The sequence below is a fragment of the Bradyrhizobium sp. LVM 105 genome, assembly GCF_003957705.1.
GTDB classification, from domain to species: Bacteria; Pseudomonadota; Alphaproteobacteria; order Rhizobiales; family Xanthobacteraceae; genus Bradyrhizobium; species Bradyrhizobium frederickii.
Window position 1 is genome coordinate 1 of the sequence record NZ_QZMV01000011.1, and the last position, 56,220, is coordinate 56,220.

A 56,220-nucleotide genomic window follows, 5' to 3' on the forward strand; every position below is an offset into this window, starting at 1 on the left:
CCGCACGGCAGCCTAACCCCGGCAGAGGCTCCACTTATCGACGCGGATATTCTGTTCAGACAACCGGGGCCAGCTCACTCCACCCTAGTGGCTTTGACTATATGCGTCTCGTTCTGGCTGTTCTCGTTATTTTAGCGCATGCTCCGACCATTGCGATTGGAGAGAAGGCCGGTCAGGACTTTTTCGAGCACCCACTAGCTCTTCCCCTCAAATTTGTATTGCCCGCCTTTTTTACGTTGAGTGGATTCTTGGTTGCAGGAAGTATGCAGAGATGCAGGACCCTTTTGTCGTTCCTGGGACTTCGGTTCCTTCGCATCTATCCCGCGCTTATTGTCGAAGTAACGTTGTCGGCTCTTCTCATTGGACCTCTTGTCACGGAAATTTCGCTGCGAGAGTACTTCTCCAGCCCAGTGTTCTTTCGATATTTATTGAACGTTACGGGGCATATCAGCTACTATTTACCTGGCGTTTTCTTAAGCAATCCGAAGCCAGCAATGGTGAATTGGCAGCTATGGACCGTGCCTTGGGAGCTGATCTGCTACATCGCCATAACCTTGATGATCCTGGTCGGCGTCAAGAAGCATCGACACCGTGCGATTGTGGCGACAGCGATTATATTCTTGATCGCTTTGATCAAGCAAATCCGCTCACCCGAGGGATTATCAGTTCTTCATGGCCACGCCTGGGGGCATGTTCTTGTCGTCTATTTCGCAAGCGGCGTGCTGGCATATTTGTACAAGGAGAGGCTGCCGTACAACGCCAAGCTCTTCTTCGTGTCTGCGTTGAGCGCCCTCATCGCATTTGGGCTGCTCCCGGCCGGTCAACTGTTAGGTATACCTCCGCTAGTGTATTGCGTGATCTACTTGGGCGTATGCAATCCTAGACAGATGCTCCCAGCGAGCGTCGTCGATTGCTCATACGGAATGTATCTTTATGGCTACGTGCTGCAGCAGCTGATAGCATTGGAAGCACCTTGGAGCCGGACAATCCTTTGGAACTTCGTCATTGCGGTGGGACTTAGCCTAGTCGTCGGACTGGCCTCCTGGCATTTGGTAGAACGGCCAGCTCTGAATCTCCGAGGTCATCTCCGGTCGCTTGAGGATTGGTGGCTGAACACTTCAAAGCTCGCTGCCGCGCCGGACTGACTCGAGGAATAGATCGGAGCTCTAAATTGCTTACACGACGATCGATCTTAGCCGGCGTAGCCGCGCTTCCCTTTCAGCGGGTAAGCGCGGCTAGATCTGATGAATTTCTGAGAGTCGGCGCTCTCGGAAACTTGCCTGAACGTCAAACGAATGACCTCCCTCTTTCGGACCAATCCAACAAGGACGGTTGGCAGAAATTGAATTCGCATAGCGACGAATTTAATGGCGATAGATTGGACCCCCTGAAGTGGTCATCAAGCGATACATGGAACGGAATGAAACCGTCCTTTTTTGCATCGGAGAATGTCTCTGTCGCAGACGGGAGCCTAAATATAACTTGCCAGCTACGTGATCCGCCGGCAGCACTTGCTAGTGCTGGCTATGGGAAATGGTCAACCGGTATAGTAAAAAGTCTTTCGACAGTTCAATACGGATACTTCGAGGTTCGAGCTAGGCCAATGCGCTCCGCCGCACTGAGCTCGTTCTGGTTCTACAAGAAGTACGCTGATACCCAGGACGAGATTGACGTATTCGAGTTCTGCAAAGACAGAAATGGTGCAGTGAGCAATTACCACATGACGCTGCATGTGTATCAGCTCCCAGGTTATACTTCGGATATTATCTCAGAAGCGTATTGGCGAGCTCCTTTTGATTTTGCGAACGAGTTTCATGTCTTCGGTTTGAATTGGAATCGGAGTCGAATTGAGTTCTTTGTAGACGGCGTTTTGGTTCGAAGGTTAGAGAACCGGCTTTGGCACAGACCCATGCATATGATCTTCGATAGCGAAGTTCACCAGAAGGGTTGCGGGATCCCGGAAGATGCAACAATGCCATCTACCTACAAGATAGACTATGTTAGATCTTGGCAGTCTCTCGCTACGAATTGAGCATCACCCGTTGCTAGGAACTTGCGATACGGCGGCACTTACAAGTCGTTCGAATATCTCCACATTCTTTTCGATGTTAAATTTGCGCTCGAAGCAAATCCGCGCGTTGATCTTCATTTCTTGCTTTGCTTCCGGCCTTAGGCTCAGATAGCCACTGAGAGCCAATGTTGTGCCCTCTATCGTGTCGTCCTCCACGAACCCAGCATTGGCCGATTTTATCTCTCGCCAAATGTTTACCTTGTTGGAAATCAAAACCGGAGTACCGCAAGCGAGAGATTCAGCGACAACAATGCCGAAGTTTTCGCTGTGTGAGGGCAGAGCAAATGCGTCCGCAGCTCTAAATGCCCCCCATTTTGCCTCCCCAAGAAGGATCCCGGGGAAGTGCACACGACTAGCGACACCGCGCTCAGCGGCCAGTCGTTTGAAGCCTTCAAGCATTCCAGACTGATCTGGCCCGGCAACGACTAGATCTACCTCGGGAAACTGGTGCGCTACATTAGCGAAAGCCTCGATCAACAGATCGCAACCCTTCTTAGGATGAACTCGGCTCAGAAAAAGCACAAAGGATCGGTTCGCTAAGTTGGGGACGGCACGTCTAAAGGCCCTTTCTTGCTCGTCACTGGTGGCAGGAGGAGAGGACGTGCCATACCCCACCACTTGCCGTTTATAGTCGAAGCCCCAAAACATTGTTTTGGCCAGCTCCAGCTCCTCCTCTGTCGTAAATAGCGCGGCGTTCGAACCTCTCAAAAGCCAACCTTCGTTGAAAAGCCAAAAGCACTGCTTTAAGGCGTGTTTAGCTCGAAAATTCGAACGAAACCAAGGATCGAGCATGCCGTGTGTAAAGACGAAGTAAGGAGTGCCAGAATTCGGTAGCACCCTAGCCGCTGCAAAAGTCGAAAAATTCCACAATCCATTCACGACGACGCAATCGTAGTTTCGAATGTGAGATTTGAGCCAGGGGATCAGCATGCCGGTGAAACCATAGCGCTTGAAAAGGTTGCCCCAGCCTTGTCCGGTCTTGTAAGAGCCTAACGCGTGGGTTCTGATTGGGAAGTCCAGCAAGAACGGGGCATCGGCCGGGTCAAGCGAGACGATCTCGCGCTCGAGCGAGCGTGTCACACGATTTTGTTGCAGAATGCCTTCGACAGGACCGCCGTAGGCAGGGTCAACACTGGCAATAATGTGAAGTAGCTTTAGTTTGCGAGGCGACATACGCGTATAACCCGATGGATACCGGATGATCCGGTGACGGTAGGAACGGGCAAAGCAGAGTAACTCCATGGCGACAGCCCGGCCAACTTTGCCCGAAAGTGATCGAACCCGTGTTTAAGAAGGCCTATGAATGACTCAACTCCGACTTCGCTCCGCCCAATCTGGAGAGATCCCAAGTAAAACTTACATATGGTTTGTACTAATAGCACTTTTGCCAGTCATTTACTCGATCTACTGGCCTGCGGTCTACGCTCTTTATGGCGTCGTCGTGATCGCAGCTGCACTTCACTATGCGCACGAGGGTCGGGGACCTCACGTGAATATCCCCACAATCGTGGCCTTAAAATTCGCATTGATGATGGGACTACTGTTTTTGTACTCGGACAGCACGGGGAATATCTTTAACATAGGCGGCGTGGTGTTCGTGGAAGCTCTTGCCCTTTGGTTTGCAACGGGCGCGCTCACTAATAAAAACAGGGCAAAATTCTTTAAGACCCTGGCTCGGCTTTGCCTACTTAACATTCTGATTTACGTCCTACTATCTATTGTCCTTTCTCGATTTACCGACATTCGAAATCCGATTGATGACTTCCTGGCAGGCGAACGCGTTCGGCTGCTGGCTTCGCGAACCGGACACAGCGTCCTAATAGATCTAGCGTTTCTAATCATGTTGATTGCCGCCTCAAATATCGGAAGGCTGGGATTCTTCGAAGCCGCAGCGATGATGGTGGTCTCAGTAATCTCAATTCTTCTTGCAAAATCAGCGGGCGGCTATCTTGTTTTGATTGCTGTAGGATTTGCGTTTGCAATTGAGGCCGTCCAAGCGAACAATCTTGCTAGAGCACTCCTTTACATTCCCGTCTTCTTGGCAATTTCGATCTTTTTCCTTGAACCCGATCTGCTCAATGAGGCGATCTACTACGTTAGAACCGAACTCCAGGGCGCGAGCCTCGCGCAGTACAAAAATGGCGACCTCTCCGCTGGACGCGCGCTTCTCAACGACATCCTTATGGAGGCAATTAGCAAGAGTCCCCTTATCGGCGTGGGTCACGAGGATCCGGTGATTCAATATGGCACCAACATTTATTCCGATTCAGGACTTACTCTACACAAGACTGCAATCACTGAGAGCGGATTGCGAAATGCTGCAAAGTTCGGCGTACCTTACTTCTGTTGCATCGTTGCCTTTATCCTTCAACCTCTCTTGATCTCATTCAGAAGCAAAGAACGTGACGTCCGGATATTCTGCCAAGCTCTTGCGTTTGGATTGCTCACGCTACTCGCCGTAAACTCCCAATTTGAAGTTCCGCATGAGCCGCAACACTTCGTTTATTTCTCCCTGCTGGCGATCGCCGTCCAATTCATGGTGAAAGATCATTCGACTTCGCGCGAGCGACAAAGAACTGGTCGTTTCGTCCGCTCTACTGTTGAGTAGTGGAGTATCGAAAAGTGGTGATTTTTGTCATGCTGCCGAGGACTGTATCCACTCGCCGGTAACCACCAACTACGAACCCATTGCACCTGTCGGAGGCGTAGTAGCAAACTTTAACTTTAATCGTGCGTGAACAATTATTCTTCACGCTGACTACGTGATCAACGACGTTTGGATTGACGACATGAGGCCGCGCCGCGGCCTCGATATCCAGGCAAGGCCGACCAAGCGCATCTCGAATGATCTGCCCTCCCGTCGTCTCGCCAGGTCCTTGTACCGTGAAGCGCGGCGTCGGGGTCGATTGTGATTGGGCCTGAGTGCTTGCTGCGAAAAGCCATGCGCTGGCCAAGCCGCATGTTAGCACCCCTCGACGTCTACTCAACCCCAAGCGAATTGAGATCATTACCACGGCCTCTCATCAGCTTGAAGACCAGGAATAGACACCTTGATGCCGTCATTCGATAGGCGCTTCCGCAGAGCCTGTCTAGAAGCCAGATCAACGCTCTCCAGCGCGGACAGTAGGCGCTCCTTATAGGTCCATCCCACGCCGATCAACGTTAGCTCAGCCTCTGCAATGAAGTCAGAATCCACGGTGTTAGCGAATTCAGATATAACTTCAGATTGTACAAGGGTCGAAAGAACTGGAAAGACAGCTAGCGCCAACCGATTACGCCGCAGGGCGACCCAGCCCTCGTTCGGTCCCGTCGCGTACGATTGCTCAAGATAGCTAATGTTTTTTGGATCAAGTCCGTTGCGCGCTGTACCGACGGAATAGAGCATCAACCATAGGAATGAACCCATCGGGTTTTCACGAAGCGCCGTTCGAATCTTGTCTTCGGCATTCTCCATTCGCCGATCGCTCTCCTCAGGTCGACTCCATTGCGTGGTTTCATCCGCAGCACGCAGGATTACTATGGCCTCGGCTTCCAAGAACTTAGACTGCAAGATCGCAGGCCGATCGATACCCTTCAAGTGCGCCAGCACGTCCGTCAGAACGCCGGGCTTAAACCGGTCGTTAGCAACGATGCGGCTGGAAACCTCGCGAACGGGAGTGGCTAACCAGAATGACCGTGTCGCATAGGAAGCCCAAAGCGCACCAACCGCTCCGCAGAGCAAAAGGGACGAGCGCAGTAGCACCAGTCGCGCAACGCGATAACTATTCGACATACCCATAGCGGGCATAGTATTTCTGATAATAATATCGACCGTGATAGGATTCGTAGCGGGCAAGCGCCTTGGTGTCAGCCTTGTTCAGGACCACGCCGAGCAGCTTGTCTTGGATTTCAGGCGAGCCGCGGAGGTTGTGCTTGACTACGTCGGTTTTGGTTTTGCCCCACTCCACGACAAACACATACGAATCTACAAAGGAGGACGTGACGCGCACGTCTACCACCGGCGCCATCGGCGGCATATCCAGAATTACGTAATCGAACTTCGCGCGGAGTTGGGTCACAAGAGCGTGCATCGCCTTCGAGGCAAGGATCTCGTTTGTGTGCAAGAGCTTCGAGGTAATTCCTGCCGGCAGGATCGAGAGCTTGGTCTCGGAGTCTACCACCAGCGCCTCATGGAGTTGGACCTTCTGCGCGACGACGTCGACGAGGCCGATCTGCGCATCGGGCACCAGGGCGCGCGATAGCGAGGGGTTGCGTAAGTCCGCGTCGACAAGAATGACGCGCGCGCCGCCATGCGCCATGAGCTGGGCAAGATTGGTGGAGAGAGTGCTCTTGCCCTCGTTCGGCAGGGTCGAGGTTGTAGCTAAAACGCGGTTCTCGCGCACAATGGCATTAAGGTCGATTGCTACCTTCACCGAGCGCACGGCTTCAGAGAAGCGCGACAGCGGGTTGTCGACGACGTAACGCAGGAGGTCCGCCTGCGGATTATTGGCATTGCGTTTACCTCCTAGCATTTTATCGCCAAACCGCGGCACGTCGACTAGGCCGAGTGCCGGCAGAATGGCAATGCAGTTGGCTCCCAGCACCTCCTCCACTTGGCTCGTCGTACGAAATACCTTGTCGGTGAGCTCACGCGCCATCGCGGCGCCGAAGCTCAGCATCAGTCCACCAAACAGTGCGCCGGCCAGTACGAGCAGCGTCTTCGGATAGCTCTTTTTGAGCGGCATAGTTGCTGCGCTGATCACCCGGGCTTCAGTGATCGGGAACGACTGCTGCTGCACGCTTTCCATGTAGCGCTGCAGAAAGTTGTCGTACATCGCCTGGTAGCTTTGTGCGTTACTCTCGAGCTCGCGGAGCTGCACTTGCGCCTGGTTTGTAAGCTGCGATTCCGAGACGACGTTGGCGAGGCTCGACTTGATCGCCTCCTCGCGCGTCTGTGCGATGTCGTAGTCGCTCTTGTAGGATTCCTGGATCCGCTTCAGCTCGTCGATGATGTTCTTCTTGATCTCGGCCATCTGTCGGCGCAGGTTGACCGCGGCTAAGTGATCCGAGCCGTACTTCATCGCCCAGATCGATTCCTTGGAGGCCATGTCGACATACTGGCCGCGCAGCTTGACGATGGTGTCGTTCTTCAGCGCGTCGGCGACGCTGGCGTCCGGAATCTCCTGCTTGAGGATATCGTTGATGCGGTCCATCCGCGCCTTGGCCTCGGCGGTCGAGGCATGGGCCATCACCAGCTGGCTGTTCACCTCGGCGAGCTGCTGCTCGTTCATCAGTCGGCCACCGGTGTCGACGATGTTGTTGGCGGTCTTGAAGTCGACCACCGCCTTCTGCGCGGCGGAGGCTTGGGTGCGCAGCTCCTTGATTCGGTCCTGCAGCCAGACGCTGGCGCGACGGGTGGCCTGATACTTGGCTTCGAGAGAATCGACGATATAGGCGTCCGCTATCGCGTTGGCGATCTTCGCTGCCTTGGCCGGGTCCTTCGACGTGTAGCCGATCTCCATCACATAGGTGAGGCCGAGGCGCTTGATGGTACGGTTCTTCTCGAAGCGCTCCAACGCCTTGCGGGTCTGCTCGAATTCGGACGCCGCTTGACCGTCGGAAAACAAACTGCCGAAGAATTCGACGACGGCGCCGAGCAAGCCGCCGCCGACGCTGGTGAACTCCGGATCCTCGGTCAAATGGAGATCGCGAATCACGGCAAGGCTGATGTTCTCGGATTTCAGTATCTCGACCTGGGTTTCCACCGTGGCGGAATCGACCGCGATGTCGCCAAGCACGGATTGCTGCTGGAACAGCTGCACCTTGCGGGTGTCGATCACCATCGAGGCGGTGGAGGTGAATTGCGGCGCGGCGGTGAAGAGATAGAGCAGCGCCAGGATCACGCAGGCCGAGACGATCGCGACCATGGTCGGGAACTGGCGCCTGATAATGTCGATGTAGGAGGTCAGCGTCTGCGACGGAGAGCCGTCGGCCTCGGCGAAATCACGGTTGATCTCCGAGGTCGGCTTGTTCACCTGCAACATCCAGTAATTCCTGAAAATGGATCGATCTGTGGTCTTGGGATCAATGTTTGCTGCGTCCGGAGCAAGCCGGATGCCAAAGCCCGCGCTGCGCGCAACACTAGCACAACCCTGCCTGCAATTGAACGCGCTCGACGCAGTGCAACGCGCGACTCACGCGACTTTTTGCAGGAAGCTTAACGGCGCAAAAGCAAAGCGGCGCCCGATGGCGCCGCTGCCGTGAGGTGTCATGGGCCGGCCGCGCGGGCCGGTCCCGGTCAGCGCGGACTGACGCTGTTGTTGGTGCTGCCGACGCCACCACCGACGGTCGCGGGCGGATTGTTGGGGTTGTTGTTGTTGCCGAACCTGACGGCACCGCCGCCATTGCCGCCGTTCGGGAAGTTGTTGCCGGTCGGTCCGCCCGCGCCGGAGCTGCCGCCACCGCCGCCGCCGCCGGTCGCGGCGATCGCGACGTCGCCGGTCGCGGCCTGGTAGGCGGCGATCACGTCGGGGTTCTGGGTGGCGGCGATCGCGGCCTGGATCTCATTGGCGTAGGCCTGGTCGGCCTGCGCGGCCAAGCGGGCGACCTGGGCGAGGCCGCCGACGATCGCGCGCATCTGGTCCTTGGTGGTCGCGGGATCCTTCAGAAGTGCGATCAGGCCCGGCAGCGTGGTCGGGTCGGAGGCGCCGAGATCGCGCACGCGCGAGATCAGCTGCGGGCCGCCGGTCGGATATTGCTGCAAGAGGCTGTTCGGCGCGGCCTTGAAGTCGGAAATGACGGTGGCCGGCAGCTGGCGCTGCGGCGGGTAAACGGCGGCGCTGGCGGCCGACGAAATGGTCGCGGCGAGGGCCGCGGCAGCAGCCATGCGAAGCGCAATTTTGATAACGCTCATAAACAAAACCTCCAAAAATCAGCTGCCCCGATGTGCGTCCTCGGCCCGGGCAAAAGGCTGTGCTGGTTGCTGGAACCTAGCGGAAGAGAAAAGAGCTGTCCACTTATTCTAAAGACTTCGTAAACGGCGCAACTGCTTCAAATCTAGACACTTTTGTGAAGCTGGGGCAGCGCGCGCGCCGCCGCGCCGGCGGTTGCATGACGCCCCTCGCCTCGCCGGCTGGTGGCGTTCGCCTCGGTCATCTCGCGGCCCTCCTTGGTGCGGAAGGATTGCGCTAGGCCCGCGCCGAAAAGCGCAAAGAATGGAATGCTGTAGCCGGGCACCTGCAGCGTGAAGTCGAGGCACGAATGCAGCAGCGACAGCGTCGCGGTCGCCGCGGCCGCCAGCGGGATGATGACATCGCGCCTGCGTCCGAACACGCCTTTGGCCAGAACAAGCAGCATGATGGCCCAGGCCAGCGCCACCAGCAGCGCCATCGGAATGCCCACCTCGGAGGCAAGCTCCAGCGGCGTCGAATGCGCGGCGTCCCAGATTCCGCGAATCGAGATGTTGGGGCTGCGGTAGGGCGGAAAGGCCCATTGGAAGGTGCCCATGCCGGTGCCTACCCAAGGATTGTCGGCGATGATTTTGAGCGTCGATTTCCAGGCCTCGATGCGGCCCTCGTCGACCAGGCCCTGGCTGTCGAAGCGGCTGGAGACGCGGCCGCCGAGCAGCTGCAGCAGGCCGAGCGCCACCGCCGCGCCGGAGCCGAGCGAGATCCAGATGCCGGTGCGCGGCGGCAGGTCCTTCCTCAGGAACAGCGTGAACGAGACGATCATCGCAAGCAGCGACAGGCCGACGCCGGCGCGCGACGTCGTCATGAACATCGCCATCAGGCAGATCAGCAGGCAGCTAAGCTGCGGCAGGATCTGTTTCGGCGGGATCGCGCGCAGATCGAGCGACAGCCGCTTCCATTCGATGTGCCGCTCCGGCAGCCGACGGCGGACGTCCTCCAGGATCAGGAGCATCCAAATCAAGGCGCAGGAGCCGAAATAGGCCGCCGCGGTGTTGCGGTTGATGAAGGTGCCGGTGACGCTGCCGAGATAGGCCGTCTTGTCCCGCCACAGGATCATGGTGGGCTCGATCAGGAACGAGAGCACGCCGTAGAGCGCGTAAGCCGCGCCCGAGATCGCGAGCACCCACAGCAGGCGGCGGGCGCGGTCGCGGTTCGCCCCGACGGTGATGCCGAGCACGATGGCGAGGATGTTGGCAAGCGGCGCGCCGAGCGCGAAGAACGCCTCGTTCTTGACGATGGACGCGGACGGGGCGATCGGCACGCCGAGCAAATCCGACGCCTGCTTCCAGATCGGCTGGAACGGCGCCACGAAGGGATGATCGGACAGCTGCTCATGCAGCACGAAGGCGTAAGCAGCAACGATGACGCCGATCCCGGCGAGCAGCCACAGCTGCGGCCTGCGCAAATCGCGCGTCGGCGCGAACATCACCGCGATTCCGAGGCACAGGCACCAGAACGCGATCGACAGATCGTTGGTCGAGCCGAACGGAAACGGCGCGCCGGCTGCCACGAAGAACAGGATGAAGGTCGCGGGCAGGCTCCATGACCAGCGAAATGACCAGCGAATCCTGGACCAGCTCATGTTGGAAGGCCAAAGGCGCATCGTCTTTCTTGCGAGCTCTGTTCGAGCCTAGAGGAAGCAATCGATCGGATAGATCTTCACATCCACGTTGAGGCGGCTGTTCCGGGTCTGCGCCCGGAAGGCGTAGAATAGCCCAAAGCTATCACTCCCCGGATCGAGTTTTATTCCGGGGGTTAATTCGTCGGGCGGCACCAGCACGCCGATGTGCCGGTTGATGGCCGAAATCTCGATCCGCCCCTCGCCTTCCGCAAAATGCCCAGCGAGCTGGGTCACGGTGACCTTGGGCAGGCCGCGGCGCTGATGGCAGACCTCCTCCTCCCAGAGCTTGGTCTGCTGGACCAGCAGTTGGCCCGCGCCATCGGGGACGACGATATCCGGGAAAGACGGACGCAGCATCCCGAAGAACTTGCTCTCCCTGGAGTTCGCCGACAGGCGGACCGTGAACGAGAGCTCGCCCTTGGCGCCCTTCAGGCGCGAGAAGATCGGGGCATCAGGCTCGGCGGAGACCATCACGTCGATCCTGTGACGGACGCCTAGCTCTGCGGCGGCGCCGAGAGCCGTTCCGGCCGATGCAAGCCCGAGAGCGATCAAGACGAGAGCCGGAAGGCGGCAAAACGTTCGAAAGCGCATGAAGCTGATGCCTCTTGCAACATTGCCGCGGGAGCGATGACCCGCGTGACGGGCTAGGCCGCGCTGATCCAAACGCTGCCTCCGCGGCCCGACCATACCGATGGGATCGCGAAACGAAAATGGCACCGGGACAAAGCCCCGGTGCCATCGCTTTTGGTCGATCAAGTCGGCGTCTTACGGCGCCAGCTTGACGTTGTTGCGGAAGATCAGGGCGTCGTTGGCGAGGTTCACGGTATCGCTGCCGGTCGCCATGATCACACGCAGGTAGTTCAAGAACTTGGTAACTTCGACGTTGCGCGAGTTCGAGACGTAGATGATGTCGCCATTCTTCATCATGACCTTGGTCGCGAGGAAGAAGCCGCCCGGATCGCGGAAGTTGACGTTGAAGATGACCGGGATCGTCTCCGAAGTGTACCTGCTCACGTCGATGCCGAGCTGGGCCGCAACCTCGCGCGGCTCGCGGCGATAGAGGTAGACGGCAGCCGGATCGGCCTGGCCATCCAGGAGACCGCCAGCCTTGCCGACGGCTTCGCCGAGGTTGATGCGCCAGGCATCGAAATTGAATTCGCCGCTCTGGCCGCTGGCGCCAAACGCCAGGAACTTCTGCTGTTCGCGATAGACGTAGATGCTGTCGTCGGGACGAACATAGACGTTGTTCTCGGGCGCCATCACGAGATTTTCGAACGGCACGGTGGCCCGGCGGCCGCCGCGCTCCAGCATGACCCAGGTCTCGAAGCCCTGGCCTTTGATGCCGCCGGCGCGAGTGATCGCATCGAGCACGCGATCCTTGGCACCTGCAGCGCTGGCAGGATAACGCGCCGGCGAATTGACCTCGCCGAGCACGCTGATCAGCTGAGTGCGCTGCGAGGACATCGCCACGACCGCCTGCGGCTCGATTGCGCGGTTGCCGATCTTCTCGACGATCGCGCGTTGGATCTGGACCGCCGTCAGGCCCGCGGCCTTGATCTGACCAGCATAGGGCACGGTGATGAAGCCGTCATTATCGACTGACTGATCCGGGATCGTCACATAGTTGCCGGGACGGACGCCGGCTTCCGCCGGGATGAACAGACCGCCTGCCGCGGCTTCGAAGATGGTGACGCTGACGACGTCGCCGATGCCGAACACGATGCTGGCGGGCGGACGGCGATCGGTGAACACGCCGGCGAGCCCCTTGGGCTCATGGGTGTGCAGGATCTTCACCGTGGCCGGATTGAGCGGCACCAGCTCATAGGCCGGCGCGTTTTCCGTCTGGATCTTGTTGTTAACGTCGTCCGTCAGCGGACCCGAGCCGGGATTGGTCGAGCAGGCCCCGAGCGCCAAGGTGGCGGCCAGAAATGCTGGCTTGAACAGATATGACTTGGCAAATGACTGCATGAATCGCGCCCCGAGAGACCCCAATTACCCTGATTGGTACGGCGGCGCGGGGGGTGCGACAAGGGTTCCCGAGTGGTTAACGATGCGATCCCTCCGCTACTGTTGCGTGCGGGCCACTCTTTGGGGCCTGGTTTAACCCTTTGTGACTATTTGTTGTATTTCGTGTGCCCGGCAGGCGGGCACTTCGCCCAAGTCGAGAGCTCAGTGTGTCGAACGTAAGGCTTCTTCGACCCTCCTCTGCTAAGACGGGAACCCATCAAGAGAGGACTCCCCGTGACTGGCCTCCTTCTGTTCGCCTTTCTGGCTGGATCTTTCCTTGGCGGCACGGACCGCCCTCTGGAGCCGGCGATCTCGTGCGCTCGGTCCTCATGCTCGGGCGTCCCCGTCCTTGAGGTGGCCGCCCCTGCGCCCTCCTCCGTCTGGAAATTCAGCCGGACGCAAGGAGCCAAGGATGGCGAAAGCTTCGCGGCCATCACGAAAACCGCGGACACCACCCAATCCGACCCGGACTTTGCCGGCCTGATCGTGCGCTGTGCGCCCAAGGGCAAGATCGACGTGCTGGTGGCCTTGATCAGGCCCTTCCCGCCCCGGAGCCACCCCAAGGTCACCATCGCCGCGAGCGGCGGCGGCACTTTATCCTTTGACGCCAGCATGGCCGCCGCCGGGGCCGCGGTGCTGCTGCCCGACGAGGTCTCGGCCTTTGCCGCCGGCAAGTGGCAGACGACGGCTTCACTGTCCATCGTGGTTAAGGAAAGCGACAGCGAGATCAAGGGTGTGGTGGCGCTGAACGGCTTGCGGGAGGCCTATCATTCGCTGCTGGCGAATTGCAGCCTATAGGCCAAATTTAGCCATACAACTTAAGGGTCTTTTTAGGGTGGGGAACCTAGGGTCCGAGGCACGGAGTGTTTCGGATGACCGCGCTTTTGATTTTCAGCTTTCTGGTAGGTGCCGTGCTGGGCCAACGCTTTCGCGTCCTGGTGCTGCTGCCCGTCACATTCGCTTTGCTGCTCACCGTGCTGCCGGTCAGCCTGATGACCAGCCTTGGCGCCCTCGAAGGCCTGAAGGCCACGGTATTTGCGGCCATTGCTCTCCAGGCCGGCTATCTCTTTGGCTCGGCCGCGCGCTTCAGCCTTGCCGCCGCACGTGCCGCGCGCGTCTTCGGCCGCCCGGTCAAAGCCAGCCGCTGACGCCAATCAACGCTACAACGCGCGCAAACGGTCCAAGGTTTAAGTGTTGGACCGAGGCTGGCCTCTGTTTGAAAACCACCCGCTCGCTTGTATGGTGACCTGACAGTTTCAGGATTCCCTTCGAGCGCGCCGTTTGTCCCTCGCTTATTTTACCCTCATCGTTTCCATCGTTTCCGCTTCCGCTCTCGAAATCGCCGGCGCCAAGTTCGGTGCACAGCTCGGGACGATGACCGCCGCGCTGAGCTTGCTGGCAGCCACCGCAACCGCGCGAAAAGCCGACTCCGACCATTATGTTCGCGCGACCTCCTGGGGCCGCTGGATCCTGATGGCCATTCCGCTCTGCATCGCGGCTCAGCTCGTGCCGCTTCCGCTGAGCTTGGCACATCCGATCTGGGCGAGCGCTCACGAAGTCCTGGGTGGCTTGTCCCTCGGCCCGATCACCGCCGATATCGGCCTGACCGTCAGCGCGCTGCTCCTGGCGGTTGCAGCGGTCTCGGCGCTCGGCGTTACCATCCTGGTGGTGCGTGACCGCGGCCGCGCCGAACTGGTCCTCTTCGTCCTCGCCGGTATCGCCGCGGTCTCCGCCCTGACACTGGATCTGCATCGGCTGTCACCAGCAGGCGCACAGGCCGCCGCAACTTCCGAACTGGCAACAACCCTGGCCGGCTTCGGCCTCGTCCTGAACCTGGCGATCATGCAGCTTGCCGCGGAGCGGGCCGAAACGCACCATTCGCTGCTTCGCTCGATCGTGCTTGGTTTGTTGAGCCTTGTGGGTGCCCTGATCAGCGCGCTTGCGATCTTCGGCCTCTCAGGCACGAACAGCGCAGTGGCCGCAAGCTTCGGCATCGCACTGATCCTGCTGATCCTCGTCATCCGCAGGCTCGACCTGTCGCCATTGGCAGCGGGCGCGCTGGCGCTGGCAGCTCTGATTGGAGCAGCGATCGTCCTGACCTTTCTGTTTGAGAAGGGCTCCGGACCAGTCCTCTTGCGGCTGGTGCCGGAGATGAGCGTCGAAACGAAGGCCGCCCTCGAGCGGATGTTGGCCGACACACGCTGGTTCGGCGCGGGCGCAGGGACCTTTGCCGCGTTGGGCAGGATCTATCAGAGCGACATTGGAGCGATCTTGACGGCGCCGTCGGCAGCGACGGCCGTCTTTGCGGAGATGGGATGGCTCGGTCTGGCGGCCCTGATCGCGGCGAGCCTGATCGCTCTGGTGCGGCTGGTCTTCGGCGCTTTGCAGCGTGGACGCGACTCGTTCTTCCCCGCGTCCGCCGCGGCCTGTCTGCTCTTTGCGCTGGTTCAGAGCTTCGCAGGTCCCGGACTGCTGCGGCCCGCGGCAATCCTGTGTCTTTCGGTGATCGTGGGACTGGGGCTGTCGCAGAGCGTCAGCCAGTCCGGATCACGATAGAGCGCGGGTGATCAGACCGAGCGGTCGCCGAGCGAGGCCCAGTAGTTCGGGTTCTTGGGCGATTGAATGCGGACCCAGCGATAGGGCTTCTTCGACCACGGCAGGATGTGCCCGGAGAGATTGTCCAGCACGAGATCACCGGAGAAGGTCCGCACCACGACCACGAGATGATGCTCGCCCCAGGTGGTCACGACCTCGCTGAGCAGCACCGCGCGCGCCGGAAAGCCCTTGGCGATCAATTCGTGGCGTTTTGTCACGGCGTAGTCGTTGCAGTCGCCGCTCGCCGGATGCAGCAGCCATTTCTCGCCGCGCAGTCCTTCCAGATTGGCCTCGGGACGGATCGCGGTATTGACCTGCCGGTTGACATCTTGCATCTGCGCCAGCCGCTCCGCCGTGAGCTTCAGCCGGCCGCCCCTGAACACGATCTGCTGCGGCCGCGGCTTGCACTCGTCCTTGTACTTCAGGCAAAACAGCGTGAAGGCCATCGGCGCCAGCGTCGGCTGGTCGAACTTGATGTACTGGATGGCACCGCGCAGCCCCAAGGGCGCGCCGACGAAAGCGGCTTCGGCGCGCTGCTGCACCCCCGCAGCAACCACGATCGCGGCCACGGCCGCCAGGAACTTTACAACTTTGCGCATGTCGCGCTCCCCGTTCTTGTTGGGGGAGACGCTACGCGATACGTCTTGAAATACGGCTCAAAGGCCGCACGACCCTTTAATCAAAATGCGGGCGACTTCGTCGGAAACAATTAAGAATACCGATGTGTGACTTGTTCTGCTAAGAGCGGTCACAACGTTCCGCTCGTGACGCTGGATGCGATTCGACCGACCTGATGGGCCTCTCCTCCCGTTTTCGAAAGAAGACCAAGCCGCGGCTTCCCGACGGCGTTCGCGTCTATGCGATCGGCGACGTGCACGGCCGCGCCGATCTGCTTCAATCGCTGTTAACCGTCATCGACGCCGATCTGGCCCGTTCCGCGCCCGAGCGGGCCATTCAGGTCTTCCTCGGCGACTATGTCGACCGCGGCCCGGACTCACGCGCCGTTCTTGATCTGCTGATTGCGCGCTCGAAGTCACATGAGACGGTCTGCCTGAAGGGCAATCACGAGGTCTTCCTGCTCGAGGTCCTCAAGGACCCCGCCCGCCTGCAGGAGTGGCGCCATTATGGCGGCCTCTTGACGCTGGTCTCCTACGGCATCACGCCGACCATGAACCCGTCGGCGGAGCAACAGGTCGAACTGATCGAAGGACTGAGGCGCGCGCTGCCGCCCGAGCACCTCGCCTTCCTGCAGCAATTGCCGTCGTCCTTTACCTGCGGCGACTTCTTCTTCGTGCACGCCGGCGTCAAGCCCGGCGTCGCGCTCGAGCGCCAGAAGGATGAGGACCTGCTCTGGATCCGCGAGGAGTTCCTCGCCTCCGAAGAACGCTTCGGCAAATACATCGTCCACGGTCATACGCCGGTCAGCGTGCCCGACATTCGCCCGAACCGCATCAACATCGACACCGGCGCTTACGCGACCGGAAACTTGACGCTGCTGACGATCCAGGGCGATAGTCTGTTGGCCGTTTGAATCCCTGCCTTCCTTTCAATTCCTTGCTTGTTTCGCCCTCACAGGCCTCGCCGATTTCACCATGAACATGATCCTGCTTCGCGCCATCGGCATCTCAACTGCGATCGTACTGGCGCTTCACGCCAGCGTGGAATTCTACGGCGATCTGATACGGCCGAACTTTCGCGCGAGTGATTTGTTCTCGGGCGAAATTCCGCCTGAGAAGGCCAAGCTGGCGACCGCCGGCCGTTTGGCATCCTATTCATGGGACGGCGACTTGCTTGCCAATTACGCGGCAGCGATGGCCGCTGACGTTCTTCACCGTCCTGCAACCGATGCGGGCGGAAGGGCCAGCGAGAACAAGGCGGCGCAGGCCGCCGTCGTCGCAGCCTTGAAGGTCTCGCCGATCAGGCCGGCACTGTGGCTGACGCTCGGCACGCTGCAGACCCAGGCCGGCGAGGCGGCGACGCCAGCGGTGAAGATGTCCTACCTGACCGGATCGGTGCCGATCGACGTTGCCATGTCTCGCGTCCGGACCGTGACCTCGGGCGCCGCCGCAACGGACGAGGAGATCAGGCTGCTGGCGCAATCCGACATCCGCACCGCGCTCGCCAACCGCTCTCGTTACGAGCCGCTGCTGGTCGCGGCCTACGTGCAGGCAACGCCGCAAGGCAAGTCGCTGCTGCTCGAAACCACGAAAGTGACCGATCCCAAATTCAACGAGATTTTGCGGCGCTACTAACTCAGCGCACCGATCTCGGGGCGAGCGGCACGAAGTCCTGATCGCGGCGCGGTTGATCGGATCGCCCCTGGTAGACGAACATGCCCTTCTTGGTCGTGACGATGTCACCCCGCTGCAGGCTGTCGTCGCGGAGCAGACGTTCGGTCGCGACGAGGTCCGGATCTTCCGGGATCGGCTTGTAGAGCTCGGGATTCTCCCGCCGCTCGCGCGAGACCTCCTTGGCCCGCCGCCGCGCCTCCTCGATGCGTTGCCGCCATTCGTCGCGCGAGACTTCCGGCTCGCTTGGCGGAAGATAGTCGCTCAGCGACGGCTCCGGGTCGCTCTGAGCAAGACATGAGAACGGACCAGCCCCATACACGGTCAGTCCGACCGCGGCGGCCACGATCGCCTTGACTGGTGCATTCCTCAGCATCCGGCGGCCCGATGCGGAATTGCGGCGAATGGATTGCACTCCGATGACTCCAAAGCAGGCCCCGGCAGTCGGAGGCCCTTTGGAACTTCAGCTCATAGGGTTGCCAATTGCAAGATGGTGGACTCGCAGAGAGCTACTGGCGCTCAAAAGTCGAAAAACAACCCCATGCACAGTAGCCGGCCCCAGCGAAATCAAAGGGTTACGATTCTCAGAAATGCAGATTGATTGGGGCGAGACGGACGCGTAACGGCATCGTTCCGGGCCGGGCCGACGAGGGCACCCTCCCTCCGACGCTCTCCCGCCAGCGCCAAAGGGAGTGCACCGTCGTTGCAGCGACAGGCTTCCTAATAGCGATGGCTCGACCCGCTGCCCCGGGTTCTGTTCCCGTAGTACGGGCGGGCACGTCCGCTGCCGGTCGTCACGGGCGGCTCGATCCGGCTCGGAATGTTCCGCGTCGCGTTGGGCGGCGCGGGCTGCGACGGATTGATGATGGTGACGTTGCGGTTGGGCGTCGAGGAGTCGTTGACGCCCTGGGCCCAGCTGGCGGCAGGCACAAGCAACGCGATGGCGATCAGGACTGGTCTTTTCATGAATATCTCCCGAAGCAAGAACGTCAGGGAGGCGATCACCGTTCCATCACGGTTCGTTGGGTGACGGCCTCAGCGGGGAACGGCGACCAGCTTGCCATCGCGCCAGACGCCCTGGGCCGACCTTCCAGCGGGCAGGCTGCCTGACAGGTTTCGAACGGCGGTCGGCCGCGACGCCGCCTGACCGGTCTGCGCCTTCTTCGTGGGCGTCGTGATGATGCTGGAGCTCGTGGTGTTGGCCTGATCCTTGGTCCCTTGCGCAACGGCAGGCGAAGCCAGGAATGTCAAAGCCGTGAGGACTGCCAGAACGCCGCGCATGATCAAACACCAGAATGAGGAGCTCCGCGAAATGTCACAGGTTTTCCCCCAAAAGCAAGCACCTTCGAAGCACCGAGAGGGGCGTCGGCAGACCCGGCAAAATCAGCGGCAGAGCGGCCTCGGTCGTGACGTCTCAAGCGGAAAAGCCTAGCGAAATGGCCTCATCCGGGCTACTTGATCGCCCTTGATGACCGACTCCGGTGAAACTGCGGCCAACGTCCCCTCGGCGCAACAGATCAAAGCCGGGTTTATCCGTCTCCTGTCGAGCCGCATCCGCGCCGTATCCGACGATCCCCAGCAGATGCGGGAGATCGTCTATGAGCTGGCACGCGTCAAGCTGCTCGAGCAGTTCACGCACGCCGACGCGCGAGAATCCCGCGAGCTTCTGCAGGTCCTCGAACGCGCCATCAAGGAGGTGGAACGTTCCTTTGCGAGCAGCGGCGCGGCGGAGCCACAAAATGTTGTGGCGGCACCTGCCGTCCCGGCGCCCCCGCCGGTCCCTACTCACTCTCCTCCGCCGGTTCCGTCGCCATCCGCTTCCGCTGCGACGCCAACTGCGAAGGACGCGGGAGCATCGCGCCGTACCCTGGCATCGCCGCGATCCCCCGATCAGCCCAAACGCGGCAACGCCTTCACCCTTCTGGCTCGATTGGCGGTCATCCTCCTGCTCATCGCCGCGGGCGCGACCGTGGCTGTCTATTGGCCTCGGCTGAGGTCGCAACTGAGCGCATTGTCGCAAATGGCGCCGCCGCCCGATCGAGCACCAAACAGCCCGGCATCTCAGCCGAGCGCCAGCCCGCCTTCCGCCGTGGGCGAGGCTGTTGAACGGACGCCGGATAGCCCGAAAGAGCCGGCGCAAGCTGCACACCCCTCGATGCCTCTGCCGACGACGTTCGGAGTCTACGCCTTGAGCGAGGGCCAGCTCCATGAGCTCAAGTCGGTGCCGGGCAAAATTCCGGACCGCCGCGTCGCGATCTCGGCGGCCATCACCACGCCGAGCGCGACAACGTTGATGGACGGCGACGTCAAGTTCATCGTGTTCAGGCCCGATGGTGGTGTCGATGCAAGCGGGACCGAAGTTCGGGTCGTCGCGAAAGTCTCGCGAGCCATGGGCGTCGATGCCAGCGGGAAAGCCTCCATAGTCAGCGCCGGAGATTCCTGGGTCATCCGCAGCATGTCCTACCCCTATAAGGTAGGCCCGGTCGACGACCAGCCGAGAATGCTGTTGCTGCAACCGGAGCAGGACGGCTTCACGCTCGCTCCCGGCCGCTACGTCGTGGTGATCAAGGGCATGGGCTACGACTTCACCGTGGCCGGAACGGTCACCGATCCCAATCAATGCGTCGAACGCATCAATGCGGCGAACGGCGCGTTCTACTCGCCCTGTCCGCCGCCGCGACGCTAAAGCATGATGGTGTCAGGCCCGATCGACGCGGGCGACCACCTCTCCCTACGGGAGAGGTGGTCTGAGTTCACCGCACGCATCGACTCAGCCAAAACGCATTCCGCTTTAGCCGAGGCCCGATTTCTCATTTGGCCGGCTTGCTGTCCTTGGACGTCTCCGCCGGAGCGTCGTCGACCTTGCCGTTGTTGGCGACGCATTTCTGGAAGTATTCGCGCTGATCCTTGCCCGTGCCCTTGGTGCTACCGGCCGCGGGGTTGCCTATTTGCCTTGGCGGAAAGGCCTTGGCCACCGCGGCGTCGCATGCGCGCGCAACTTCGACGGTAATGGCCGATGCCGCCGCCGGCGCAGCCAGTGTCAACACGCATGCCAATCCAACCAATCTTCGCATATGTCTGACCGGCACCTTGTTGCTCCTTCGAACCATGAAAACTTGCCGGGACCATAGCAAAAAGGATCGAAGCGCTAAACCGCAAACATCCCTCAACGTTAGCTGTTGAGCTGCGGCGGTTTGAAATCCGGAAAGCGCGTCAGCATTGCGGTTCTGACGAACTTCAAGTGCGCAATGCTGCTCGCCAATTCCTTCAGCCGGCGCTGGCCGTTGGAAATGTCGGCTGCGAACAGGTCCTGGTGATGATTGTCGAGCGCTTCCCGCTCGAGATATTCGTCGGTGCCGTTTCCGAAGGTGACGGATGCACGTGCAAGTGCGTCATCGACACGCCGGTTGAGGCCGGCCTGCTCCCGCTCCGCTTCCTGCAATGCCGTTTCAATCGCCGCCAGGACCGCACCGATCCGGACACGGTCGGTCTCGGCATCACGCTCGACGGAGCGCGCCTTGAAACCTTTGTCCTCGCGGCGAGAGCCGAGAAGATTATGTGCGCGCGCTCTCAGGAACAGCTGAAACATTTGGGCTATCCCCACATTCGAGATTTAAACCGCTACCATCGGTCACGCATAGTTAACAAAGCCTAAATCCCGCGGCCGCTCCGCCTGGCTTCGTGCGATCCATGCCCGCCAGGCTCCTTCGTGCTTGGAGTAGAGCTCAAGCCACCGAACGTCGTCAACCGCACCCGTTCCCCTGCCCATGCCGGTTTCGGCCGCGATTTGCACCGTCTCCGCCGGTGCTAGATCCAGCGCCTCGAATTCCGCCGTCTCCTGCAGCGAAAGGCCGATCAGAACGCGGTGCCCCTGCGCGTCAACGAAATACCTGCGCGGCGCGTTGTGCCGTTGGTCAATCATTTGAACGACCCTCGTTCACGATCCAAGGACCCGGAAGGTCGTTCAGATGCCGGCCATAACTACAAACAAACGCAATCAAAATGAGGACGCAGATCGTCGCGCCCAGCAACGCAATGAGATACGTCATCTATGTCCACCTGCGCGCCTCCGAAAAAATAGAGGCGGCCAAACGCTCGCCATGAATTGTTCCGTCTTAGGCTGCCTGTCCGAAGCGCTCAAGGACGGCGACGAGTTAACCTAACCGCACGTGGTTATTTCGTTTCCGCCACGATTGTTGGAGCGGGGACCCGCGCGCCGTCTACGATGATGATGGCCCCTGGGTTCGACCGGCCTCCATCGAGGCCGGCGTATAGGGCGCGTAAAGACGATATCGCGCCGATCGCCTCCGCGAGCGCCATGCCCTTACACCATAGCCGCAGCCAAAGCCCGCTGCGAAAATCGAAACCAAAACCAAAACAGCCAACATTTGGAATGTCCCACGTTTGCTGGAACGTTCCTCCCGCACTCATTTCATCTTTTCGTTGCACCGACTTCAAGATCGGCAGCGCCGAAACTTTTGTCAGACGAAGATGAAGTTTGTGCAACGTGGTGCTTGAAGATTGGTCGGCACGTGAGGGAAGGTGCTGCGCAGAGGCTCCAGTTCTTTTTACCAGAACTCGACCCGCCGACACCATGAACCCTCGTTCACCGTGGTTATACGGTACCTCGCCGGCCGATTTTGTCGCGGTAAGGTTGAGCGGTTAGCTTAATCCGCGTTGTTTGTTGCGAAGTCTCACCGATCGCATATCCATCTTCGCACTAGGCTCCCCCAAGCCTGGCCCCACCCAAGCAAAGCCGTCCAGCGAACATGGGTCGCTTGGCGGCTTTGTCATTGTGTCGACAAGAGGATCATTTCGGTTATGGCGCGCAAGCCCTGGTCGTTCAAGGAAGACCGCCGGCTCATGGAGTTGGCCAAGTCTTCGGCTTCGCTGGAGCAGGCGGCGAAACTTCTCGGCCGCTCGCCGGATGCGATCAAGCGCATGGCTTTGCGGCTTGGTCTTTCGCTGAAGTCGAAGACCGGCAAGAAGGGCTAGTCCCGGAAACAGTTCGTCGCCGACGGCAGCTTTGTCCGTCATCGCGGCAACATCTCCTTCCGAACCCCGTGCACCGCCCGTGCGACCGAGCGTCCTGCCTTCAGTCCGCCCGGCCGTTCAGATCTAGTTGTTCGTCTTCTTCTGGGAGCCCATCCCGGGGCTGGTACCGTAGTTGGGTGTCCCCGTCCCCTTGAAAGCTCCACCCATGCTGTCCGAGCCGGAATTCGTCGCCGTGCCGCTGCGGGTGGTGGGCTGATTGCCCGCTGGCTGGTCTTTGGTCCCCTGCGCGGAGGCCACCGAGCTTCCGAGGACCAACGACAGGAGGAGGCTTAACGTCCTGATCATACTGCTCAACTTTCATGCTTGGGCCGCGCGGACCATCGGTCAGGCAAACCACGCGGTCGCCCTTCCGGGGCGGTCCGGCCGTTAAACCCTATCTTAGCCCCCGCTGGCTAGGATCAATCCCAAGATAATTCTCAAGATCATTCCCAAGATCAGTCCCAGCCTCTCCTGAGTTCCACCCGGACCGGATGATGCCCAAGCACCTGCTGAGCGCCGGCTTCGTTGAAACGCTGCGGCGCACGGTGCTGACGGCGAGAATCTCCGCACGCCAGATCGTGGTCGAAGTGACCGAGCGCGACGAGCTCGACGATCTCGCGCACGCCGCGACTGTGGTCGAGCTGCGTGACCATGGCTCCCGCCTCGCCATCGACGACGTCGGTGTCGGCCATAGCGGCCTGTCACCATCACCGAGGATGCGTCGACCACGACGATCGTCGAAATGCTGGTCGCGCTCGCCAGGGATTTTCGGATGACGGTCGTTGCCGAAGGCATCGAGACCGAGGAGCAGCGCCGTGCCCTGATCGCGTCCGGCGTCGAAGAAGGACAGGGCTATCTCGTCGCCGCTCCGCTCCCATTCGCCAAATTCAGCGAGCTCGTCGAGTCGCGCCGCCTCTCCGCAGCCGCGGCACCGGCTGGCGACGTCCTGGTCGCCTGACCATCCCCGCCGGCGCCCACCACGGCGCTTTAACGATGTTCTCGTCTTTCGAAGCGGTACGATTTCCGAGCGGCTATGGTAGGCCATGCGTCGAAATCACCTCATCGCAGCCGCGGCCATCTGCCTCGCTCTCATCGTCTATGCCACCTTGGCAAGACTGGCGGGGCGGCCGGCGCTGATGGGGCATCACGAGGCCTATTGGATCGTCGTGATCGAGCGCTTCAGTGCTTACGGCCTGTTGGGCTTCCTGCTGTCCTTCCTGCTGCCCGGCCGGGTCGCTCTGGCCTGCTCGCTCGTCGTGGCCGTCGCCATGGGCCTGGAAGTTCTGCAAGCGCTGATCCCCGATCGCGATCCGGGTTTCCTCGACGTGTTGCAAAAGGCGGCGGGAGGCACCGTCGGCGTCCTCCTCGCCCAGACGATCCTGGCCTTCCTGCCCCGGCCGCCAGCCTGAAGATCACGGCGACAACCTCTTCAGCGCCACCGGGACATCATCCCTACTTCATCATCTGCCCGCGCAGTTCGCCGCCGGGGTTCGCGACCGTATGGATGTTCGCGTACCATTTCCCGGCCAACAGATCGGCCGCCTGAGCGTCCGTCAGGGTGTTGCTGCCCTGGATCGGGCTTTGAACCGTCTTGAACGGCAAAGCGATGCCGGCATTGGCGCTTAGGCTGCCCCGCGCTCGCGGAACCCGGGCGGTGCCAGCAGTTCGGCCATTTGCCTGTGGGTGGTCTGGAGCGCCTCGATGGCCCCGTCGAGATCGAAATCCGCTTCGCGGATCGATGCGAAGAACCTGGCCGTCAGCGCCAGGTCAAGCTTGACGCGCGTTGCCCCGTCGCGGCTCTTGCGGCGGTCGAGCGACAAATGGAGCGCTCGCAGCCTGGCCTCTGCCGGCGTGCAGCCACTGAGCGTCGCCAGTTCGTCGTAGGTCATCCAGATCTGGGGCATGTTCTCGTCATTCCTTTGCAGCGGCCGCATCCTAGCGCTCTGCGTGTAAATGCACCGTTGCCGCGCCGCCGTCGCAGCCCGTTTCACTGCGACACCGTTATCGCAAGACTAAGATACGGGAGGCCTCGCAGGCGCAGGGAACTGGCGCGGCCGCGAACGGCTGTCGAGGCCCTTGGGCAATTTGTCATTGAGCTTCACGACAGCGGATCGAGCCTCCGCAGCCGGCGCGTCGTCCCGGCAGAAGATCAGCGTCACCTCGAACATCACGTCGGGCGCTTGCTTGGCTTTCCCGGAGCAGGTCGCCAGCGCGCCGCTGCACACGCCCGCGAGTTCGACCTCGACCTCGTCCAGACCGAACACGGTCGGCGGGCCCTCGGCATACCGCCGCGTGGTCAGCACCGCCGTGAAGTGCTGGTCGTCAGCGAACCGATAGGACCCGCCATAGGTGAAGAAGCTGTCGCTGCCGGAGATCCGTCCATCCGCCAGATGCACGATGCCCGTGCCCTGGGCGCGCGGCGTCCTGAACCAGGCCGCGTATTTGCCGTCTCGCATCATGGAAGCACCCACCGTAGAATTCACCGGTATTTGCAACCAAGTCTGGGGCGCGACAATGACCGATGCGGCGAGCATTCCGCCACGGTTAATGCCCTGCAAAGCAGACCCGTCAAATTGCCCCCGCCGCACGAGGCGATCGCTGCGGCGCGTCAGAACAATTCTATGCCGTCGTCCGCCGGTTTGACCGCCTCGACCCGGCGCGAGGCGGCGGTCGATACCAGTCCAAGCGTTTGCAGGAAGTCGCGATGAACGTCGCGCTCGCGTTCCATGGTGTAGCGCGCGAAGAGATCGTCGAGGATCGCCTGATCCTGCACCTCCACCTGTAGCCGCTGCGCACCCGCCGCGCCCGCAGTCTCCAGCCGCGCGGCGACCGCAGGCAGGGCCGCCGAGCTTTCGCCGAGCATGGTCATCAGGCCTTGGGCCGAATTCATCAGCCTCTCGAATTCCGCGCCTTCGTTCACGAGCCGGCTCATCTGCTTGCCGAGCCGCTCGGTCGCCGTCGAGCGAGGCGGCCTCGATCCGCGCGCTGCGCGCGATGATGGTGATCATCTGGATGTGCTTGAACAGCGGCTTGAGCAGCGAAGACGCCTCCGCCGTGCTCTTGCCGATCGTCTCCAGCAGCGCGCTTTCCGGGGGCAGCGCCGCGGGGCAGCGGGCCACGCCGTTTCAGAAGACCGAAGCCACGCCCGTTACCATATAGAGTGCAGCGGAGCGCCCTCCGGTCGAGCCCGTCCCGGCCGCCTGACAATTCGACCAACAGCTTGCCGCAGCTCTGTTTTCTCCGGTCGCCGGGTTGAACCTGTTCCTGCTAGAGTAGCACCAACAACAAAGAGTGATTCTGGTCACACTTGCCTGGAGACCCTGCTGCTAAGCATCGAACCAGGACGGGGACCGGTCATACCGTCGGTCGAACTGGATGAGAATTACAATGAAATGCCTGATCGGCGCCGCTGTCGGCGCTTTCTGTGTTGCGGCCCCTGCCTTGGCGGAGACGCCGGCCGCCATCGTCGAGGATGTGCAAGGCAAGGTCGACGGCGTCGAATTCATGGACTATGTCGCGGCCGGCAAGATCATCAAGCTCGGCCCCAAGGCCAGCATTACGCTCAGCTATCTCAAATCCTGCCTGCGCGAGACGATCAGCGAAGGCGTCGTGCTGGTCGGCGCCGAGCAAAGCACCGTGCAGCTCGGCGAGGTGCAGCGCGCCAAGGTGCCGTGCGACACCAAGGCGGCGCAGCTCTCCGAACGCGAGGCGAACCAGAGTGCCGCGACCACGTTCCGGACCATGCGGTCCGATGCCAAGGCCGCTCCCTCCAGGCTGCCGACGATCTATGGCGTCGCGCCGCTCATCCAGGCCAAGAGCGGCAGCACGCTGGTGATCGAGCGCACCGACGGCAAGGAACCCACGATCAGCGTGCCACTCAAGAGCGACGTCATGACCCGCGGCAAGTTTTATGATTTCGCCAAGGCCGGGAAGTCGCTGACCCCGGGCGGCAGCTATCTCGCAAGCGTCGGCAGCAAGCGCTACACCTTCCAGGTCGATGCCAGCGCCACCGCATCGCCGACCCCGATCATCGGCCGCCTGCTGCGGCTCGAATAGCTGACCTAGCGACGGGGCGATGCGGCGGATCGGGGGACGGGACATCATTGCAGCGATTCTGATTGCGCTCCTCGCGGGCGCAATTTTCACGTCTCCGCCGCTTCAGGTCCTGCAAGGCCTCTCACTCGACATCCTCACGGCGCTGCGCGGCAAGCTCATTGCCGACCGCCGCGATCCCGCCAATTCGCCGGTCGTCGTCGTGGCGATCGACGGTGAGACCTACGAGACTCCCCCCTTCAAGGGATCGCCGACGCAGACCTGGACGCGCGAGATCGGCCGGGTGCTCGGCAGCATCACCGAAGGCGGCGCCAGGGTGATCGGTTTCGACGTCATCTTCAAGAACTCGATCGAGCAGTCGGAGATTCCCTTTGGCGACACCGCGCTAGGCGGCCGCATGAAAGGATTCGATCGGGATTATCTCATCGCGCTGCGGCAAATCTCCGACAGCGGCAAATTGGTGCTCGGCGAAATCCTCAGCAACGACCATCCGGAAGTGCCCTATCGCGCCCAGCAAGTGGCCGTGCGCAACACCGTCCGGGCGCTCAATGTCCATACCGACCACGACGACGTCATCCGGCGAATGCCGCTGAGCTTCGCCATCGAGGGCCGGCCGGTCCCCGCGATGGCGGTCGAGCTCGCTGCGCGCGCGACCGGCGCAAAGCCAGCGATTGCGCCTTCCGGCGCGACCGATTTGTCCGGCTACGCGATCCCGAGCGCGGTGCCGAATACAATGACGCTCAACTTCCGAGGGCTGGGACGCGACATCCCGACCTTTTCCTTCGTCGATCTGCGCGCCTGCGTCGAAAAGAGCGACCGCGATTTCTTTCGCCGCGCTTTCGACGGCAAGGTCGTGCTGCTTGGCACCGTCCTGAATTTCGAGGACCGCAAGCTTACCTCGATGCGCCTGTCCGGCGGCCATGACGGCACGCCGGCCCCCCGATGCGCCCTGCCCGCGCCGGCAAGCACGCCGCAGAAATCCCGCAGCGACGTCGCGGGCGTGTTCGTCCACGCCACGGCGGTCCGAAACCTGATGGAGCACGACGCTGTTACCGAGCTCGGTTTTCCGATGCGGGCCGTTCTCACGATCGCGTTCGCTGCAATCATCGCCAGCGCGGCCTCCATATTCGTGCCGACCGGGGCGCTCGCGGTCTGGCTCGTCCTCACTGTCGTTTACACCGCCGTGGCCGTCGCGGCCTTCGTTCACGCCCAGGCGCTGCCGCTGACCGAGCCGGCGCTCGCGAGCCTTGCCGCGATCGGGATGATGGTCGGCTACCGCTTCGTGCTGGCTGACCGCGACGAGCGCTTCCTGCGCAAGAGCTTTGCGCTCTACCTCGCGCCCGAGGTGATCGAGACCATGGTCGCCTCCGGCAAGATGCCGGCGCTCGGCGGCGAGATGCGCAACGTCACCATGTTCTTCTCCGATCTCGGGGGTTTTTCGTCCATTGCCGAGACCATGACGCCGGGCGAGCTGGTGACGCTGATGAACGAATATCTGTCCGCCATGACCGACATCATCGAAAGCCATGGCGGCTATGTCGACAAATATATCGGCGATTCCATCGTCGCCATGTTCGGCGCGCCGGCCGACGATCCCGCACACGCAACGAATGCGGTTCGCGCCGCGCTGAAGTGCCACGACAAGCTGGCGGAGCTCAACGCCGACAACCCTGCCTTCGCCGGCCACGGCCTGTCGCATCGCATCGGGCTGAACAGCGGCGAAGCCGTGGTCGGCAACATCGGCTCGCGCCGCCGCTTCAATTACACCGTGATGAGCGACACCGTGAACGTCGCCTCGCGGCTCGAGGGTGCCAACAAATATTACGGCACCGCGATCATGGCCTCCGAAACCACGATGGCGCAGACCGGCGATGCCTTCGCCTGGCGCGAGCTCGACGCGATCAGGGTGCTGGGCCGCGGCGAGGCCATCAAGGTGTTCGAACCATTGGCCGAGAAGGGCGCGGAGAGCGACCGCCAGGCGAAGCTGGCTGCTGCCTATGCGGACGGGCTCGCCTGCTGGCGGTCAAGGGAGTTTGCGAAGGCGGCTGACGCTTTTGGGCGAATCTCGGAGAGCGATCCGGCCTCGGCGCTGTTCGCGAAGCGCGCGCAAGCATTCATCGCGAATCCACCGCCGACGGATTGGACGCCGGTCAATATTCTGGAAGGGAAGTAGTCGCGCTTACCCTCCCCTGGAGGGGGAGGGTAAAGTGGGGATCGGTCTAAAACGGCAGGCCCACGTAGTTCTCCGCGAGCAGGCGCTGCGCGGTCTCGGACGAGAGCAGATAGTCCAATTCCGTCTGCTGCAGCCGATCCTCATAGGCGAGGCGGTCGGGGAAGCGGTGCAAGAGCATCGTCATCCACCAGGAGAAGCGTTGCGCCTTCCAGATCCGGGCGAGCGCCTTGGCGGAATAGCCTTTGAGGCCGGAATCATCGCCGCGCTGATAATGTGCGAGCAGGGCGTGATAGAGGTAGTAGATGTCGGACGCGGCGCTGTTCAGCCCGCGCGCGCCGGTCGGCGGCACGATGTGGGCGGCATCGCCGGCGAGGAACAGCCGGCCATAGCTCATCGGCTCGGCGACGAAGCTGCGCAGCGGCGCGATGCTTTTCTCGATCGACGGCCCCGTGATCAAATTGCCGGCGACCTGATCCGGCAGCCGGCGCTTCAGCTCGGCCCAGAACGCATCGTCCGACCAATCCTCGACCTTGTCGGTCAGCGGCACCTGGATGTAATAGCGGCTCAGCACCTGGGAGCGCAGCGAGCACAGCGCAAAGCCGCGCTCGTGCTTCACATAGATCAGCTCGGGCGAAACCGGCTTGGTGCGCGACAGCACGCCCAGCCAGCCGAACGGATAGACCTTTTCATATTCGCGCAGCACGTCCTTCGGGATCGACTTGCGACTGACGCCGTGAAAACCGTCGGCGCCGACGACGTAATCGCACTCGATCCGGACCGTCTCGCCGTTCGATCGATAGGTCACGTAGGGCCGGTCCGACGTCAGATCGTGCGGCGCCACGTCTTCCGCATTGTGCACGACCTTGCCGCCGAGGCGGTCTCGGGCCTCATAGAGGTCGCGCGTCAGCTCGGTCTGGCCGTAGACCAGCACCGAATTGCCGCCGGAATGCTTGTGCAGATCGATCTTGGACAGCACGCCATCATGGGCGATCTCGAAACCGGTGTGGATCTCCCCCTCGCGGTCCATCCGCTCGCCGCACTGGGCCTCGCGCATCAGCTTCGCAAAGCCGTGCTCGAGCACGCCGGCACGGATGCGGGCGAGCACGTGATCGCGGCTGTATTTCTCCAGCACGATTGTGTCGATGCCCTTCAGGTGCAGAAGCTGGGACAGCAACAACCCGGACGGCCCACCGCCGATGATACAGACCTGAACTTTCATTTTTGCATCCTCCCGTCGGCACTTTTTTGCAGATCCAACGCCGCAAACCGATGGAGGGTTTTGCCTTTGTCTTGTACTATTCGAACATGAGAAGCTCAGCCCCTGCCCCGGCGATCCGGGTCTACAATCTGTTCGGCGAGTCCGGCGATCTGCCTGACGTCGTGCATTGCGAGACCATCGCGTCGCGCTCGGTGCTGCACGACTGGACGCTGGCCGTGCACCGCCACGCCCGGCTGCACCAGGTGCTGCTGATCGAGCGCGGCGGCGGCGAGGCGACGCTCGACGGACGCGTGGTGCCGTTGAAGCCGATGCAGATCGTCAACGTGCCCGTCGGCCACGTCCACGGCTTCCGCTTCGTGCCCGAGACGCAAGGATGGGTGCTGACCATCGCTGCGGAGATTCTGGACGAGGCGCTGCTCGCCGCCGAGGGCCTGCGCGGCGCGCTGTCGCGCTCGGCCGTGGTGCGCGGCACGCCGCAGATCCGCGCCATCATGAAGCAGATCTTCGCCGAGCACGCCGCACGCGATTTCGGCCGCGCGCATGTGCTGCGCGCGTTGTCGTCCGCCATGATCGGGCTGGTGGCACGCGCGCTCACGAGCGAGAGCGGCGGCAACGGCACGGTCGAATCCAGCCTGTTCCGCCGCTTCGAGGCGCTGCTGGAGCAGCACCATCTGGAGCGCTGGAGCGTCGCGGACTATGCCGAGGCGCTGGCGGTGACGCCGACGCATCTCAACCGGATCACACGGGCGGCGACCGGCGATACCGCCTCGCACCTGATCCTCAACCGGCTGATCCGCGAGGCGCGGCGGAACCTCGTCTACACCAATCTGCCGGTCTCCACGATCGCCTACACGCTCGGCTTCGAGGATCCCGCCTATTTCAGCCGCGTCTATGCCGCAGCCACGGGCGCGTCGCCGCGCGCTTTCCGCGCGCAGCTCCATGGCGAAGAGGGCTGACACATCCGACGAACGATCCGGGCGGCGCTTATGGTCGGAGGCCGGCCGCGAACTGCAATTCCGCTGGTTGTCGGTGCGGCCACTTACCTTCGTATAGGGGAAGCTACCCTTTGTACAATTGAGCAAGGGTTGCACGCGCCTTAGCGTGGCTGCATTCGGCGCCCTGGCGCTGGTGGCATCGAACCTCCTTAACCTCGGCGCAAGACGGCCCTCCTGTCCGGTCGTCTGCGTCGCTTTTTCTACAGGGCCGCCGGCGCCGTCAGTGCTTTCCGGCCCATGCAGCGTGCCCTGACGGCCGGACTGGCTGCTTTCGTTCGGAACGGGGGATTTGTGCAGAATGTCTTCGATCGAGAAGATCGCACTCTTTATCGACGGCTCCAATTTCCATGCCACGTCCAAGGCGCTTGGCTTCGACATCGATTACAGGCGTCTGCTCGACGAATTTCAAAGCCGGGGCACGCTGTTGCGCGCCTTTTACTTCACGACCGTCATCGAGGATCAGGAGTTTTCGTCGATCCGCCCGTTGATCGATTGGCTCGGCTATAACGGATACACCGTCGTCACCAAACCCACCAAGGAGTTCGTCGACGCCACTACGGGCCGCCGCAAGGTGAAGGGCAGCATGTATGTCGACCTTGCCGTGAGCGCGATGGAGCTTGCCGAACGTGTCGACCAGATCGTGTTGTTCTCGGGCGATGGAGATTTTCGTTCGCTGGTGGAGGCTCTGCAACGCCGCGGCGTCCGCGTGACGGTCGTCTCCACGCTCGCCACTCAGCCCCCCATGGTCGCCGACAACCTGCGCCGGCAGGCGGACGTTTTCATTGATCTGGTCGCACTGAGACCAAAGGTCGGCCGCGATCCGGTCGACCGGCTGGCATCGCGCGAGGTGCGGCAGCCACCGCAATTCCTCGCGCGCGGAACGATCAAGCGCGACGACCGGGTAGAGTGACCCTGCGGGACGCCGCCCGATCGTCACACGTCGAAGAACACCGTCTCCTCCGGCCCCTGCAGATTGATCGTGAAGGAATACACGACCTTGCCGCCGCGCTCGGTGCGCTTTGCGATCAGGGTCGAGCGCCGGGACGGCTGCTCGATCAAATTCAGCACGGGGTCGGCGGCGTTGGCGGCCTCTTCATCCGAGAAATAGAGCCGGGTGTTGAGGCCGATATTGATGCCGCGCGCGACGATCCAGACATTGACATGCGGCGCGCATGTCCGGCCCGCTCTGTCGATGATGGCACCCGGCTTGATGGTCTCGAACGTCACGAGGCCACTCTCGAAGTCGGAGCCGGCGCGGCCCCAGCCGCGAAACTCCTCACTCAGCGCGCCGGCCGAACGATCGGCCGGATGGTTGTAGCGGCCGCTGGCATTGGCCTGCCAGATCTCCAGCAGCACGTCGCGCAGCGGCGTGCCGGTGCCGTCGAGCACCTTGCCTTCCAGCGTGATGCGCTCGCCCTGCGTATCCGGCGTTGTCAGGACATTCGAGAAGTTCTTCTCGAAGATGTCGAAGCCGGCCATCGCCGGGATCAGTCCGATATGGACGTAGGGCCCGGCCGTCTGCGAGGCGGTTTCCTTGAGATAGTTGAGCGGCTGCGGCATGGCTCAGTTCCCCGCGGTGCGATTTTCAAAATAGGTGGAGCGCTGGCCGCGCAGGACGACGTCGAAGCGGTAGGCGAGCGAGTCGAACGGCGTCGAGGCGTTGAGATCGAGCGGTGCGACCAGGCGGTCGAGCGCATCCTTGTCCGGAATCGTCGCCAGGATCGGGCAGATCGGGATCAGGGGATCACCCTCGAAATACATCTGCGTGATCAGCCGCTGCGCGAAGCCCGAGCCGAACACCGAGAAATGGATGTGGGCGGGACGCCAGCTGTTGACGTAGTTGCGCCAGGGATAGGGTCCCGGCTTCACGGTACGGAAGTAGTAGTAACCGGTGTCGTCGGTCAGCGCGCGGCCGCAGCCGCCGAAATTCGGGTCGATCGGCGCCAGATAGGTGTCCTTCTTGTGCCGGTAGCGGCCGCCGGCATTGGCCTGCCAGAACTCGACCAGCGTGTTCGGCACGCCGCGGCCGGTCTCGTCGACCACGCGGCCGTGGACGACGATGCGCTCGCCGATCGGATCGCCGTCCTTGGCGTAGTTGCGGATCAGGTCGTTGTCGAGCGGACCGAGATCGTTATGGCCGAACACCGGCCCCGTGATCTCCGAGATCGAGCCCTCCAGCGACAGCAGAGCCTGCCGCGGCGAGCGCAGCACCGAGGATTTGTAACCCGGCGCATGCGCCGGCGGATGGATGGAACGGTCGCGCTGGAAGAAGCCGCCGTCGCCGAGCGGCGGCGTCAGGGGCTCGGGACGGTTGAGGCGGGCGTCCCGCAAGGCTGGCGCCTGGGCATTCATCGTGTCTCTCCCTGGGGGCGCCCGGTCCGGACGCGCTTATCGGGAGATAATGGCCCGGTCTATTCCCCGGATAAATAGATCGATTATAATGTATTGCATGAAAGAAATCGATCATTTGGCGCTCGACGGCCACGCGCTCGAACTGTTCCTCGCCGTGCTGGAGGAGGGATCGGTCACCGCGGCGGCAACGCGGCTCGGCCTGACGCAATCGGCGGTCAGTCACGGGCTGAACAAGCTGAGGCGGATCGCAGGCGATCCGCTGTTCGCGAAATCCGGCCGCGGCATCGTCGCCACCGCGCATGCGCAGGCCCTCGCCGCAAAGGCACGGGCGCTGATCGACGAGATGCGGAGCTTTGCCGGTGGCGTCACGTTCGAGCCGGCTCGCGCGCAGGTTTCGCTGACGATCGCCGCCAATGACTTCCAGCGCGATCTGCTGCTGCCGCGGTTCTTCGATCATGTCGCAGCACAGGTGAAGAGCCTGAACCTGCGCGTGATCCCTTCGCAGTCCCCCTCGCCCGCGATGCTGCGCGAAGACCGCTGCGACGTCCTGATCACGCCGCTGCCGCCGTCCGGTATCGACATCGTGCAGAAGCGCCTCTTGAGCGATCATTACGTCTGTTACTTCGATTCCAAGGTGCGTACCGCGCCGACCCGCCGCGGTGCCTATCTTGCGGCGCGCCACATCACGGTCGTCTATACCGACAATGAGCGGCTCGACTTCGACCGCCGGCTGGCGGCCAACGGCCTTCACCGCGACATCGCGATCTCGGTGCCGAGCTTTTCCGGCGTGCCGTCGTTCCTGCGCGGCTCGCAGATGCTGGCGAGCATGCCGAGCCTGCTGGCGTCGGGGATCATGCGCGATTTCGCGCAAACGCGGATTCCGCTGGCCTCCCGCACCCGGACGCTGGCCGAACTGCCGATGTTCATGGTCTGGCACCAGCGCTATCAGAAGGACCCGGCCCATCGCTGGGTCAGGAGCCAGCTCGAGACGGTGGCGGCAACGGCCGCCAAGGCGTGATTGGACCGTCTTTCGGAAGACCAGCCCTCGCCAAATCCACTGGTTGCGCGCCGGCCGCCACGCTAGAATTCGCCCATGACAGTGACCGACATTGCGAGCCGGACCTACAATCACAGCTGGCGGCTGGATCCCATCATCCGCAGCCTGCTTGATACCGACTTCTACAAGCTATTGATGTTGCAAATGATTCGGGAGGCCTACCCGGATCAGCAGGTGACCTTCTCGGTCATCAACCGCTCGCGCCACGTGCGGCTCGCCGAGATCATCGACGAGAGCGAACTGCGCGCCCAGCTCGACCATGCCCGCACCATCCGCTTCACCAAGAAGGAGCTGATCTGGCTCGCCGGTAACACCTTCTACGGCAAGACTCACATGTTCTCGGCGGACTTCATCCGCTGGCTGGCCGAATTCCGCCTCCCCGAATACGAGTTGCGCAAGGTCGAGGGCCAGTACGAACTGCATTTCCACGGGCCCTGGACCCACACCACGATGTGGGAGATTCCGGCGCTCGCAATCCTCAACGAGCTGCGCTCCCGTGCGGCGATCAAGGGCCGCGGCCGCTTCGAGCTCGACGTGCTCTATGCCCGTGCCAAGGCCAAGCTCTGGACCAAGGTGGAGCGTCTTCGCAAGCTGGAAAATCTGCGCCTGTCCGACTTCGGCACCCGCCGCCGTCACGGCTTCCTCTGGCAGCGCTGGTGCGTTGAGGCCGTGAAGGAAGGCCTGGGCTCGTCCTTCATCGGTACGTCCAACGTGCTGCTGGCGATGGACAACGACCTCGAGGCGATCGGCACCAACGCGCATGAGCTGCCGATGGTCGCGGCCGCGCTCGCCAAGGACGATGAGGAATTGCGCTGGGCGCCCTATCGCATTCTCGACCAGTGGCGCCAGACCTATGGCGGCAACCTTCTGATCGCACTGCCCGATGCCTTCGGCACCAAGGCCTTCCTGCGCGATGCACCGGAATGGGTTGCCGACTGGACCGGCTTCCGGCCCGACAGTGCGCCGCCGATCCAGGCCGGCGAGGAGATCGTCGCGTGGTGGGAGAAGAAGGGTCGCAACCCCAAGGACAAGCTGCTCGTATTTTCCGACGCGATGGATGTCGGATCGATCGAGGAGACCTATCATCACTTTGCCGGCCGGGTGCGGCTCTCCTTCGGCTGGGGCACCAACCTCACCAATGATTTCGTCGGCTGCACGCCGGACGGCTCGTTCAATCTCGATCCGATCTCGCTGGTCTGCAAGGTGTCGTCGGTCGACGGCCGTCCCGCCGTCAAGCTCTCCGACAATCCGGAGAAGGCGACCGGCATACCCTCGGAGATCGAGCGGTATCTGCGCGTGTTCGGCGACGCCGGCCGTGTGCGCAAGCCGGTGCTGGTCTAAAGCGCGATGCAATTGGGACGAATCGTCATCGCGCTTTAGGTTGTTGTTTAAGCATGATCTTTTCGGAGAACCGCTGCGCACTTTTCCGGATCATGCTTTAGCTCGGGACACATCCCTCCTCGTCAAGCAAAGCGCCCACGACGAACGCGATCAGTCGGGTCGGGCGATTTGCCGGCATTTGAAGCAATCTGCAGCCGATCATTTCACGACGCCTTCACCCTGCGACGCAGTCCTCCGCACCTTTCAGGTCGAGTTAAGCAACCATCGCCTCTACTTGGCATTGCAGGCGCAGCGCACCGTTGGGGCGTTGCGCGATTTGGGGAACGCCAGGGTGTTTCGCAGAACAGCGACATCGATGAAGGGGCGCAGCCTTCTTCACGTCATCAAGCTCGTCTCGCCTTTCGTGATGGTCGTCGTGCTTCAGGCGGCGATCGCGGGATTCAGCCTGGAGGTGATGTCGTCGGTTCGCGCCTATGTCGCGGGCGAAGCATTGTGGTCGCGCTCGCAGAAGAACGCCGTCTATTTCCTCAATCTCTATCTGCATTCCGGCGAGGCCAGCCAGTTCGCGCAGTACCAGGCCTCGCTCGCCGTCCCCATCGGCGACGAGTTCGCGCGCTGGGCACTCGAGCGCGATCCGGTCGACGTCGAGGCGGCCCGCATCGGCTTCCTGCAAGGCGGCAACCATCCCGATGACGTTCCGGGATTGATCTGGCTGTTTCGCTATTTCAACCGCGTCAGCTTCCTCCAGGAAGCGATCCGCGAGTGGGCCGCCACCGACCCCATGCTGCTGGAGCTGAGCGTCTTCGGCGAGGTCATTCGGTCCGAGTGGGAGGGCGGTCGGGTTCAGGACGCAAGCCGCGTGCAAGTCCTATCGTCACGGCTCTCCGAGCTCAACACCGAGTTCACGGTGCATGCCAAACGGTTCTCGGCCGTCCTCGGTGAAGGCTCCCGCGCCATCAAGCTGACGCTGACCGGCATCAACATCGTCACCGCGGTGACCCTGATCCTGCTCCTGATCTGGCACACCAGACGATTGGTGCTGCAACGACAGGCATTCGAACACGCCTTGCATGCCGAGAAGGAACGTCTGGCCTTCCAGGCTTCGCACGACTGGTTGACCGGCCTGTCCAATCGCCGCGCCTTCGAGGCGCGACTGCAGGGCGAGCTGGACGTTGCCCCCGCGGGTTCGCTGAGCCTGATCCTGCTCGACCTCGACCAATTCAAGAACGTCAACGACAGCTGCGGACACCTTGCCGGCGATCGCCTGCTCTGCCAGGTCTCGCGCCTCCTGCAACAGGACCGGCGTCCGCACGATTTGGTGGCGCGCCTGGGCGGCGACGAATTCGGCCTGATCCTGCCGCAGTGCTCGCCTTATGATGCGGTCGATATCGCCGAACGGTTGCGGCGGGCGCTCGAGCTGTTCACCTTCGCCTGGGACGATCGCTGCTTTGCGGTGACCGCCAGCATCGGCGTCGCCTGCATCGCCGACAGCACCACCACGCTCGAGAACGCGATGCGGCGCGCGGATGCCGCCTGTTATCGCGCCAAGGAGAAGGGACGCAACCGGGTCCAGGTCGACGACGGGAGACCCGACGTCGTCCTCGTTGCAACCCGGCCGCGCGAGGCCGTCGCGGGGCGAGGCTGATCGCCGCCTGCGAGCCGCTTCATCTCGTCAGCCACGAGGACCGGCCGCTCGGACGCAAGCGGGATCTGGCCGGGTGCGCTAAAGGCCTGCACAACCGCCTCCTGAGCCGCATTGCGTAAGGCGCAGGTCCGCAACGCCCCGGTTGTGGTACCCCGGCCACATCATTCCCGGAAACGTTGCGTCTTTCGCATTTCGACACTTCGCTTTGCGCGCTGGTCCAAGAAGGCCAAGGCCTCCATCACTAAGCATAGCAACTGCCCAGCGTTGCTGGCCGGATTCCATCCGGACCGCATCGCGAACGGAGTTTGCAGTTGCCTTGGAATCATTGGATGACCTCGCCGTACGTCAGCGCGGCAACGACGCGCCCGCGACACGCGCTGCTCTTGAGCAGCGCGATCAGTGCTCTTGCCGCAGGTGCCACACTGCCCTGTTTCACCGCGCCGGCAGCAGCGGCCTGCGTGATTACCGGTAGCGGTTCGCAGACGTCGCTCCAATCGGGCGATTCGATCACCTGCACCGGGGCGGGCAACACCCTCGTCAAGACGGCACCTGCGGTCAGCGGCGTCACCGTCAACATCGGTGACGGCACCGCGACGTCCGTGAACGATCCCGCCTTTGCGGGCGTCGTCTTCGAAGCCGCATCCAATGGCGCGATCAATGTTTCCGGCAACGCGACGATCACGTCGGCTAACAGCGACGGCATTACATTGGTCAGCGGCAGCAACAACAACGTTGTCACGATAGCTGCGGGTGCCGTTGTCGGGTCGTCGGCCGTCGGAACTACGGCACTCGCCCTGTCCAATTCCAGTGACAACATCGTCGTCATCGGGGGTACGGTTGGAAGCGCCGCGCCCTTAACGAGCGGCGTTGGGATCGGCGGCGGATCGGCGAACAACCAGATGAACGTCCTGTCGGGCGGCGTTGTCCAGGCCGGCAATGTCGGGGCTGTCGATCTCAACGGCGCGGGCGCCGGCAATACCGTCAACAACGCAGGCACGATCTCGAGCGTCTCTGCCTCCGCGATCCTCGGCTCGGCCAATCAGGACACCGTCATCAACTCCGGCACGATCATGACCGGCGCCAGCACGGCCGTAGATCTCAAGGACGGCAACGACGTGTTCGAGTTGCGGACGGGATCGAGCGTCACGGGCTGGGTCCTGGGCGGCAACGGACTGGACACGTTGCGCCTGGGCGGGACCGCCAACGCGACGTTCGACCTCGGCACATTCGGCGCGGCCGGTCAGTTCCGGGAATTCGAGGTGCTGGAAAAGACCGGCAGTTCGACCTGGACACTGACGGGTTCGACGACGGACACGGCGACTATGGACGTCCAGGCCGGCACCCTCATCGTCAACGGCACGATGGCCAACATCGCGACGATCGTGACCGGCGGCACGCTCAGTGGCAGCGGCATGATCGGATCGCTCATAGTGCTGTCGGGCGGCAGGGTCGCGCCCGGCAATCTCGGTCAACTAATCGTCAACACCAATGCAGCGTTCCAGTCAGGGTCGACGTACGCGATCTCGGTCAACGCGGCCGGACAATCAGACAAGATTGCCGCCATGAGCGCGACGCTGACAGGCGGCACCGTCGCCGTCACCACGCTTGCCGGCGCCTACGGCGCATCGACGCAATACACGATCCTCAGCACGACGACCGGCGTCACCGGATCCTTCGCAAACGTCACGCTGAGCGGATACAATCCGCAGTTCTTCACCTCCGCCCTCAGCTACGATGGGTTCTCGGTATTCCTGACGCTCAATTACAACTCGGCCGTCTTCCAATCCGTCGCCCAAACGCAGAACCAGAAGGCCGTGGCCGGCGCATTGAGTGCGTTCGGCCCCAACCTGCCGTTCCTGGCATCGTTCGCCGGCCAGAGCGATGCCCAGCTGCGCTACAGCCTGGACCAACTTTCGGGGGAAGCCGCGACAGGAGCCCGGCAGGGCGCTTTCCAGTTCACGGGCCAGTTCCTCGGCCTCATGCTCGATCCATTCGTCAGCGGACGCGGGACCTTGGGCAATGCGACCGGCGACACCGTGCTCGGTTTCAATCCCGCGCGCGCCGCGCTTCCGCACGATATTGCGCTGGCCTACAACAAGGTCATGGGCTCACCGGCCGCGAAGGCGCCGACCTTCGTGGAGCGCTGGACCGCCTGGGGAACGGCGTTCGGCGGCGCCAACCGCACCGGCGGCGATCCCGTGGTGATCGGCAGCCACGACCTCAGCGCGCGCGCGGGCGGCGTCGCGGCCGGAGCCGACTATCATGTCAGCCGCGACGCGATCGTCGGCTTTGCGCTCGCCGGCGGCGGCACCAAATGGGATCTGGCGCAGGCGCTGGGCGGCGGCAAGAGCGATGCACTGCAGGCCGGCGTCTATACCGCGGTGCGTGCCGGCCCGGCCTATTTCGCCGCCTCGCTCGCCGTGGCCAACCACTGGTTGTCGACAGACCGCCTCGCGCCGTTCAGCAATCAGCTCACCGCGAAATTCAATGCGCAGACCTTCGGCGGCCGCATCGAGGGTGGCTATCGCTTCGCGACGCCGATCGGCGGCTTCACGCCATACGCAGCGGCACAGGCGCAGGCGTTTCGCACGCCGACTTACGCCGAGGTTGATCTGGCGGGCGGCGGTCTTGGGCTGACGTATCAGGGCCGCACCGCCTCCGACACACGGAGCGAACTCGGCGCGCGCTTCGATCGGACGACACTGATTGCACCGAATGCGGTCCTGACGTTGCGCGGTCGCGCGGCCTGGGCGCATGATTGGGTGAGCGATCCGGCACTCGTCGCCGCATTCCAGGGCCTGCCCGCCACAAGCTTCATCGTCAATGGTGCGACGCCGGCGAAGGACGCCGCGCTCGCATCCGCCGGCGCCGAGCTGAAATTTTCGAACGGTGTTTCCCTGTCTGCCACGTTCGACGGCGAGCTCGCGGCCCGCAGCACCACCTATTCCGGCACTGCGAGCCTGCGATACGCGTGGTAGCGGCGATCCCTCATCGCGATGGCCGTGCGCCCACCGGCAAAATGCCGAGGCCGGCGAGATGGGCGTCGATGAACTGCTCGACCTGCTGGCGCAGCATCTGGGGCGGCACGGCCACCATGCGCTCCTCGAGGCCGAGCGAGATGATGCCGTGCACGGCGGAGAACAGCGTGCGCGACAGCAGCGCGATCTTCACGTCGTCCGCATCCGGCAGCAGCCGCACCAGCGGCGCATGCATCAGCGCGAAGGCGTCCATCACCATCTGCAGGATGTCGTCGGGATAGGGGCGGTCATCCTCCATCCGGTGCTCGAACAGCGAGCGCAGCAGGTTGGCGTGCTCGGCAAAGAAGTCGAGATAGGTCGCGGCAAGCCCGTAAAGCTGGCGCACGGGATCATCAGCCGGGACCCCGCGAAGCCGGGCCGTGAGGGCCTGAACGGTCTCCCGGTTGACGGTCAGGATCACCCCGTCGAAGTCGCCGAACTCGTTATAGACACTGCCGACGGAACAGCCGGCGGCCTCCGAAACGTCCCGAACCTTTAACGATCTCAATCCCTTAGTCGCGATGATGCCGCGCGCGATCTCCAGGATCTGGAGCCGCCGCCGATTCTTTTTCCGGTCGCGCAGCGATTCTTCTTGAACATTGTTCATTTTCAAGCTACTCATGTGAACATTGTTCAAATTAACCCGGAGACCTGCAAAATGCAAACCCTCGCTGTTGATATCGCCGCCACCTTCGTCGACGACGCTGCTGCCCTCGTCACCGGCTTTGGCCGAACCCTGTTGCGGTTCGCCATGGCGCCGATCAATCGCATCGCCAACGCCTGCGACGTCGCCGGCGTGCTCGCGGAACGTCGGGCGGCCTTTCGGATGTGGCGGGCCAGCCGCGACCGTGCACGTTCCCAAGGGCGCAGGTTTAGCGTTCTCGGCCGCTTCTCGCCCTTTCGCCACCTCTCCCATCTGACCTGAGACGCCGGCCCATCGGGTCGGCTCGAATGCCGGGTCAGGTTGCAACGAAGGACTCACCATGCCCGGACATTCGCGGTTGATCCCGCTGGCCTCCCTGATGCGGTTCAGGTTTTCCTCATCGCCCGGACCATATCCGGGTATGCCCGAACGCGGGCCGCGACCAGATATCTGCGAACCTAACGAGACCATTAGGAGACCAACAGGATCGGAGGAACCGAGGGGACAGAGCATGCCGGCGCATCCTCGCCGTGCAATCGTTCGTCCCATGCTCTTCCGGTCGTGACACTTCACAGACAAGGTAACAACCTCAGGCTGCCTTTCCAAAACAGGACTAGTCATGATCAGGGAATTGATGTCGTCACGCCGCTTTGCGCCGCTGTTCTGGGCGCAATTCTTCTCGGCGCTCAATGACAACGTGCTCAAGAACGCACTCGTCATCATTCTGCTTTACAGTGCCGCAACCGGCCACGGCGATGCGCTGGTGACGGTGGCCGGCGCGGTCTTCATCTTCCCCTATTTCATCCTGTCCGGGCTCGGCGGCCAGCTCGCCGACAAATACGTCAAGTCCGTCGTCGCAAGGCGGCTCAAATTCGTCGAGATCTTCGCAGCCTGCTTTGCCGCCGCCGGCTTCTTCCTGCACTCGGTGCCGCTCTTGTTCGCAGCGCTCGCGCTGTTCGGCGTCATCGCCGCGCTGTTCGGGCCCGTGAAATACGCCATGCTGCCGGACCAGCTCGAGCTCGGCGAGCTCGCGACCGGAAACGCGCTGGTCGAGGGCGCGACCTTCATGGCCATCCTGCTCGGCACCGTCGCCGGCGGCCAGTTCGTGGCCGGCTCCGCGCATATGGGCTGGGTCGCATCCGCCGTGGTCGTTCTGGCCCTGCTGTCATGGGCATTCGCCTCCCGCATTCCGCAGACAACGCCCTCTGCGCCCGACCTGCCCGTGGATGCCAATCCCTGGACCTCGACCGTCAACCTGCTCAGGACCTTGCATGCCGACCATCGCTTGTGGGACGGCACCGTGATCGTGTCCTGGTTCTGGTTGGTCGGCGCCATCGTGCTGTCGCTGCTGCCGGCGCTGGTCAAGGAAGTCGTCGGCGGCACCGAGGGCGTGGTGACGCTGTGTCTTGCCATCTTCGCGATCGGCATCGCCATCGGCTCTCTGTTCGCCGCGAGCCTCAGCCACGTTCGTCCGAACCTCGCGCTGGTGCCGATCGGCGCCATCATCATGGGATTCGCCGGGCTCGATCTGGCCTGGGCCATCGGTGTGACCGCCAAGGGCCACGACATCACCGCGCTCGACTTCGCAACCTCGTTTGCCGGCTTGCGCATGCTGGTCGATTTCGTCGCCTTCGCGTTCGGCGGCGGCTTGTTCGTCGTTCCGTCCTTTGCCGCGGTCCAGGCCTGGTCGGCCACCTCCGAGCGCGCCCGCATCATCGCCGCCGGCAACGTGTTGCAGGCCGCCTTCATGGTGATCGGCTCGCTGTTCGTCGCGCTGTTGCAGGCGGCGGGTCTCCATATCGGCTGGATCTTCTTCGGCCTCGGCCTCGCCAGCTTCGGCGCGGTCTGGTTCGTGCTGACCAAGTGGGGCAAGGAAGGCGTGCGCGATGCCGGCGGGCTTCTATTCCGCGCCCTGTTCCGCACGGAGGTGCGCGGGCTGGAAAACCTGCCGCCTCCGGGCACGCGCATGCTGATCGCGCCGAACCATGTCAGCCTGATCGACGGCCCGCTGCTGCACGCCGTGCTGCCGATCGACGCCAGCTTCGCGGTCGACACCGGCATTGCCAAGGCCTGGTGGGCCAAGCCGTTCCTGCGCGTCGTCAAGCACTACACCATGGATCCGACCAAGCCGCTGGCCGCGCGCGACCTGATCAAGCTCGTCGCTGCGGGCGAGCCCGTGGTGATCTTCCCGGAGGGACGCATTACCGTCTCCGGCTCGCTGATGAAGGTCTATGACGGCACCGCGATGATCGCGGACAAGGCCGATGCCGTGGTCGTGCCGGTCCGCATCGAAGGCGCGCAACGCTCCTATCTCAGCTATCTCACCAGCAGCCAGATCAAGCGCTCCTGGTTTCCGCGGGTGACGGTCACCATCCTGCCGCCGGTCAAGCTCCCGGTCGACGAAACGCTGAAGGGCAAGGCGCGCCGCAATGCCGCCGGCGCCGCGCTGCAAGACGTCATGATCGACGCGCTCGTCAAGAACGCCATGCTCGATCACTCGCTGTTCGAGGCGCTCGGACACGCCTATCGCGATCGCGACACCGGGAAGGTCATCATCGAGGATGCGCTCGGCACCAAGCTGACCTATCGCAAGCTGATCCTCGGCGCGCAGGTCCTCAGCCGCAAGCTGGAGGCCGGCACCGCAATCGGCGAGAATGTCGGCGTGCTGCTGCCGAATTCGGCGGGCGTCGCCGTCGTATTCATGGCGCTGCAGAACAGCGGCCGAGTGCCGGCGATGCTCAACTTCTCGGCCGGCCCGATCAACGTGCTCGCCGCCATGAAGGCCGCGCAGGTCAAGACCGTGCTGACGTCGAAGGCGTTCATCGAGAAGGGCAAGCTCGACAAGCTGATGACCGCGATCTCCGCCGAGGCGCGCGTGGTCTATCTCGAAGACGTCCGCGCCTCGATCGGCGTGGCCGACAAGATCAAGGGCCTGCTCGCCGGCACCACGCCGCGCGTTGCCCGCCAGGCCAACGATCCCGCCGTCGTGCTGTTCACGTCGGGCTCGGAAGGCACGCCCAAGGGCGTGGTGCTGTCCCACCGCAACATCCTGGCCAACGCGGCGCAGGCGCTGGCGCGGGTCGATGCCAACGCCAATGACAAGGTGTTCAACGTGCTGCCGGTGTTCCACTCGTTCGGCCTCACCGGCGGCATGATGATGCCGATGCTCGCGGGCATTCCGATCTACATGTACCCCTCGCCGCTGCACTACCGGATCGTGCCCGAGCTGATCTACCAGACCGGCGCCACCATCCTGTTCGGCACCGATACGTTCCTCACCGGCTATGCGCGGTCGGCGCACCCTTACGACTTCCGCACCCTGCGCCTCGTCATCGCCGGCGCCGAGGCGGTCAAGGACCGCACCCGGCAGGTGTTCATGGAGCGCTACGGCATCCGCATTCTCGAGGGCTACGGCGTCACCGAGACGGCGCCGGTGCTGGCGATGAACACGCCGATGGCCAACCGTCCCGGCACTGTCGGCCGCCTCTCGCCGCTGATGGAAAGCCGCCTCGATCCGGTCCCCGGCATCGAGGAGGGCGGTCGCCTCTCGGTGCGCGGCCCGAACGTGATGCTCGGTTACCTCAGGGCCGAAAATCCCGGCGTGCTCGAAAAGCTTGCCGAGGGCTGGCACGACACCGGCGACATCGTGGCGATCGACGCCGCCGGCTTCATCACCATCAAGGGCCGCGCCAAGCGCTTTGCCAAGATCGCGGGCGAAATGGTCTCGCTGTCGGCGGTCGAAGCCATCGCGGCGGCGTTGTGGCCGCAGGCGGCGTCGGTCGCGGTGTCGATCCCGGACCAACGCAAGGGCGAGCGCATCGTGCTGCTGACGACGCAGAAGAACGCCGAGCGTAGCGCGATGCAGGCCCAGGCCAAGGCGATCGGCGCGTCCGAGCTGACGGTGCCTGCCACGATCATGGTGGTCGACAAGGTGCCGCTGCTCGGCACCGGCAAGACCGACTATGTCACGGCAACGACGATGGCCCGCGAGCAAGCGTCCTCGCCCGAGCGCGACGTAGCGTAACCCGGCTCGTTCACCTCTCCCGCTTGCGGGAGAGGCCGACGCGCTCGCAGAGCGCGGCGGGCGAGGGTTCTCGCCGCGCAGGGACGTCCTCAGTTGTTCTCGACAATCGCTGCGCGGAGACACCCTCTCCCCAACCCTCCCCCGCAAGCGGGGGAGGGAGCTCCACTGCCGATGCCGCTGCATCCTGCACATCATATGCAATTGCCCAGCCCGCAAGCGGGAGAGGGAGGCACTTCCATCGTTGAGCCGACCAAGCCTCATCCCATCATGCCTGATCACGCCGCCGATCGCCGCTCCTGTGCATAGCGCACCAAGGCGGCAAAGCGATAAATGCCGTGCACGAACTTGCCGTAGGGCATGGTGATGAACAACGCGAACACGGCGCCGAGATGCAGCGCGAGCAGCGGCCCCATCGCAGAGGTCTCGCGCAGGAGCAGAAGCGCCATGCCCGTGAGCCCGGTCAGGAACAGCATGGCGATGAAGCCGACATCCATGCCGTAGCGGCTCTCATCGAGCAGCGCCGGATCGCGCCGCATCTTGGCTGCGAACAGACCGATCGGGCCAATGATCAGCCCGATGCCGCCGAGCGTGCCCAGCACCACGGGCAAGTCCCACCACGGATACGGCGCCTCGCGGCCGAGCAGATAGTGGTAGAGCGTGGCCACCGATGTCGCCGCAAAGCACAGGATAAAGCCGTAGAAGGTCAGGTGGTGATGCAGCTTGCGCCGGTCGGTCGGCTTGTCGTCCTCGTTGTAGCAGCCGACGCCGCCGCCATCGAGATAGCGCAGCTCGCCGGCGTCGCGGATCGCCTGGAAGATCGAGCCGCCGTCGGCACGGCCGCCGATGGGCGGGCCGATGTCGCGCCAGAAGGCGCGCAGGCTCATGAAAAGCGCGATAACGGCGTAGAGAAAGGCAGTACCGAACAGCGCGGCCATCACATGGTGCGGCATCAACTTGTAGAAGGCACCAGGGCCGGTGTGCACGCCGAACAGCACGCTGCGGTCGCTCAACGCAGCGAAGCCGAGGATGAAGGCGGCCATGCTGAGAGCTGCGACAAGGCTGATGACGAGACCGTTGCGCGCGAAGGCGCCGGACAGCGCGCCCGGCCAGGCATAGGCCACATAGGATTCCGCGCGCGCGACCGCGAGCGTCTTCGGGACGTTGACGTTGAACTCGTGCGGCGGCGAGAACTGGCAGTCGACATAGCAGGCGCCGCAGCCATGGCAGAGATTGGCGAGATAGTTGAGGTCGCCGTCAGAGAAGGCGCGGCGCATCTCCATGGCCGGAAACACGGCGCAAAGACCTTCGCAATAGCGGCAGGAATTGCAGACCGTCATCAGACGGTCGGCTTCGTCGAGAATACTAGTTCCGTGCATGTTTCGCTGCTTCCCGCCCTGCGATTCGTCCGAACACGCTGCCGATGGTCATGCCCATGCCGGCGGCATAACCCTTGCCGAGCACGTTGCCGGCCATGATCTCACCGGCCGCGAACATGTTGGCGGACGGCTTGCCGCCTTTCATCAGCACCCGCGCCTCCTTGTTCACGCGCGTGCCGAGATAGGTGAAGGTGATGCCCGGCCGCACGGGATAGGCGAGATAAGGCGGCGTCTCGATCCTGCGCGCCCAATGCGTCTTGGGTGGCGTGATGCCCTCGGTCACGCAATCATCCAGAATGGTGTGGTCGAAAGTGCCTGATAGCACCGCGGCGTTGAATTCGGTGATGGTCTTTTCCAGCGCGACCGGATCGAGCTCGAGTTTTCCGGCAAGCTCAGCCACCGTCTGCCCGGCGATCGGCGGGAACAGCGTCGGCATGAAGCTGGTGACGACGGTGGAATCGAAGATGATGTAGGCGATCTGGTCGGGCTGCGCCGCCACCAGCCGGCCCCAGATGGCGTAGCGCTTCGGCCAGATGTCCTCACCTTCGTCGTAGAAGCGTTGCGCCTGCTTGTTGACGACGATGCCGAACACGACCGAGTCATGCCGCGTGATGATGCCGCCGTCGAACTTCGGCGCCCGGGCGTCGATCGCGACCGCATGGCACTGGGTGGGATCGCCGACCTCCTGCACGCCCTTGTCGAGCAGCATCTTCAGGATCGAGCCGCGATTATAGGGCGTGCCGCGGATCAGGAAGTTGTCTGCGGCCTCGCCCCAATATTGCTTCAGCCACTCGATGTTGGCCTCGAACCCTCCGGCCGCGGCGACCAGGGAGGTCGCGCGGATCTCGGTCTCGCCCTTGACCGGCCGATTCAGCCGTGCAGCGAGGAATAGGCCGTCCTCGATCACGAGGTCGGTGACCTCGGCATCGTATTCGACGTCGACGCCGAGCCGCTCGGCGGTCAGGTACAGTGCGTTCAGCATCGCGCGGCCGCCGCCGAGAAAGAAGGAGTTGGTGCGGCCGAGGCTCAGCGTGCCGCCGAGCGAAGGCTGCCAGCGCACCCCCTGCTCCACGATCCAGTTCAGGATGTCCTTGGATTCCCGGATCATGTGGCGCGCCAGCGCCTCGTCGGTCTGCCCGCCGGTGACGCGCAGCAGATCCTCCCAAAACTCCTCCTCGGTGTAGGGACCGGTCAGGATTTCGGTGGCGGCATCATGGGCGCAGCGCATGTTGCGGGTGTGGCGGGTGTTACCGCCGCGATAGAACTTTGGCGCGCCCTCCAGCACCTGCACCGACGCTCCGCCGCGCCGCGCCGCGATCGCCGCGCACAGCGCCGCATTGCCGCCTCCGATCACCAGCACGTCATACTTGCTGCTCATGCCGCTCGTCCGATGCGACGAAATTGGAAATGGTCCTGCCGGCCGGCGCGTGCCGACCTACTTCCCATTGCGTACTTTTGTATACAAAGATATACATCGATGTCGCAAGCGGCATCTCTGCATGGCAGGATGCGTCGCGCGCTTCGAGGGCAATATGGCCAGACACCCGGCAAAGACAGACGGATCGATCGTGCGCGGCGGCAGCGTTGCGCTCGGTGAAGCCGTATTCCGCTCGCTCTGCGAGGCGCTCCAGGCCGGCAGCTATCGTGCCGGCGACCGCCTGCGCGAGGAGGAGGTCGCACAGCGGCTCAAGGTCAGCCGCACGCCGGTTCGCGAGGCGCTGGGCCGGCTCGCCGCACGCGGCTTCGTCGAGCCCGCCGCCGGCCGTGGACTGATCGTCCGCAACCTCGACATCTCGGAGGTGCTGGAGCTCTATGCCATGCGCGAGATCATGGAAGGTGCCGCCGCGCGACTCGCCGCCGAACATGCCTCGGCCACCGAGATAGAGGCGCTCGGGGACATCGAACAGGCCTTCGTCGAGGCTTCCGCGACCGACGCCGCCGAGATGGCGCGGCTCAACCGCGCCTTCCACGAGGCGATCTGCCGCGCCGCGCGCAACCGCTATCTCGACAACGCTTCGCGGGAATTGCAGGACTGGATCGCCCTGCTCGGTCCGACCACCTTCACCATATCGGGGCGTCCCTCGACCAGCCACGACGAGCATCGGGCCATCATTGAGGCGATCGCCGCGCGCGACGGCGACAAGGCCGAGCAGCTCGCGCGCGCCCATATCCGCGAGGCGCTGCGCTGCCGGCTCAAGCTGTTGCAGCAGCAGTAGCCGCCGGCTCAAGCCTCGAGGAGGCGCGTCAGCAGCCAATAGCCACCGAGCAGGCCGATCACCGCGGACATGGCGTAGACCAGCCTCGCCGCGCGCGCCGGCTCCTCCCGCCCGACCACAGTCAGACGATCCAACAAGCCAAGCACCGGCAGCATCAGCGCGACGATCGCAATCTGCCCGACCTCGACGCCGAGGTTGAAGGCGGCCAGCGCCGGGACGACCGCATCCGGCGGCAAGCCGATCTCCCGAAGCACGCCGGCGAAGCCGAAGCCGTGAATCAAGCCAAACAGGAAAGCCAGGCGCCAGCGCTTGTCGACGTCGCGCGAGAAGAAGTTCTCGACCGCCACGAACACGATCGAGGCCGCAATCGCCGGCTCTACGATGTGGCTCGGGATGACCAGGACATTCAACGCCGCGAGCGACAATGTCAGGGAATGAGCGACGGTGAAGGCGGTGACGATCTTGACGACCGGCATCAGCCGGCGCGCCCATAGAACGATTGCGGCCAGGAATGCGACGTGGTCGTAACCGAGGAAGATATGCTCGATGCCGGTCAGGAGATAGCGCCACATGGTCGAGGCCAGCGACGGCAGCTCCTTCGAGAGCGTGACCGTGACATTCTCGGAATCGAGCAAGGCCTGCGTCTCGGACTTGCCCTGCGCAACCAGCACGACCTGACGCGCAGCCTTGTCCCGTTCCGTCAGCACGGTGGAGCGGTAGACGATATCGCCCGCCCTGCTCGCGCAAGCAAAGCTGTTGCGATAGACGATGCCGTCACCATCGGGCAGAATCGCAGCATTGCCCGGCGCACAGGCCGTGCCGCCCCCCGTCACGGCCATATGCGTTTCGAAATAGGCGAGGATTGCTGCGCCGGCCGCTTCGACCGCAGCGGGATCGACCGCGTCCTGCTTTGCGTCATACGTCCTCGTGCCGATCAGGCGATCGACATCGCTGCCCTTCAATCCGAGTTCGACGCTCACCGTGCGATCGGCGGTCAGCGCCACGCGCGCCGTGACGAGGTTGACCTGGTGCGCCTCAGCCGGACGGCCGATGCCGAGCAGAATCGCAAGCCACAGCAGAAGCAGCCACTTCACGATCCCGCTCCGTCGCCGTCACGCCAGCACATCCGCCGCGACCGCCTTGAGGACATCCCGGACGTCGGACGGCTTCAGCCGGACCTGCAATCCGCGCTGGCCGCCATTGAGATAGACGAGATCATGCGCGAGCGCGCGCTGCTCGATCACGGTACCGACCTGCTTGCGCTGGCCGAACGGGCTGATGCCACCGACCTTGTAGCCGGTGACCCGTTCGGCCTCCGGCGGCTTCATCATCTGCGCCGACTTGCCGCCCACGGCCGCGGCGAGCTTCTTCATCGAGACTTCCTGGTCGGAGGGGACGACCACGCAGACCGGCTTGCCGTCCACCAGCGCCATCAGCGTCTTGAGGACGCGCGCGGGATCCTCACCGAGCGCGGCGGCCGCCTGCAGCCCGATGCTCTCGGCATCAGGATCGTAGTCGTAAGCGTGGACGGTGAAGGCAACACCGGCGGTCGTGAGCGCGCGCGTGGCGGGAGTGACTTTGGACATGGGTCACGTTTACCACCGTCATTGCGAGGAGCGAAGCGACGACGTGGGCACATTTGCCCACCACACAACTACTGTCATCGCCCGGCTTGACCCGGCGATCCAGTACTCCGAGACAGTTATGGCTCAATGGATGAGCCGCGGCGTACTGGATGCCCCGCCTTCGCGGGGCATGACAGCGGTTTGTATGGCAAGTCTCGTGCGCGCGGTAACGACGAGACCTTCCCTACTCCGCGGCGTCCCGCATCTCCGCGCGTTCGGCTCTGACCGCGCAGAACTTGAACTCCGGTATCTTGCCGAACGGGTCGAGCGCCGGGTTGGTGAGCAGGTTCGCCGCCGCTTCCGCGTAGCAGAACGGCATGAACACCATGTTCTCCGGCACGTCGCGGTCGGAACGCACCTTGACCTCGACCGCGCCGCGGCGGGTCTCAAGGCGAATGAAATCGCCGGGCGCAAGCTGCATCTTGCGCATGTCCTTCGGCGACATGAAGGCGACCGCCTCCGGCTCGATCTGGTCGAGCACCTGGGCGCGGCGGGTCATCGAGCCGGTGTGCCAATGCTCCAGCACGCGGCCGGTCGAGAGCACCATGGGATATTCCGCGTCGGGGATCTCGTCCGGCGGGATGACCTTGGCCGGCACGATCTTGCCGCGGCCGCTCGCGGTCGGGAAGCCCGTGGTGAAGATGATCTCGTTGCCGGGCTGGTCTGGCCCATCGACCGGATAGGTCACCGCGCCTTCGCGCACCAGCCGCTCCCAGGTGATGTTCTTCAGCGACGGCATCAGCTCCGCCATCTCGGTGAAGACATCGCCGGGACCGGAATAATTCCACGGCAAGCCCATGCGCTTGCCGATCTCCTGAATGATCCAGAGATCCTGCCGCGCATCGCCCGGCGGCTTGATCACCTGGCGGGCGAGCTGCACGCGGCGATCGGTGTTGGTGAAGGAGCCGTCCTTCTCCGCGAAGGCCGAGGCCGGCAGGATCACGTCGGCGTGGAACGCGGTCTCCGTGACGAAGAGATCCTGCACCACGAGATGGTCGAGCATGGCGAGCGCGTGGCGCGCGTGCTGCAGATCAGGATCCGACATCGCGGGGTTCTCGCCCTCGATATACATGCCCTTGATCTCGCCGGCATGGATCGCGTTCATGATCTCGACCACGGTCAGGCCGCGCACGGGATCGAGATCCTGCTGCCAGAGCTTCTCGAAGCTGGCGCGCAGATCGTCGCGCCCCACCGGCTGATAATCCGGCAGGAACATCGGGATCAGGCCGGCGTCGGAGGCGCCCTGCACGTTGTTCTGGCCGCGCAGCGGATGCAGGCCGGTGCCGGGACGGCCGACCTGGCCGGTGATCAGCGCGAGCGCAATCAGGCAGCGCGCGTTGTCGGTGCCGTGCACATGCTGGCTGATGCCCATGCCCCAGAAGATGATCGACGATTTCGCCCGCGCATAGGTTCGCGCGACCTCGCGCAACGTCTGCGCCGGGATGCCGCAGATCGGCTCCATCTTCTCCGGCGTGAACTCCTTGATCTTCTCCTTGAGGTCCTCGAACCCCTCGGTGTAGCCGGCGATGTACTGGTCGTCGGTCAGGCCTTCGGTGATGATCGTGTTGATCATCGCGTTCAGCATGGCGACGTCGGAGCCCGGCTTGAACTGCAGATGCTTGGTCGCGTGGCGCGACAGCGACTGCCGGCGCGGATCCATCACGAACAGCTTGGCGTCGTTCTGCTTCACCGCATTCTTGATGAAGGTCGCGGCGACCGGATGGTTTACGGTCGGGTTGGCGCCGATCACGATGATGACCTCGGCATCCATCGCCGCCGAGAAAGGTGCCGACACCGCGCCGGAGCTCAGGCCCTCGAACAGGGCCGCCACCGACGAGGCGTGGCACAGTCGGGTGCAATGATCGACGTTGTTCGAGCCGAAGCCGGTGCGCACCAGCTTCTGGAACAGATAGGCCTCTTCGTTCGAGCCCTTGGCCGAGCCGAAGCCGGCCAGCGCCTTCACGCCCTTCTCGTCGCGGATCTTGACCAGGCCCTTGGCGGCGATGTCGAGCGCTTCGTCCCAGCTCGCCTCGCGGAAATGAGTGAAGGGGTTGGCCGGATCGACCTGGTCGTTGGCATCCTTCTTCGCATTCGGCAACCGCACCAGCGGCTTGGTCAGGCGATGCGGATGGTGGATGTAGTCGAAGCCGAAACGGCCCTTGACGCAAAGACGGTTGTGATTGGCGGGACCGTCGCGGCCTTCCGCATAAATCACCTTCTCGTCCTTGACCTCATAGGTGACCTGGCAGCCGACGCCGCAGAACGGACAGAGCGAATCCACCTTCTTGTCGGCATAGGTGACGCGGGTCTGCTTCTCGTCCAGCATCACGGCCGGCATCAAGGCACCGGTCGGGCAGGCCTGCACACATTCGCCGCAGGCGACACAGGTGGACTCGCCCATGGGATCGTCGAAATCGAACACGATCTTGGAATCGTGATTGCGATAGGCCATGCCGATGACGTCATTGACCTGGACCTCGCGGCAGGCGCGCACGCACAGGCCGCACTGGATGCAGGCATCGAGGTTGACACGCATCGCCGGATGGCTGGCGTCGGTCGCCCAGCGTTCGGCTGCGGGAAAGCGGCTCTCGGTGACGCCCGTGGTCTCGGCCCAGTGCCAGAACTTCGAATCCGGATCGTGGCTGGTCTCGCGCGCCGGCTGGTCGGCAACGAGCAGCTCCATCACCATCTTCTGCGCGGACACCGCACGCGCGCTCTCGGTCTTCACCTTCATGCCGACCGACGGCGTGCGCTTGCAGGACGCTGCGAGCACACGTTCGCCCTCGATCTCGACCATGCAGGCGCGGCAATTGCCGTCGGGGCGATAATCGGGCGCCGGCGAATAGCACAGATGGGGAATGTCGCGGCCCTGCCGCTTGGCCACCTGCCAGATGGTCTCGCCGGGTTTGGCCTCGACCTGCTTGCCGTCGAGCTCGAACGTAATCTTGGTCATTCGGCCGCTTCCTTGAACTCGTCAGGGAAATATTTGATCACTGAGGACAGCGGATTCGATGCTGCCTGTCCGAGCCCGCAGATCGAGGCATCGCGCATCGCCTGGCTCAATTCTTCCAGCAAAGCGCGGTTCCAGACCGGCTTCTGCATCAGCAGCGCCGCCTTCTGGGTTCCGACGCGGCACGGCGTGCACTGGCCGCAGCTCTCGTCCTCGAAGAACTTCATAAGGTTCAGCGCCGCCGCGCGCACGCTGTCCTTTTGCGACAGGATCACGATCGCAGCCGAGCCGATGAAGCAGCCGTATTTCTCCAGCGTGCCGAAATCGAGCGGGATGTCGTCCATCGACGCCGGCAGAATGCCGCCGGACGCGCCGCCCGGCAGATAAGCGTAGAACTGATGGCCATCGGCCATGCCGCCGCAATATTCGTCGATCAGCTCGCGCACGGTGATGCCGGCGGGCGCCAGCTTCATGCCGGGATTCCTGACGCGGCCCGAGACCGAGAAGCTGCGCAGGCCGTGACGCTCGTGCCGGCCGTTGCCCTTCCACCAGTCGGCGCCCTTCTCGACGATGTCGCGCACCCACCACAGCGTCTCGATGTTGTTGATCAGCGTCGGCAGGCCGAACAGGCCGACCTGGAACGGGTAAGGCGGCTTGTGCCTGGGCAGGCCGCGCTTGCCTTCGATGCTCTCGAGCAGCGAAGATTCTTCGCCGCAGATATAGGCGCCGGCGCCGCGGCGCATGTGCAGCGTCGGTCCGCCCGGCGGCAGCTTTGCGATCTCGCGCTCCAGGATCTCGCGCGAAGCCGGATATTCGTCGCGCAGATAGATGTAGACGTCGGACGCCTGCACCACATGCGCGCCGATCAGCATGCCCTCTATGAATCGGTGCGGGTCGCTTTCGAGATAGTAGCGGTCCTTGAACGTGCCGGGCTCGCCCTCGTCGCCGTTGATCGCCATCAGCCGCGGGCCGGGTTCGCCCAGCACGGCGCGCCATTTGCGTCCCGTGGGGAAGCCGGCGCCACCGAGCCCGCGCAGCGAGGCGTCGTCGAGCGACTTCAAGAGATCGTCCGTCGACAGCTCGCCCGAGCGCAGGCGGCCCAGCAGCTTGTAGCCGCCGCCGGCGACATAGGCGTCGTAGCCGACATAGTTCGGCAGATGGGCGTGGGTGTCGCCGGCCTTCGCGACCGCCATCACATTGGCGACGGTCGCATGATCGACGAAATTGTGCCCGACCTCGGCTGCAGGCGCGGTATCGCAGCGCCCAACGCAGGGCGCGCGCACGACGCGGATGCCGGGACCTGACGCGCTTTGCAGGTCCTCGAGCAGCTTCTCACCACCAAGCATCGCACAGGTCAGGGAATCGCAAACGCGGATCGTCAGCGGCGCGATGTCAGGCTCGCCCTCCTTCACCACGTCGAAATGCGCGTAGAAGGTCGCGGTCTCGAACACTTCGGCGAAGGCGAGCTTCATCTCGTCGGCGAGCGCAGCCAGATGCGCAGCCGAGATCTGGTGATACTTGTCCTGGATCAGGTGCAGATATTCGATCAAGAGATCGCGCCGCCGCGGCCGGTCGCCAAGCAGCTGCTCGATCTCGTGCGCGGCGGTGGGATCGACCTGCCGCCCCTTGGGCGTGGCCTTGGCGCGCCGGCGCCCCTCGCCGGGATGCTCGAACGGGCGGACCTCATGCACGTCGTGGCTCATCGATTCGTCTCGATCTCGTCTTTAAGAACAGGTCCAGTTCTAGCTCCTGGCATGCCAGATGCCAAGCAAATTATCATGCTCACGGAAGCAGTTAAGCGCAGTCCAAAGGCAGCCTTGGATCGCTGCCCGGAAAACGGCCTGGCGTTCGTCCAACGCGCCAATCGATAGAACGAAGCCCGAATTGGTCCGGAGATCAATAAAGGCATCCTATGCTGCGATTGCGAAGTCGTATCGAGCTCCCGGCTCCGAGGCGACCGGTGCCCCCTTCACACGAAATCAGCGGCGGGAGCGCGAAAGGCCGCACTCCCGCTCGCGATGTTGTGCGATCAGAAGATCTTCACCGCGCTCTCCAGCGTCTTCCAGACGCCCCAGGCCAGCGGCACGCCGACGAAGGCCCAGAACATTGCGGCACTGGCGTCCAGGCCGCCCTTGCCGATGCCGAACGAGCCGTACTGGATCGACGCCGCGCTCTTGGCGCTCGCCGCCTGCAATTTGGCGACCTCCTCCTGGCTCATGTTCCACTTCGGATCGACCGGCTTGATCATGTAGTTGCAGATCAGACCGGCGATCAGCATGGCGCACAGGATGTACATCGTCGTGTTGTAGAGCTGGTCGCGTGGCACGCCGGCAGCGAGCTGGAACTCGCGGATGTAGTTGACCACCACGGGACCGATGATGCCGGCCGTCGACCAGGCCGTCAGCAGCCGGCCGTGGATGGCGCCGACGAACTGCGTCCCGAACATGTCGGCCAGATAGGCCGGCACCGTCGCGAAGCCGCCGCCGTACATCGACAGGATGATGCCGAAGCCGAGCACGAACAGCAATTTCGAGCCCATCGCCGCGAAGGTCGGCGCCAGCGCGTAGAGCGCGATGCCGAGGAGGAAGAAGGTGTAGTAGGTGTTCTTGCGGCCCATGAGATCGGACATCGAGGCCCAGAAGAACCGGCCGCCGATATTGAACAGCGACAGCAGACCGGCAAAGCCGGCGGCGATCGCTGCGATCGCAGCCTTCTGTTCACCCGAAAGCTGGCTGAAGCTCAGCTCCGGATGCCCGATCAGCTTGCCGGCGAAGATCTCCTGGAGCATGGGCGAGGCCATGCCGATCACGCCGATGCCGGCCGAGACGTTCAAGCAGAGCACCCACCAGATCAGCCAGAATTGCGGCGTCTTGTGCGCGTTGTTGAGATGCACATGGTGCTCGGTGATCATCGACTTCTTCTCGCTTGGCGGCGTCCAGCCCTCGGGCTGCCAGCCGGGCGGCGTGACCCG

54 protein-coding genes and 1 pseudogene (1 of these 55 only partly in view) are annotated in these 56,220 nt (G+C 63.0%); 24 read left to right on the plus strand and 31 right to left on the minus strand.

Annotation, left to right across the window (positions count from 1 at the left end; genetic code table 11):
• On the plus strand, positions 1–1,145 hold a 1,145-nt coding region (locus tag D6B98_RS26295; protein ID WP_164718872.1), incomplete at its 5' end, for an acyltransferase family protein.
• Positions 1,106–2,032 carry a family 16 glycosylhydrolase gene (locus D6B98_RS42005; protein WP_502699929.1) on the plus strand — a complete coding sequence of 309 codons (927 nt, stop codon included), beginning with the start codon at positions 1,106–1,108 and terminating at the stop codon, positions 2,030–2,032. The genes D6B98_RS26295 and D6B98_RS42005, both read left to right, overlap by 40 nt.
• A 3-nt stretch (positions 2,033–2,035) precedes the next feature.
• Here the strand turns inward: D6B98_RS42005 and D6B98_RS26305 are convergent, their stop codons facing one another.
• The gene (locus tag D6B98_RS26305) at positions 2,036–3,313 is read right to left on the minus strand and encodes a glycosyltransferase (protein ID WP_245481460.1); all 1,278 of its coding nucleotides are present in this window, start codon (positions 3,311–3,313) and stop codon (positions 2,036–2,038) included.
• Positions 3,314–3,560: 247 nt separating this feature from the next.
• Between D6B98_RS26305 and D6B98_RS26310 the strand changes: the two genes are divergently transcribed.
• On the plus strand, positions 3,561–4,679 hold the full coding sequence (locus D6B98_RS26310; protein ID WP_126259818.1) for an O-antigen ligase family protein: 1,119 nt from the start codon (positions 3,561–3,563) through the stop codon (positions 4,677–4,679).
• 399 nt (positions 4,680–5,078) lie between these two features.
• Here the strand turns inward: D6B98_RS26310 and D6B98_RS26315 are convergent, their stop codons facing one another.
• The 6 genes from D6B98_RS26315 to D6B98_RS26340 all read right to left on the minus strand — a co-directional run bounded on the left by D6B98_RS26315 (position 5,079) and on the right by D6B98_RS26340 (position 12,607).
• On the minus strand, positions 5,079–5,525 hold the full coding sequence (locus D6B98_RS26315) for a hypothetical protein (protein WP_126259820.1): 447 nt from the start codon (positions 5,523–5,525) through the stop codon (positions 5,079–5,081).
• A 307-nt stretch (positions 5,526–5,832) separates the two neighbouring features.
• Positions 5,833–8,094 (minus strand): polysaccharide biosynthesis tyrosine autokinase, encoded by a 2,262-nt coding sequence (locus D6B98_RS26320; protein WP_126259822.1) that lies wholly within the window; start codon positions 8,092–8,094, stop codon positions 5,833–5,835.
• A 254-nt stretch (positions 8,095–8,348) separates the two neighbouring features.
• Entirely contained in the window at positions 8,349–8,963 is a 615-nt protein-coding gene (locus D6B98_RS26325; RefSeq protein WP_126259824.1) for a hypothetical protein, read from the minus strand.
• A 143-nt stretch (positions 8,964–9,106) separates the two neighbouring features.
• Complete coding sequence (locus D6B98_RS26330) at positions 9,107–10,621, minus strand: O-antigen ligase family protein (RefSeq protein ID WP_245481461.1); 1,515 nt, start codon at positions 10,619–10,621, stop codon at positions 9,107–9,109.
• A 27-nt stretch (positions 10,622–10,648) separates the two neighbouring features.
• Positions 10,649–11,110, minus strand: coding sequence for a hypothetical protein (locus D6B98_RS26335; RefSeq protein WP_245481462.1), 462 nt, complete (start codon positions 11,108–11,110; stop codon positions 10,649–10,651).
• A gap of 294 nt (positions 11,111–11,404) precedes the next feature.
• The gene (locus D6B98_RS26340; protein ID WP_126259828.1) at positions 11,405–12,607 is read right to left on the minus strand and encodes a polysaccharide biosynthesis/export family protein; all 1,203 of its coding nucleotides are present in this window, start codon (positions 12,605–12,607) and stop codon (positions 11,405–11,407) included.
• A 393-nt stretch (positions 12,608–13,000) separates the two neighbouring features.
• Between D6B98_RS26340 and D6B98_RS26345 the strand changes: the two genes are divergently transcribed.
• The 3 genes from D6B98_RS26345 (at position 13,001) to D6B98_RS26355 (ending at position 15,202) form a co-directional block, all read left to right on the plus strand.
• Positions 13,001–13,444, plus strand: coding sequence for a hypothetical protein (locus D6B98_RS26345; RefSeq protein ID WP_245481463.1), 444 nt, complete (start codon positions 13,001–13,003; stop codon positions 13,442–13,444).
• A 74-nt stretch (positions 13,445–13,518) separates the two neighbouring features.
• Positions 13,519–13,794, plus strand: a complete 276-nt coding sequence (locus D6B98_RS26350) for a hypothetical protein (protein ID WP_126259830.1) — start codon at positions 13,519–13,521, stop codon at positions 13,792–13,794.
• 226 nt (positions 13,795–14,020) lie between these two features.
• Positions 14,021–15,202: a hypothetical protein gene (locus tag D6B98_RS26355; RefSeq protein ID WP_245481464.1), complete on the plus strand. Its 1,182-nt coding sequence runs from the start codon at positions 14,021–14,023 to the stop codon at positions 15,200–15,202.
• A gap of 11 nt (positions 15,203–15,213) precedes the next feature.
• Here the strand turns inward: D6B98_RS26355 and D6B98_RS26360 are convergent, their stop codons facing one another.
• A complete protein-coding gene (locus tag D6B98_RS26360; protein ID WP_126259834.1) occupies positions 15,214–15,840 on the minus strand; it encodes a transglutaminase-like cysteine peptidase in 627 nt (208 codons plus the stop codon).
• A gap of 194 nt (positions 15,841–16,034) precedes the next feature.
• Here D6B98_RS26360 and D6B98_RS26365 point away from each other — a divergent pair, with 194 nt between their 5' ends.
• On the plus strand, positions 16,035–16,772 hold the full coding sequence (locus D6B98_RS26365) for a metallophosphoesterase family protein (protein ID WP_126259836.1): 738 nt from the start codon (positions 16,035–16,037) through the stop codon (positions 16,770–16,772).
• Between the two features lie 61 nt (positions 16,773–16,833).
• A complete protein-coding gene (locus D6B98_RS26370) occupies positions 16,834–17,493 on the plus strand; it encodes a hypothetical protein (RefSeq protein ID WP_126259838.1) in 660 nt (219 codons plus the stop codon).
• Between the two features lies 1 nt (position 17,494).
• On the opposite strand, the gene D6B98_RS26375 is transcribed toward D6B98_RS26370, so the two are convergent.
• The 3 genes from D6B98_RS26375 to D6B98_RS26385 all read right to left on the minus strand — a co-directional run bounded on the left by D6B98_RS26375 (position 17,495) and on the right by D6B98_RS26385 (position 18,810).
• Entirely contained in the window at positions 17,495–17,944 is a 450-nt protein-coding gene (locus D6B98_RS26375) for a hypothetical protein (protein WP_245481465.1), read from the minus strand.
• Between the two features lie 305 nt (positions 17,945–18,249).
• The gene (locus D6B98_RS26380; RefSeq protein WP_126259839.1) at positions 18,250–18,495 is read right to left on the minus strand and encodes a hypothetical protein; all 246 of its coding nucleotides are present in this window, start codon (positions 18,493–18,495) and stop codon (positions 18,250–18,252) included.
• A gap of 69 nt (positions 18,496–18,564) precedes the next feature.
• The gene (locus tag D6B98_RS26385) at positions 18,565–18,810 is read right to left on the minus strand and encodes a hypothetical protein (protein WP_126259841.1); all 246 of its coding nucleotides are present in this window, start codon (positions 18,808–18,810) and stop codon (positions 18,565–18,567) included.
• A gap of 187 nt (positions 18,811–18,997) precedes the next feature.
• Between D6B98_RS26385 and D6B98_RS26390 the strand changes: the two genes are divergently transcribed.
• Complete coding sequence (locus D6B98_RS26390; RefSeq protein WP_126259843.1) at positions 18,998–20,215, plus strand: superantigen-like protein SSL4; 1,218 nt, start codon at positions 18,998–19,000, stop codon at positions 20,213–20,215.
• Positions 20,216–20,339: 124 nt separating this feature from the next.
• On the opposite strand, the gene D6B98_RS26395 is transcribed toward D6B98_RS26390, so the two are convergent.
• The 4 genes from D6B98_RS26395 to D6B98_RS26410 all read right to left on the minus strand — a co-directional run bounded on the left by D6B98_RS26395 (position 20,340) and on the right by D6B98_RS26410 (position 22,125).
• The gene (locus D6B98_RS26395; protein WP_235885164.1) at positions 20,340–20,576 is read right to left on the minus strand and encodes a hypothetical protein; all 237 of its coding nucleotides are present in this window, start codon (positions 20,574–20,576) and stop codon (positions 20,340–20,342) included.
• A gap of 125 nt (positions 20,577–20,701) precedes the next feature.
• Entirely contained in the window at positions 20,702–21,118 is a 417-nt protein-coding gene (locus D6B98_RS26400) for a hypothetical protein (RefSeq protein WP_126259844.1), read from the minus strand.
• Positions 21,119–21,160: 42 nt separating this feature from the next.
• Positions 21,161–21,451 (minus strand): hypothetical protein, encoded by a 291-nt coding sequence (locus tag D6B98_RS26405; protein WP_126259846.1) that lies wholly within the window; start codon positions 21,449–21,451, stop codon positions 21,161–21,163.
• Between the two features lie 251 nt (positions 21,452–21,702).
• Positions 21,703–22,125, minus strand: coding sequence for a hypothetical protein (locus D6B98_RS26410; protein ID WP_126259847.1), 423 nt, complete (start codon positions 22,123–22,125; stop codon positions 21,703–21,705).
• A 225-nt stretch (positions 22,126–22,350) separates the two neighbouring features.
• Between D6B98_RS26410 and D6B98_RS40115 the strand changes: the two genes are divergently transcribed.
• The 4 genes from D6B98_RS40115 (at position 22,351) to D6B98_RS26420 (ending at position 23,972) form a co-directional block, all read left to right on the plus strand.
• A complete protein-coding gene (locus D6B98_RS40115; RefSeq protein ID WP_164718874.1) occupies positions 22,351–22,524 on the plus strand; it encodes a hypothetical protein in 174 nt (57 codons plus the stop codon).
• Between the two features lie 533 nt (positions 22,525–23,057).
• Positions 23,058–23,339, plus strand: a complete 282-nt coding sequence (locus D6B98_RS41505) for an EAL domain-containing protein (protein WP_283810165.1) — start codon at positions 23,058–23,060, stop codon at positions 23,337–23,339.
• Positions 23,306–23,521, plus strand: coding sequence for an EAL domain-containing protein (locus D6B98_RS41510; RefSeq protein ID WP_283810166.1), 216 nt, complete (start codon positions 23,306–23,308; stop codon positions 23,519–23,521). Before D6B98_RS41505 ends, D6B98_RS41510 begins: the two co-directional genes overlap by 34 nt.
• A gap of 85 nt (positions 23,522–23,606) precedes the next feature.
• Positions 23,607–23,972, plus strand: coding sequence for a VanZ family protein (locus D6B98_RS26420; protein ID WP_126259849.1), 366 nt, complete (start codon positions 23,607–23,609; stop codon positions 23,970–23,972).
• 43 nt (positions 23,973–24,015) lie between these two features.
• Here the strand turns inward: D6B98_RS26420 and D6B98_RS26425 are convergent.
• From D6B98_RS26425 to D6B98_RS26440, 4 genes and pseudogenes are all read right to left on the minus strand, one after another.
• Positions 24,016–24,180, minus strand: a pseudogene (locus D6B98_RS26425) (CHRD domain-containing protein); the annotation flags it as partial.
• 5 nt (positions 24,181–24,185) lie between these two features.
• Positions 24,186–24,467: a hypothetical protein gene (locus D6B98_RS26430; protein WP_126259850.1), complete on the minus strand. Its 282-nt coding sequence runs from the start codon at positions 24,465–24,467 to the stop codon at positions 24,186–24,188.
• A 108-nt stretch (positions 24,468–24,575) separates the two neighbouring features.
• Entirely contained in the window at positions 24,576–25,022 is a 447-nt protein-coding gene (locus D6B98_RS26435) for a hypothetical protein (RefSeq protein ID WP_126259852.1), read from the minus strand.
• A gap of 149 nt (positions 25,023–25,171) precedes the next feature.
• Entirely contained in the window at positions 25,172–25,453 is a 282-nt protein-coding gene (locus D6B98_RS26440; protein WP_245481466.1) for a hypothetical protein, read from the minus strand.
• A gap of 104 nt (positions 25,454–25,557) precedes the next feature.
• On the opposite strand from D6B98_RS26440, the gene D6B98_RS40120 reads away from it, so the two are divergent.
• The 3 genes from D6B98_RS40120 (at position 25,558) to D6B98_RS26450 (ending at position 28,789) form a co-directional block, all read left to right on the plus strand.
• Entirely contained in the window at positions 25,558–25,722 is a 165-nt protein-coding gene (locus D6B98_RS40120) for a hypothetical protein (protein ID WP_164718875.1), read from the plus strand.
• Positions 25,723–25,950: 228 nt separating this feature from the next.
• Positions 25,951–26,619, plus strand: coding sequence for a hypothetical protein (locus tag D6B98_RS26445; RefSeq protein ID WP_164718876.1), 669 nt, complete (start codon positions 25,951–25,953; stop codon positions 26,617–26,619).
• A 19-nt stretch (positions 26,620–26,638) separates the two neighbouring features.
• Positions 26,639–28,789 (plus strand): adenylate/guanylate cyclase domain-containing protein, encoded by a 2,151-nt coding sequence (locus D6B98_RS26450; RefSeq protein ID WP_126259856.1) that lies wholly within the window; start codon positions 26,639–26,641, stop codon positions 28,787–28,789.
• Positions 28,790–28,835: 46 nt separating this feature from the next.
• On the opposite strand, the gene pobA is transcribed toward D6B98_RS26450, so the two are convergent.
• On the minus strand, positions 28,836–30,008 hold the full coding sequence (gene pobA, locus D6B98_RS26455; protein WP_126259858.1) for a 4-hydroxybenzoate 3-monooxygenase: 1,173 nt from the start codon (positions 30,006–30,008) through the stop codon (positions 28,836–28,838).
• A gap of 50 nt (positions 30,009–30,058) precedes the next feature.
• On the opposite strand from pobA, the gene D6B98_RS26460 reads away from it, so the two are divergent.
• Complete coding sequence (locus tag D6B98_RS26460; RefSeq protein WP_126259859.1) at positions 30,059–30,964, plus strand: helix-turn-helix domain-containing protein; 906 nt, start codon at positions 30,059–30,061, stop codon at positions 30,962–30,964.
• A 337-nt stretch (positions 30,965–31,301) separates the two neighbouring features.
• Positions 31,302–31,913, plus strand: coding sequence for a LabA-like NYN domain-containing protein (locus tag D6B98_RS26465; protein WP_126259861.1), 612 nt, complete (start codon positions 31,302–31,304; stop codon positions 31,911–31,913).
• A gap of 23 nt (positions 31,914–31,936) precedes the next feature.
• On the opposite strand, the gene pcaG is transcribed toward D6B98_RS26465, so the two are convergent.
• Both pcaG and pcaH read right to left on the minus strand, forming a co-directional pair.
• Positions 31,937–32,563, minus strand: a complete 627-nt coding sequence (pcaG, locus tag D6B98_RS26470; protein WP_126259863.1) for a protocatechuate 3,4-dioxygenase subunit alpha — start codon at positions 32,561–32,563, stop codon at positions 31,937–31,939.
• 3 nt (positions 32,564–32,566) lie between these two features.
• On the minus strand, positions 32,567–33,355 hold the full coding sequence (gene pcaH / locus D6B98_RS26475) for a protocatechuate 3,4-dioxygenase subunit beta (RefSeq protein ID WP_126259865.1): 789 nt from the start codon (positions 33,353–33,355) through the stop codon (positions 32,567–32,569).
• Between the two features lie 88 nt (positions 33,356–33,443).
• Between pcaH and D6B98_RS26480 the strand changes: the two genes are divergently transcribed.
• The 3 genes from D6B98_RS26480 (at position 33,444) to D6B98_RS26490 (ending at position 37,398) form a co-directional block, all read left to right on the plus strand.
• On the plus strand, positions 33,444–34,373 hold the full coding sequence (locus D6B98_RS26480; protein ID WP_164718877.1) for a LysR family transcriptional regulator: 930 nt from the start codon (positions 33,444–33,446) through the stop codon (positions 34,371–34,373).
• Between the two features lie 75 nt (positions 34,374–34,448).
• The gene (pncB, locus tag D6B98_RS26485; protein WP_126259868.1) at positions 34,449–35,753 is read left to right on the plus strand and encodes a nicotinate phosphoribosyltransferase; all 1,305 of its coding nucleotides are present in this window, start codon (positions 34,449–34,451) and stop codon (positions 35,751–35,753) included.
• A 331-nt stretch (positions 35,754–36,084) separates the two neighbouring features.
• The gene (locus tag D6B98_RS26490) at positions 36,085–37,398 is read left to right on the plus strand and encodes a GGDEF domain-containing protein (protein WP_126259871.1); all 1,314 of its coding nucleotides are present in this window, start codon (positions 36,085–36,087) and stop codon (positions 37,396–37,398) included.
• Between the two features lie 322 nt (positions 37,399–37,720).
• On the opposite strand, the gene D6B98_RS40965 is transcribed toward D6B98_RS26490, so the two are convergent.
• Entirely contained in the window at positions 37,721–38,293 is a 573-nt protein-coding gene (locus D6B98_RS40965; RefSeq protein WP_245481467.1) for a hypothetical protein, read from the minus strand.
• A 4-nt stretch (positions 38,294–38,297) separates the two neighbouring features.
• Here D6B98_RS40965 and D6B98_RS26495 point away from each other — a divergent pair, with 4 nt between their 5' ends.
• Positions 38,298–40,376 carry an autotransporter outer membrane beta-barrel domain-containing protein gene (locus D6B98_RS26495; protein ID WP_245481468.1) on the plus strand — a complete coding sequence of 693 codons (2,079 nt, stop codon included), beginning with the start codon at positions 38,298–38,300 and terminating at the stop codon, positions 40,374–40,376.
• 10 nt (positions 40,377–40,386) lie between these two features.
• On the opposite strand, the gene D6B98_RS40125 is transcribed toward D6B98_RS26495, so the two are convergent.
• A complete protein-coding gene (locus D6B98_RS40125) occupies positions 40,387–41,022 on the minus strand; it encodes a TetR/AcrR family transcriptional regulator (RefSeq protein ID WP_135165251.1) in 636 nt (211 codons plus the stop codon).
• A 655-nt stretch (positions 41,023–41,677) separates the two neighbouring features.
• On the opposite strand from D6B98_RS40125, the gene D6B98_RS26505 reads away from it, so the two are divergent.
• Positions 41,678–45,082 (plus strand): acyl-[ACP]--phospholipid O-acyltransferase, encoded by a 3,405-nt coding sequence (locus D6B98_RS26505; protein ID WP_126259873.1) that lies wholly within the window; start codon positions 41,678–41,680, stop codon positions 45,080–45,082.
• A 275-nt stretch (positions 45,083–45,357) separates the two neighbouring features.
• Here the strand turns inward: D6B98_RS26505 and tcuB are convergent, their stop codons facing one another.
• Together tcuB and tcuA are read right to left on the minus strand one after the other, a co-directional pair.
• On the minus strand, positions 45,358–46,458 hold the full coding sequence (gene tcuB / locus D6B98_RS26510; RefSeq protein WP_126259875.1) for a tricarballylate utilization 4Fe-4S protein TcuB: 1,101 nt from the start codon (positions 46,456–46,458) through the stop codon (positions 45,358–45,360).
• The gene (gene tcuA, locus D6B98_RS26515) at positions 46,445–47,836 is read right to left on the minus strand and encodes an FAD-dependent tricarballylate dehydrogenase TcuA (protein WP_126259876.1); all 1,392 of its coding nucleotides are present in this window, start codon (positions 47,834–47,836) and stop codon (positions 46,445–46,447) included. The genes tcuB and tcuA overlap by 14 nt, the downstream gene beginning before the upstream one ends.
• A gap of 154 nt (positions 47,837–47,990) precedes the next feature.
• Here tcuA and D6B98_RS26520 point away from each other — a divergent pair, with 154 nt between their 5' ends.
• Positions 47,991–48,674 carry a GntR family transcriptional regulator gene (locus D6B98_RS26520; RefSeq protein ID WP_126259878.1) on the plus strand — a complete coding sequence of 228 codons (684 nt, stop codon included), beginning with the start codon at positions 47,991–47,993 and terminating at the stop codon, positions 48,672–48,674.
• An 8-nt stretch (positions 48,675–48,682) separates the two neighbouring features.
• Here D6B98_RS26520 and D6B98_RS26525 read toward each other — a convergent pair whose 3' ends face one another.
• The 5 genes from D6B98_RS26525 to D6B98_RS26545 form a co-directional block, all read right to left on the minus strand.
• Positions 48,683–49,768, minus strand: a complete 1,086-nt coding sequence (locus D6B98_RS26525; protein WP_126259880.1) for a HupE/UreJ family protein — start codon at positions 49,766–49,768, stop codon at positions 48,683–48,685.
• Between the two features lie 18 nt (positions 49,769–49,786).
• Positions 49,787–50,260, minus strand: a complete 474-nt coding sequence (ybaK, locus tag D6B98_RS26530) for a Cys-tRNA(Pro) deacylase (RefSeq protein WP_126259882.1) — start codon at positions 50,258–50,260, stop codon at positions 49,787–49,789.
• A gap of 223 nt (positions 50,261–50,483) precedes the next feature.
• Positions 50,484–53,252: a formate dehydrogenase subunit alpha gene (gene fdhF, locus D6B98_RS26535; protein ID WP_126259884.1), complete on the minus strand. Its 2,769-nt coding sequence runs from the start codon at positions 53,250–53,252 to the stop codon at positions 50,484–50,486.
• A complete protein-coding gene (locus tag D6B98_RS26540) occupies positions 53,249–54,952 on the minus strand; it encodes an NADH-ubiquinone oxidoreductase-F iron-sulfur binding region domain-containing protein (RefSeq protein WP_126259886.1) in 1,704 nt (567 codons plus the stop codon). Before D6B98_RS26540 ends, fdhF begins: the two co-directional genes overlap by 4 nt.
• Positions 54,953–55,278: 326 nt before the next feature.
• Positions 55,279–56,220: the 3' portion of an OFA family MFS transporter gene (locus D6B98_RS26545; RefSeq protein ID WP_126259888.1), read on the minus strand. Its footprint extends 711 nt past the window's final position; 942 of the gene's 1,653 nt are visible here — the last part of the coding sequence; its start codon lies off the right edge, out of view — the gene reads right to left on this strand; its stop codon occupies positions 55,279–55,281.

Excerpts from the sequence above, each read along its gene's own strand:
- D6B98_RS26400 (WP_126259844.1), bottom strand. The coding sequence starts at position 21,118 with ATGTTTCAGCTGTTCCTGAGAGCGCGCGCACATAATCTTCTCGGCTCT.
- D6B98_RS40125 (WP_135165251.1), bottom strand. The coding sequence starts at position 41,022 with ATGAACAATGTTCAAGAAGAATCGCTGCGCGACCGGAAAAAGAATCGG.
- tcuA (WP_126259876.1), bottom strand. The coding sequence starts at position 47,836 with ATGAGCAGCAAGTATGACGTGCTGGTGATCGGAGGCGGCAATGCGGCG.
- D6B98_RS26380 (WP_126259839.1), bottom strand. The coding sequence starts at position 18,495 with ATGAAAAGACCAGTCCTGATCGCCATCGCGTTGCTTGTGCCTGCCGCC.
- D6B98_RS26390 (WP_126259843.1), top strand. The coding sequence starts at position 18,998 with ATGACCGACTCCGGTGAAACTGCGGCCAACGTCCCCTCGGCGCAACAG.
- pcaG (WP_126259863.1), bottom strand. The coding sequence starts at position 32,563 with ATGCCGCAGCCGCTCAACTATCTCAAGGAAACCGCCTCGCAGACGGCC.
- D6B98_RS41505 (WP_283810165.1), top strand. The coding sequence starts at position 23,058 with ATGCCCAAGCACCTGCTGAGCGCCGGCTTCGTTGAAACGCTGCGGCGC.
- D6B98_RS26340 (WP_126259828.1), bottom strand. The coding sequence starts at position 12,607 with ATGCAGTCATTTGCCAAGTCATATCTGTTCAAGCCAGCATTTCTGGCC.
- D6B98_RS26335 (WP_245481462.1), bottom strand. The coding sequence starts at position 11,110 with ATGGTCTCCGCCGAGCCTGATGCCCCGATCTTCTCGCGCCTGAAGGGC.
- D6B98_RS26385 (WP_126259841.1), bottom strand. The coding sequence starts at position 18,810 with ATGCGCGGCGTTCTGGCAGTCCTCACGGCTTTGACATTCCTGGCTTCG.
- D6B98_RS26505 (WP_126259873.1), top strand. The coding sequence starts at position 41,678 with ATGATCAGGGAATTGATGTCGTCACGCCGCTTTGCGCCGCTGTTCTGG.
- tcuB (WP_126259875.1), bottom strand. The coding sequence starts at position 46,458 with ATGCACGGAACTAGTATTCTCGACGAAGCCGACCGTCTGATGACGGTC.
- D6B98_RS26445 (WP_164718876.1), top strand. The coding sequence starts at position 25,951 with ATGAAATGCCTGATCGGCGCCGCTGTCGGCGCTTTCTGTGTTGCGGCC.
- D6B98_RS26540 (WP_126259886.1), bottom strand. The coding sequence starts at position 54,952 with ATGAGCCACGACGTGCATGAGGTCCGCCCGTTCGAGCATCCCGGCGAG.
- D6B98_RS26305 (WP_245481460.1), bottom strand. The coding sequence starts at position 3,313 with ATGGAGTTACTCTGCTTTGCCCGTTCCTACCGTCACCGGATCATCCGG.
- D6B98_RS40115 (WP_164718874.1), top strand. The coding sequence starts at position 22,351 with ATGGCGCGCAAGCCCTGGTCGTTCAAGGAAGACCGCCGGCTCATGGAG.
- D6B98_RS26410 (WP_126259847.1), bottom strand. The coding sequence starts at position 22,125 with ATGGTGTCGGCGGGTCGAGTTCTGGTAAAAAGAACTGGAGCCTCTGCG.
- D6B98_RS26465 (WP_126259861.1), top strand. The coding sequence starts at position 31,302 with ATGTCTTCGATCGAGAAGATCGCACTCTTTATCGACGGCTCCAATTTC.
- D6B98_RS26450 (WP_126259856.1), top strand. The coding sequence starts at position 26,639 with ATGCGGCGGATCGGGGGACGGGACATCATTGCAGCGATTCTGATTGCG.
- D6B98_RS40120 (WP_164718875.1), top strand. The coding sequence starts at position 25,558 with ATGATGGTGATCATCTGGATGTGCTTGAACAGCGGCTTGAGCAGCGAA.
- D6B98_RS26355 (WP_245481464.1), top strand. The coding sequence starts at position 14,021 with ATGACCGCCGCGCTGAGCTTGCTGGCAGCCACCGCAACCGCGCGAAAA.
- D6B98_RS26315 (WP_126259820.1), bottom strand. The coding sequence starts at position 5,525 with ATGGAGAATGCCGAAGACAAGATTCGAACGGCGCTTCGTGAAAACCCG.
- pncB (WP_126259868.1), top strand. The coding sequence starts at position 34,449 with ATGACAGTGACCGACATTGCGAGCCGGACCTACAATCACAGCTGGCGG.
- D6B98_RS26325 (WP_126259824.1), bottom strand. The coding sequence starts at position 8,963 with ATGAGCGTTATCAAAATTGCGCTTCGCATGGCTGCTGCCGCGGCCCTC.
- D6B98_RS26320 (WP_126259822.1), bottom strand. The coding sequence starts at position 8,094 with ATGTTGCAGGTGAACAAGCCGACCTCGGAGATCAACCGTGATTTCGCC.
- D6B98_RS26365 (WP_126259836.1), top strand. The coding sequence starts at position 16,035 with ATGGGCCTCTCCTCCCGTTTTCGAAAGAAGACCAAGCCGCGGCTTCCC.
- D6B98_RS26430 (WP_126259850.1), bottom strand. The coding sequence starts at position 24,467 with ATGCCCCAGATCTGGATGACCTACGACGAACTGGCGACGCTCAGTGGC.
- ybaK (WP_126259882.1), bottom strand. The coding sequence starts at position 50,260 with ATGTCCAAAGTCACTCCCGCCACGCGCGCGCTCACGACCGCCGGTGTT.
- D6B98_RS26350 (WP_126259830.1), top strand. The coding sequence starts at position 13,519 with ATGACCGCGCTTTTGATTTTCAGCTTTCTGGTAGGTGCCGTGCTGGGC.
- D6B98_RS26520 (WP_126259878.1), top strand. The coding sequence starts at position 47,991 with ATGGCCAGACACCCGGCAAAGACAGACGGATCGATCGTGCGCGGCGGC.
- D6B98_RS26460 (WP_126259859.1), top strand. The coding sequence starts at position 30,059 with ATGGAGGGTTTTGCCTTTGTCTTGTACTATTCGAACATGAGAAGCTCA.
- D6B98_RS26330 (WP_245481461.1), bottom strand. The coding sequence starts at position 10,621 with ATGCGCCTTTGGCCTTCCAACATGAGCTGGTCCAGGATTCGCTGGTCA.
- D6B98_RS26405 (WP_126259846.1), bottom strand. The coding sequence starts at position 21,451 with ATGATTGACCAACGGCACAACGCGCCGCGCAGGTATTTCGTTGACGCG.
- pobA (WP_126259858.1), bottom strand. The coding sequence starts at position 30,008 with ATGAAAGTTCAGGTCTGTATCATCGGCGGTGGGCCGTCCGGGTTGTTG.
- D6B98_RS26420 (WP_126259849.1), top strand. The coding sequence starts at position 23,607 with ATGCGTCGAAATCACCTCATCGCAGCCGCGGCCATCTGCCTCGCTCTC.
- pcaH (WP_126259865.1), bottom strand. The coding sequence starts at position 33,355 with ATGAATGCCCAGGCGCCAGCCTTGCGGGACGCCCGCCTCAACCGTCCC.
- D6B98_RS41510 (WP_283810166.1), top strand. The coding sequence starts at position 23,306 with ATGCTGGTCGCGCTCGCCAGGGATTTTCGGATGACGGTCGTTGCCGAA.
- D6B98_RS26370 (WP_126259838.1), top strand. The coding sequence starts at position 16,834 with ATGAACATGATCCTGCTTCGCGCCATCGGCATCTCAACTGCGATCGTA.
- D6B98_RS26435 (WP_126259852.1), bottom strand. The coding sequence starts at position 25,022 with ATGATGCGAGACGGCAAATACGCGGCCTGGTTCAGGACGCCGCGCGCC.
- D6B98_RS26480 (WP_164718877.1), top strand. The coding sequence starts at position 33,444 with ATGTATTGCATGAAAGAAATCGATCATTTGGCGCTCGACGGCCACGCG.
- D6B98_RS26360 (WP_126259834.1), bottom strand. The coding sequence starts at position 15,840 with ATGCGCAAAGTTGTAAAGTTCCTGGCGGCCGTGGCCGCGATCGTGGTT.
- fdhF (WP_126259884.1), bottom strand. The coding sequence starts at position 53,252 with ATGACCAAGATTACGTTCGAGCTCGACGGCAAGCAGGTCGAGGCCAAA.
- D6B98_RS26440 (WP_245481466.1), bottom strand. The coding sequence starts at position 25,453 with ATGAATTCGGCCCAAGGCCTGATGACCATGCTCGGCGAAAGCTCGGCG.
- D6B98_RS26495 (WP_245481468.1), top strand. The coding sequence starts at position 38,298 with ATGAACGTCCTGTCGGGCGGCGTTGTCCAGGCCGGCAATGTCGGGGCT.